Source organism: Helicobacter pylori HUP-B14 (assembly GCF_000259235.1).
GTDB lineage: Bacteria > Campylobacterota > Campylobacteria > Campylobacterales > Helicobacteraceae > Helicobacter > Helicobacter pylori_CU.
Genome location: NC_017733.1, coordinates 461,374 through 519,044 on the forward strand (window position 1 = coordinate 461,374; position 57,671 = coordinate 519,044).

Below are 57,671 nucleotides of genomic sequence, written 5' to 3' on the forward strand. Positions count from 1 at the left end.
TGCAAACGCTAAAAGACGGACAGAGTAAAGACGATTTGCCAGAAAGTTTACGCCCCAAAAGCGGTTATATTAATACCTATGCCAAAATGTGGTGGGAAAAACCAGCCCCCACCATTACGAGAAATTTTTCTACCCCAAGCAGTTCTAGGTGTATCCATCCAAGAGACTCTAGAGCGTTAAGCATTAGAGAGGGGGCAAGATTGCAAAGCTTTCCTGATAATTATAAATTCTATGGGAGTGGTAGCGCTAAAAGATTGCAAATTGGCAATGCCGTGCCGCCTTTATTGAGTGTAGCGCTCGCTCATGCTGTCTTTGATTTTTTAAGGGGTAAAAATGTTTGATAATAACGATTTTAAAGGTTATAGAAATTTATTGGGTTTTAATTCTCAAAATGCGTTTAAGGAATTTTTAGGCGCTAAAGACATACAACCTTGCGTTGATTTCAATTATTTAAACGCACTCAAAAAAAGGCTTATTGAAATTTTTAGCGCTATCAATAGTATTTATTGTTTTAAATATAATGAGTATGGATTGGAATGCTTTTTTAAAAACTCTATAGAGCGAGTGTTTTCAAAGATAGTGGACACTCATATTATTTATAAGCTGAATAATCAAGGCAGAAGAGTTGAAGAAGTTTGTTTTTCGTGGATGCGTGGGTTTTTGGTAGCGGAATTTTTTAAGGATTTTATCGCTTGTCTTTTTAACACGCAAAAAGAAACCATCAAATTTTTTGGTGGCGATAATTTTGAGAACATAGAAAGCTTTATAAAGAAGTCCTAAAGCCGATTTTTTTATTGGACAATCATTTATTGCTAGAAGTTCAAAGCGGGTTTCAAGGGATCAATGATATTAAAGAACATAAAGTTTTAGAGGCTAAAAGGCGTTTGATAACGGATAAAATTCCTACTATTGTGGTGCATTTTGACCTGTTTAACAGGCAAGTGGCGTGCGTAGAAATTTCTCAAATCAAAGACAATGATTTGAATTGGATAACCCGCCAACAAATGGAAGGGCAGAGCGTTTTTAATGTTTCGCAAAACTTTTTTGATCACAAAATTACAGAAGTACCTAATAAGCCGCTTTCATAAAAACCCATAATACGGCCTAAATAAAATACAAGATAAGAGTATTAAAAATGTGGTAGGTGGATTGAATGTTTGTTATTTTTTGCCCAATATTCAGCGTGAGTGTGTGTGCCTCAAATAAGAGAGCGAGTGATTTTAGTGGGCGCGCTTAAACGCTTTAAACAAAAATCCCACTCCCCCCTTATATTTTGATTCGCCTTAGCCTTTTTATTGCCTTCTGCTAAAAGTGATCCCATAAACTTCATTCCTGATTTGGAATAAAGGATCAGTAGGGGCTTCTACGCCTTTAGGGAGATCGGCTGGGAAATACACATCTTTATTGCAACCCGTTCCTTCGTATTTTTCAACTTTCAATGTCCCCACTAATAATTCCTTATGCTTGCCTTTCCAAAGCGCGGTCGTGTCGTTAGTGGCATCATTTTGATTCGCAAACACCAGATACATTTGGTATTCTATGGGCTTAGTTTTAAGGTGTTGTTGGAATGAAGAAAGCAGATAATTTGAATCTTTTTGCTTTAATTCTTGGGGGTTAAGATACTTAACGCCATCTTTAGGCACAAATTTCCATCTCGCAGGCAATAATTCCTCTTTCTTATCTTTAAACCTGAACGCATGCACGCTATAATAAGGCGTGTTAGCCACGCTTGAGCTAATCCCTATCGTTTTCATATAGGCGGCAAAATTCCTATAAGAGGGGACTTCTTCATAAAGCTTTTTGATTCTTGCTTCATCCACCTTGCCATTTTTAGGAATCCTCATCTCAAAAAATTGGGCGAACTCTTCAGGGTTTTTGGCAAAATTGATTTCTGTATTGAGCATCACCATTGTCCAACTAGCGTTTTGATTTTCTAGTTTTAACGCCATTCCCCTAACCTTGCTTTTATCGTCCATCATCGCACCCCCTAAAGAATACCTTACAGACGCAGGGATTTCTTTTTCACTGAGTAATGGCACATCTAAATCTTTTTTTGCTTGCAAATTAGGGAGGAACACGCCTTTAGCGCAAAATCCTTTCGTGTGGTTGATTTTCATTTTAGGCTCTTTGGCGTTGAGTTTGTAAAAAATATCCGCAATCTCTTCAGCGCTCACTTCATGGGCTTTTAAAAAACCCAAACTCAAAACCAAACACAAGCTCAAACCAATTTTTTTCATTTTTGCTCCTTATTGTCATTTTTTTAATCTATGTATTTGGTGTAAAAACCATTTTTAGCTTTAAAATATTATCATGCTATATACTATCAATGCAGATAGTTTTTAAAGCGACTATGTAAAATAGAAGCTTTTTCACTAGCAAACTGGCGTTTGAAAATTTAAATTTTGTAAATTTTAAGAAAAACTAGCTTGATTTTAAACTAAATCTATATTCTTTTATGCTACAATTATTTCTACAGAGTAATTTATCTATTCTCAGGTAAAGTAAGGAAGAGGAATGAAATTAAAGAAACGAAAAGTTGCGGCTGCATTGCTAAAGCGTTTTACCTTGCCACTATTGTTCACTACGGGTTCATTAGGGGCGGTTACTTATGAAGTGCATGGAGATTTTATCAATTTTGCTAAAGTGGGTTTTAACCATTCGCCTATTAACCCTGTTAAAGGTATCTATCCTACAGAGACTTTTGTTAACCTTACAGGTAAGCTAGAGGGGTCTGTGCATTTAGGTAGGGGATGGACCGTGAATTTAGGCGGTGTTTTGGGTGGACAAGTTTATGATAGCACTAGGTATGATAGGTGGGCAAAGGATTTTACTCCCCCAAGCTATTGGGATAAAACTTCTTGCGGCACCGATTCTATGAGTCTTTGTATGAACGCTACTAAAATGTGGCAGCAATCAGGGCCAGGTGGTATTATTAACCCTAGAGGTCTTGGTTGGGAATATATGGGTGAGTGGAACGGCTTGTTCCCTAACTACTATCCGGCTAACGCCTACTTGCCCGGTGGTTCAAGGCGCTATGAAGTTTATAAAGCGAATCTCACCTATGACAGCGACAGAGTCCATATGGTCATGGGGCGTTTTGACGTTACAGAGCAGGAGCAAATGGATTGGGTTTACCAATTGTTCCAAGGTTTTTATGGGACTTTCAAGCTTACGAATAAGATGAAATTCTTGCTCTTTAGCTCTTGGGGTCGTGGTATCGCTGATGGTCAATGGTTGTTCCCCATTTATCGTGAAAAGCCTTGGGGTATTCATAAGGCGGGTATTATTTATCGCCCTACAAAGAATCTAATGATTCACCCTTATGTGTATCTCATCCCAATGGTAGGTACATTGCCCGGTGCTAAAATAGAATACGATACCAATCCTGAGTTTAGCGGTATGGGTATTAGGAACAGAACGACTTTTTATGTGTTATATGACTATCGTTGGAATAACGCTGAATACGGCCGTTACGCACCCGCTCGTTATAACACTTGGGATCCGTTCTTGGATAATGGTAAGTGGCGCGGCTTGCAAGGTCCTGGTGGTGCGACGCTCTTTTTACGCCACCATATAGACATTAACAACTACTTTGTGGTTGGTGGTGCTTATCTCAACATTGGTAACCCTAACATGAACTTAGGTACTTGGGGTAACATCATCGCTGTGGATGGTATCGAACAATGGGTTGGCAGTATCTACAGCTTAGGGTTTGCAGGGATTGACAACATTACCGATGCTGACGCGTTCACTGAGTATGTTAAAGGTGGAGGTAAGCATGGTAAGTTCAGTTGGAGTCTCTATCAACGCTTCACCACCGCTCCAAGGGCATTGGAATATGGTATTGGTATGTATCTAGACTATCAGTTCAGCAAACATGTTAAAGCGGGTCTCAAACTCGTGTGGTTAGAGTTCCAAATTCGTGCGGGTTACAACCCTGGAACTGGTTTCCTTGGGCCAAACGGTCAGCCGCTTAACTTGAATAATGGTTTGTTTGAATCTTCTGCATTCGCGCAAGGTCCTCAAGACATAGGTGGCATTAAAAAGAGTATTACCCAAGATAGAAGCCATTTGATGACACACATCAGTTATAGTTTCTAAGAGAGTTCTCCCCCTATCTCTTAGATATGCCTTTTTTGTATTTTTATTTTAATATCTTTGGGAGTTAGGGTTTTGGAAATTAAGAAATATTTTTCTTACTCTCTATTTTTTTTGCTTTTTTCTAGTCTTTTTTTATCCAAACTTCAAGCTTATAAATTCAACATGAGTATTGTTGGAAAGGTGAGCAGCTATACCAAGTTTGGCTTTAACAACCAAAGATACCAGCCTTCCAAAGACATTTATCCTACAGGTAGCTACACTTCTTTACTCGGCGAATTGAATTTGAGCATGGGTTTATACAAGGGTTTGAGGGCAGAAGTGGGGGCGATGATGGCAGCACTCCCCTATGACTCTACCGCTTATCAAGGCAACAATATCCCTAATGGCCAGCCTGGCTCTAGGACCGATCCTTTTGGGGCGGGTATCTTTTGGCAATATATTGGTTGGTATGCAGGGCATAGCGGTTTAAATGTGCAAAAACCTCGTTTAGCCATGGTGCATAACGCTTTTTTGAGCTACAACTACAAAAAAGACAAATTCAGTTTTGGCGTGAAAGGGGGGCGCTATGATGCTGAAGAGTATGATTGGTTCACTTCTTACACTCAAGGGGTTGAAGGCTTTGTCAAATACAAAGACACCAGGTTAAGGGTGATGTATTCAGACGCTAGGGCTTCAGCGTCAAGCGATTGGTTTTGGTATTTTGGGCGCTACTATACAAGCGGTAAGGCTCTAATGGTAGCTGATTTGAAATATGAAAAAGACAACCTAAAAATCAACCCTTATTTTTATGCGATCTTTCAAAGAATGTATGCGCCAGGCATTAATATCACTTATGACACCAACCCTAATTTCAACAATAAGGGCTTTCGTTTTGTAGGCACTTTCGTGGGTTTTTTCCCCATTTTTGCCACTCCAGCTAATCAAAATGATATTATCCTATTCCAACAAGTGCCGCTAGGAAAGAGCGGGCAAACTTATTTCTTCCGCACTCGTTTTTATTATAATAAGTGGCAATTTGGGGGTAGTGTCTATAAAAATATCGGTAACGCTAATGGTGATATAGGTATTTATGGGGATCCTTTGGGGTATAACATTTGGACGAATAGTATTTATGACGCAGAAATTAACAATATTGTTGGCGCTGATGTTATTAACGGGTTTTTATATGTAGGCTCACAATATAGAGGGTTTAGTTGGAAAATTTTAGGCCGTTGGACGGATAGCCCAAGGGCTGATGAAAGGAGTCTCGCGCTCTTTTTGAGTTATTTTTCTAATAAGTATAATACTAGAATGGATTTGAAACTAGAATATTATGGCAATATCACCAAAAAAGGCTATTGCATTGGGTATTGTGGCATGTATGTTCCAGTCGATCCTAACGGGCCTGGGACACAGCCTTTAACGCACAATGTGTATTCTGACAGGAGCCATATAATGTTTAACATTACTTATGGTTTTAGGATGTACTAGCATTTTATCCTTAATGGATATTTTTGATTAGCCTTTTTAAAATATTGAAAGGCTCTGCTCCAATCAAATATTAATACTCAAAAAGTTTTATTTAACTTTATTATTAAATATTTAATATACTAGAACAAAACACCACACTCCGCGCAGTTTTTCAACAAGCTAAACGAGTTTAAAGACGATGTTTTTACCACACCCAAAGCTAAAGAATACATTGACATAGCGAGCGGTTTTCACAAGCTTTTTAAAAACGACGCTAAGATCGCCGAAAGCCTAAAGCCAGCCATTACGAAAAACTTAAGCCAAGGTTTAGCGACCACTTTAAGCGGAGCGTTAAAATACCAATGGACTAAATTCACGCTAGGGACTTTATACCGCAACGCGCCCGATCGCATTTTAGGCGTGAAGTTACCCAAAGCCTTAAACGAAGCCACCGCAGGAGCGGCTTTAAAGTATCACATTAAAAGAGCGCTAGAGAGAAGCCACAGCATAAGCGAATTTAGTAAAAATTTAAACTTGAGCGCCAAAAACGCTAAATTTTCCAACAACACGCTTAAAATCATTGAAGAGCTTACTAACGGAATCAAGCAAGCCAGTGAAGAAATCAAAGAGAAAGCGTTTGATTTTTCTAATGAAAAACTCACTAACGAACAAATCAAAGAGATACTAAATAACGCAGAAATCCCTACAAGCGGGAGAGATGCGATCACTTTTGGAGTGAATAACCTAAACCCTGAAATGGTTGAATTTTTACACAAAAACAACAAAAAAATGATTATAGAAAAAGCCTCTAACAAAGAATTAGAACTTTTAAAAGACGCTAACTTTAAGCAAAACATAAGAGCGAGTTTAGATCATGATGCTATCGCTCACATACTCAAAAGGCATGGCGTTAATTCTGTTAATGTTAGAAATGGTGAAAGCCCTATCACTTACGAAGATATAGCTAATTATAGAGATATTGTTAATAACGCTGATGAAATTATTAGAGCCATAGGAAAAGGAAATAAAGAAAATATAACAGCGTTTAAACAAATCAACGGCTATGCGGTAGTGGTAGAGCAAGCGGTCAATAAGAAAAATGAATTAGTTTTAAAAACGATGTTCAAAAGTAACGGAGATTATAAGAATAATGATGTTTATAAAGAATTTTCAAGCACCTCACTCGACGCTAACGCGAAGGTGCCCCATGGGTTGAGTTCCCATAGTCATAGTGGTGCTACAGAAAATATTATATAAAAACCACTAAATAGTCAAGAGGTAAAAAATGAATTAATCTTAAAAATGATGCATCAATCAAAGCTTTAATACAAGACACCAAACCCTCTAAGGGGCAACCATAGGTTGAGTTCCTATAGCGATGTCTGTAAGAATGCTACCATAAAAACCCCAACAAAGCCAAATAACGGCTTAAATCTTTTCAAGGAGAACGCAAGGAGAATGAATGAAAAACAAAAAACGATGTTAAAGCAGAGATTGACAAGGCGGACATTATCCACTCTTTCATTCCGCAGGATAGCTGAAAATGCTAAAAAGCAATGAGTGGGCTACCATTGAAACTATAAAACAAAAGCTTTAATAAATCAAGGAAAAATCAAGGAAGTCAAGAAATGAAAACGAGCGAAAGCTATAACCAAATCCTAGAAAAAGCGAGAACGATAATGGATAAGGCCGAATGATTAAAGAGTGAGTGGGTTATTACAAGGTTTGAAAAAAAGTAGGAAATCTTAGAGAGCAAGCTAAGTTTATAGACCCTAGCTTAATTACAAAAGATGGAGAGCGTTTAGCTTCTTCTTTAAACTCTAATAACCCCAATCCTACCACAAAAGAATAAGCAAGGCAATAAACTACCCAAACCTACCCAGTCAGTATGAGAAAGATAAGCCTAAAAACCCCTTTAAAAATTCTGGCCTTGTTCTGATCAAATGCCAATAATTGAGTTTTTAAAAAATGATTTTTAAAACTCTATAAAAATGAAGTAAGCCTTTTTATGGTTTAGTTTAAAGCCCAATTGGTTTTAGTGAGATTTTCTCTGATTGAAAAAAGCTTGTCTTTGACTTCGTTACTGCTCAATTTCCTCACTTTATCAGAACTGTATTTCAAATCCTGGCTAAGAAGAGATAATCTGTTAGACAAATCGGCAATATCCACCCTTAGCCCCTCATCTCTGGCTAATTTGAGAGCAGGGATTAGATCCGTATCTTTTGAAAATATCAAAATCCTATCAGCTATTTTTTTAAAGGCTATCCTTTGAATGTCAAGACCCATGAGCATATCCACCTGCTTTTGCTCTAATAACGCCCTATAACTCCCATCAAACTCCACTCTTATTGCGTTTAACTTAGTCCTCCCTAACCTCAATTCCACTTGATCCAATGAAGCCAGATCGTGTTGGAAATTTTCCACATCGCTATAAATCTTCTCCCACTTAGTCGCTTCACTGCTTTGTAAGATTTCTTCAATGTCGCTGCTGGTGAAGATTTTCATTTCTGTTCCCGGATTTTTTTCATTTTGGAGAGTGTCGTTCCTTTTATCCCATAACGCATGTTCAAAATCAAAGGGTGGGGTGGTATAAAAGTAAATACGGCTGATCCATTCATCATCCAGTAAAAAAGCTCTGATAGTAACGATCACGTCTAAAGCGATATTATAATTAACGCATTTTGTTTGTTTAATATCGCGCCTGAAATTCTCCCAATCCACTAGTATGATTGTGTTTGCTTTCATTTATTGCTCCCTTATTTATACGCTAAATTTTTTAAAATTCTTAATGCAATCTTGTATTTTGCACCAACAAGAAACATGGATATAATAATAGCGTTTTTTAAACCTTGCAATTAAATAATAGGAATGATTGATGCGTATTTTAGGAATAGACCCAGGCAGCAGGAAATGCGGGTATGCTATCATTTCTCACACTTCTAACAAGCTTTCTTTAATCACGGCCGGGTTCATCAATATCACCACGACACGCTTGCAAGAACAAATCTTAGATTTGATAGAAGCTTTAGATTGTTTATTGGATCGTTACGAAGTTAATGAAGTGGCGATTGAAGATATTTTCTTTGGGTATAACCCAAAAAGCGTGATCAAGCTCGCGCAATTCAGGGGGGCGTTGTCCTTAAAGATTTTAGAAAGGATTGGTAATTTCAGCGAATACACGCCCTTGCAAGTCAAAAAAGCCCTAACTGGTAACGGGAAAGCCGCTAAAGAGCAAGTAGCCTTTATGGTCAAACGCTTGCTTAATATCACAAGCGAAATCAAGCCTTTGGATATTAGCGATGCGATAGCCGTTGCTATCACGCATGCGCAACGCTTAAAGCCCCACTAACTACCATTTGTAAGCCACTTCAAAACGCGCGTTAAAACCAGGCTCGGCGATCGCTCTTTTAATAGCGTCAGTGCCTGGCATATCCGGGCTCATAACATAGGGGCTTGTTTGATCCACATAAAATTTGTTGAAAACGTTATTAAACACGGCTGAAAGCAACAAACCCTTCCAGCGGCTTTTGGTTTTAGGACTCCAATTGATATAAAAATTACTCACGCCATAGCCTGGTTTATGCATATGCACTAACCCTAATTGGGATCCGCATTTGGCTAAATCGGTAGGGGTTTTGGGTTTCTCAGCCGTCCCATAATCAGGCAAGTAAATATCAAACCCGCAATAATCCAAACCGGTAACAAAGCGGCTAAGCCATGCAAGATTGATCCCTGTTTTGGGAATGGTGTAATCCAATTTGATGATAAAAACATTACCGGTGCTTGCGGCAAGCTCATAGCTATCCGCCATTAAATACCCCCTAGTGGTGGGCCAAGTGCGCGAGATCCCTACATTCAAACTCACGCCTTTATATCTAAAAGTCCCACCCACTTCATAGCCATAAATCCTAATCGCTTGATTTAAATTGGTTACAATCAAATTTTGCGCGTATTGGGAGATGAAATTATCCAAAGCCTGATAAAACGCCGCAGCCCTCCCGCTAAAATACTGGCTTGAATAATCAATATTAAATTCAGCGTTAGAGCCCACTTCAGGCTTGATATTTTTAGCGTATCGTAAATCGTTTTGGCGCATATACACGCCATCTCCTGGCATAACCCCCCTTGTAACTTGAGAATAAGTGATTTTTAAAGATAAAGGCTCAATGGGGCTTAGCACAAGAGCCGCGCTAGGGCTAAAGCCTTGAGTGTAGCGGTGGTTCCAGTCTTTATCATAAAGCGTGTAAGCATCCCACCTTACCCCGGCTCCAAAAGTGATGATTTTATGAGGCGAGTAATTCGCTTGCACATAGCCTCCATAAATATTCCCATTGGCTTTCCCTCTTTGGCATAGCGTAGGGTCATTGGGGTTATTATCCACAAGAGAGCAAGCGATTTGTTTTTGCCCTTTATCGTCAGTATAGACTTGATTAGGCCTGTATAATTCTGATTTGGGGATGCGAGCGTCAAAAACGCTTAAATTTTGGTAGTTGAATCCGTATTCAAAAAGGCTGTCTGTGGCTTCATCAATCACATGCGCGACTTTAAGGTTTAAGCCGGTGTTGTTTAAAAACAAATCCCTAGGCTGTGAGCTTGGTTTATCCACATCAGAAAAGCTTGGGGTGCAATACCCGCCTTCCACGCATGGGTAATTTTCTTTTTCCCATGCGCTCGCTAAAGAAGTGGGGAATTTAGCATAAACGCCATTAGGATCAAATAGGGGATCAAACTGAGCGTTTCTAATGCTTGTATAAAGGGTAAAATCTAATCGTGGGTCGCCAAAAGAATTTCCCGCTTCCCTTTTGTATTGTAAGGAAAGATTGTTAGCGCTATTAATAGAGTGATACATATATCTAGTGAAACTATCTAGCACATTAGGACACCCTTGAGCGCCATCAGGACTAAAAGGGGCTTCACAAGGATAGGCTAACCCTATAGCGTTACTCCTTAAAGGGCGTGTGGCGTTATCTCGTGTCATGTTCCAACTGAAAGTGAGCGTGTCTCTGTCGCTCAAATAGCCATTCATTTTAATCAAAGCGTTGTTTTGCTCGCTAGGAGTTCCTGGCTCTTTATCGGCTTGTGTGGGATGAAAAAGGTTTTTCATCGCTGTGGCACCGCTTCTATAATAGAAAATATTTTGGTGCGTGTAGTAAGCGATAATATCAAAATGCGCGCTTTGATAGGCCGATCTGAAAGTCTCTCGATCGCCAAAATTGGTATAAAAACTCACCGCCCCGCTCGCTGCATAACTGCGCCCTTTTGGGATAAAATCAGCCGCGCCTTTAGTCTCCATTTTAATCACTCCCGCAATCGCTCCTGGCCCCGCGCTCGCATTCGCCGCGCCTTTAGTAACTTCCACGCTTTTGAGCATGCCAGGGTCAATCACGGTGTTGCCTTGGTGGTGGTAGATATTGCCATTTTGCGCAGCCCCATCCACCGTAACCCTTAAAAGCCTGTCTTCAATGCCTCTCACATAGATTTTCTGCCCCATCACGCTCCCTCCGCCCACATTCACATCAGGGTTAGTCCTAAACAGGTCTTTGACTTCATTGCTTTGGCGTTGATCCAATTCTTTAGAAGTTACTTTAAACTCATTGTTGTAAGTGAAAATCCTTTTAGCTTGGGTGGTAACCTTATTTAAAGTGCGCTCCTCGCTATAGCAAGTCTCAGTGAGTAGGGGTAAACATAAAGCGTATCTAAGCTTTGGGTATGATCTTAAAAACATCCAACAACTCTCCTTAAATTTAAAAATTCAAAAAATAAAAATCAAAAAAAAAAAAAACAAAATCCGCTAAAACATTGAGATAGAATAGTATGATAATTATTATTAAAACTAGATTAAAAATAAAATTTTGTTTTTAATCTTTCTTATTTTCATTAATTGTTACGAATAGAAATACTTAAGGGGGTTTTTATTCTTAAAAAAAAAGATTTTTTAAGGAAATTGAATCTTGTTAGTCTTTGTATAACAAATTATGTAATAATCACCACAAGTAATTGGCTTAGTGTCATATTACGAAGATTTAAGATCAAATATAAGGAAAAAAGATGGTTAATAAGGATATGAAACAAACCACTGCTTTTGGCGCTCCCGTTTGGGATGACAACAATGTGATTACGGCCGGCCCTAGAGGTCCTGTTTTATTGCAAAGCACTTGGTTTTTGGAAAAGTTAGCGGCGTTTGACAGAGAAAGAATCCCTGAAAGGGTGGTGCATGCTAAAGGAAGTGGGGCTTATGGCACTTTCACCGTGACTAAAGACATCACTAAATACACTAAAGCGAAAATTTTCTCTAAAGTGGGCAAAAAAACCGAATGCTTTTTCAGATTTTCCACTGTGGCTGGTGAAAGAGGCAGTGCGGATGCGGTGAGAGACCCAAGAGGTTTTGCGATGAAGTATTACACTGAAGAAGGTAACTGGGATTTAGTAGGGAACAACACGCCTGTTTTCTTTATCCGTGATGCGATCAAATTCCCTGATTTCATCCACACTCAAAAACGAGATCCTCAAACCAATTTGCCTAACCATGACATGGTATGGGATTTTTGGAGTAATGTTCCTGAAAGCTTATACCAAGTAACATGGGTTATGAGCGATAGAGGGATCCCTAAATCTTTCCGCCATATGGATGGTTTTGGCAGCCACACTTTTAGTCTTATCAACGCTAAAGGCGAACGCTTTTGGGTGAAATTCCACTTTGAAACCATGCAAGGCGTTAAGCACTTGACTAACGAAGAAGCCGCAGAAATCAGAAAATACGATCCAGATTCCAATCAAAGGGATTTATTCAATGCGATCGCTAGAGGGGATTTCCCAAAATGGAAATTAAGCATTCAAGTGATGCCAGAAGAGGATGCTAAGAAGTATCGATTCCATCCGTTTGATGTAACTAAAATTTGGTATCTCCAAGATTATCCGTTGATGGAAGTGGGCATTGTAGAGTTGAATAAAAATCCTGAAAACTACTTCGCAGAAGTGGAGCAAGCGGCGTTCAGTCCGGCTAATGTCGTTCCTGGAATTGGCTATAGCCCTGATAGGATGTTACAAGGGCGCTTGTTCTCTTATGGAGACACACACCGCTACCGCTTAGGGGTTAATTACCCTCAAATACCGGTTAATAAACCAAGATGCCCGTTCCACTCTTCTAGCAGAGATGGTTACATGCAAAACGGGTATTACGGCTCTTTACAAAACTATACGCCTAGCTCGTTGCCTGGCTATAAAGAAGATAAGAGCGCGAGAGATCCTAAGTTCAACTTAGCTCATATTGAGAAAGAGTTTGAAGTGTGGAATTGGGATTACAGAGCTGAGGATAGCGATTACTACACCCAACCAGGTGATTACTACCGCTCATTGCCAGCTGATGAAAAAGAAAGGTTGCATGACACTATTGGAGAGTCTTTAGCTCATGTTACCCATAAGGAAATTGTGGATAAACAATTGGAGCATTTCAAGAAAGCTGACCCCAAATACGCTGAGGGAGTTAAAAAAGCTCTTGAAAAACACCAAAAAATGATGAAAGACATGCATGGAAAAGACATGCACCACACAAAAAAGAAAAAGTAACCCTTTTCTTTAAGCGTTCTTATTTTTTAGGGACGCTTTGTCTTTCAAAATTTAGGTTTTTGGATACTCATCAGTCCTTTGGTGGTGTGTCCTATTTTTTCATTCATTCAACGAATTTAAAAATTACAATAAAGAGTTATAGTTATGAAACGAAGGGATTTTATTAAAACGACTGCTTTAGGCGCTACAGGTGCTGTTTTAGGAGCACAGATTTTGCAGGCAGAAGAAAGCAAAGGGAGTGCTGCAAAATATAAAATAGAAGCTCAATACAGCATTGATTTTGATTCTGCAGAACACACTTCACTTTTCATTCCCATGCCGAGCGTTGTAGCGAGCAATGTGCATTTACAAGGCAATCATGCTAGCTATAAAAACATGCTCAATTTTGGAGTGCCTTATTTGCAAGTGGATTTTTTAAAAAGTGCTCAAAAAAAGCAAGTCCATTTGTCTTATGAGATCGCTAGCTATCAATTGAATGAGCGTTTGTTTGAAACGAGCGATTTTGTAGCAATGGGGCGTTATGAAAGAGACGATGCGAGCGTGGCTAACATTGCCAACCAGCTCAAGGGAACAACCCCTAAAGAAAGCGTTCGCAATTTTTATGCGTTCATCAAGCATGAGATGCCTAAAAGACAGAAGGCTTTAGAGGGTAAAGAAAATTTACCCAAGCGTGAGAGTTTGCCTTGGTTTGCAACCATTTCAAAAGAGAGCATGTTTGTGTCCTTATGCCATGCGTGTGGGATTAAAAGCGCTGAAGTGCAAGGCTTGAAACTGGGTCAAAACAGCGTGGTGAAAAACGCTTCTAGGGTAGAAGTGTATTTGAAAGATTCATTTCTAGCGTTTGATTTTCAAAATAATCACAAGGAAGTCTTTATCCCATTGAATCGCCATAAAGACATGCAGTTAGATTCTGCCTTATTGGCGACTTTTGGCGATGCTTTTGCCCTTGTGGATGGTAGGGATTTAGGCAATTACGAGAGCAAACTTTTTGAAAAAAGAGTGTCCTATACGATTGTCTAAAGGTATGAAATCTAGGAATATTCCTTGATAGCGGGCTTTCCTTTTTAGGGAGAGTTTGCAAAAAGGGTTTAAAGGGTTGTCTTTATGCGAGAATTTTTTAAGAAACTTGGCACAGAATACGCTTCTAAGCTGTTTTTGGTTTATTGGCTTAGATGGATGTTGAGCGCGTTGGTGATGCTACCTTTTATGGAGATTTTTTATTATTTCAATTTTCCGTTGTGGCTCAATCTTTTCTTGGGGCAAACCATTGGAGCGGTGATTTTTTTCAAGTTGGATAAGTTGATTTTTTCTAAAAAATGATTTTTACAAGCCTAAAAAGCCACTAAGTTTTTTCTTAAGCTTTTGTATTTTCCTAAGCTTTTTTGAGAAATTCAGATTTTAAAGACAAGCTCTGCCCTTCCACTTTACAATCCACATTGTGATCGCTATTGACAAGCTTGATATTTTTGATTTTGGTGCCTTTTTTAAGCACCAAAGATGAGCCTTTAACCTTTAAATCCTTAATGAGAATGACCGAGTCCCCATTTTGTAAAAGATTATTGTAGCAATCTTTAACGATCAATTCTTCATCATTAGCTTCATTTTCATTCCACTCATACAAACAACTAGAGCAAACCAGTTGTGCGCCATCATGGTAGGTGTAAGCGTCGTTGCATTTAGGGCATGGGGGTAAATCTTGCATGATAATCGTCCTTATTGTGGTATTAGGTTGATGATATTACCTAAATCAAGGTTATAAAACGCTTTATTTTGATAAGTATCAACCCCCTAAGATCGCATGACGAAAAATTACCGCCTGCTTAGTGCAAGCTATTTAATTTTTTAAAAAATTCTTTTAGCTTTTTTTAATGTTATCAATTTAAGTTTTTCTCGTTGGTATTCAAAAATCTCTTTTTAAAAATAGGTTACTAAATGTTACTAATAAGTTAAAATTCATTAAAATAATCATAATGATTAAAGATTTTAACCGCTATTATAGAAAAATAACGAGAGGGTTTGTAAAAACTCTCATTAAAAACAAGGAGCAAAAAAGATGAAAAAAGCGGGCTTTCTTTTTTTAGCGGTGGTAGCTATCGCTGTTATGAGTTTAAACGCTAAAGATCCAAATGTGTTGCGTAAGATTGTTTTTGAGAAATGTTTGCCCAATTATGAAAAAAATCAGAATCCTTCGCCATGCATAGAAGTCAAACCCGATGCCGGCTATGTGGTTTTAAAAGATATTAACGGCCCGTTGCAATATTTGTTGATGCCAACAACTCACATTAGCGGTATTGAAAGCCCTTTGTTGCTTGATTCTTCTACGCCTAACTTTTTTTATTTATCCTGGCAAGCGCGTGATTTTATGAGTAAAAAATACGGCAAACCCATTCCTGATAGCGCAATCTCTTTGACGATCAACTCTAAAAAAGGGCGATCGCAAAACCATTTTCACATCCATATCTCGTGCATTAGCCTTGATGCGCGCAAACAGCTGGACAATAATCTAAAAAAAATCAACAGCCGTTGGTCGCCATTATCAGGGGGCTTGAACGGGCATAAATATCTGGCGCGTCGGGTAACAGAGAGCGAATTGGCACAAAAAAGCCCGTTTGTCATGCTTAATAAAGAAGTGCCTAATGTGCACAAACGCATGGGGGACTATGGCTTAGCGGTGGTGCAACAGAGCGATAACTCCTTTGTCTTGTTAGCGACGCAATTTAACCCATTGACTTTAAATCGCGCTTCAGCCGAAGAGATTCAAGATCATGAATGCGCGATTTTGCACTAAAGCGAGTTAAGTTTTAAATTTGAGCGATAACCTTTAAAAATCGTATAGGGGTAGTGTTACAAAACTCCCTATCCCCTTATGAATTTGACCGATCTTTTTGATTAACAAACCTTTAAAATCCGCAACCAATCATTCTAAAAAGCTATTTAGGAACAACTTTTGCTTTATTTAGCATAGATTGAATTTCTTTAAATTAAAGGATAACCATGCTTAGGTCTTTATGGTCTGGTGTCAATGGGATGCAAGCCCACCAAATCGCTTTGGATATTGAGAGTAACAATATTGCGAATGTGAATACCACTGGGTTTAAATATTCTAGGGCTTCTTTTGTGGATATGCTCTCTCAAGTCAAACTCATCGCTACCGCGCCCTATAAAAACGGATTAGCAGGGCAGAATGACTTTTCCGTAGGGCTTGGGGTAGGCGTGGATGCGACGACTAAAATCTTTTCACAAGGCAATATCCAAAACACAGATGTCAAAACCGATCTAGCGATTCAAGGCGATGGCTTTTTTATCATTAGCCCTGATAGGGGGATCACTCGCAATTTCACTAGAGATGGGGAGTTTCTTTTTGACTCGCAAGGGAGTTTGGTTACCACCGGCGGGCTTGTGGTGCAAGGGTGGGTGAGAAACGGGAGCGATACCGGCAATAAAGGGAGCGATACGGACGCTTTAAAAGTGGATAACACCGGTCCTTTAGAAAACATTAGGATTGATCCTGGAATGGTGATGCCAGCCAGAGCGAGTAACCGCATTTCTATGAGGGCGAATTTAAACGCCGGAAGGCATGCCGATCAAACAGCAGCGATATTTGCTTTGGATTCTTCAGCCAAAACCCCTTCAGATGGCATTAATCCGGTGTATGATTCAGGCACGAATTTAGCTCAAGTCGCCGAAGACATGGGATCTTTATACAATGAAGATGGCGACGCTCTTTTATTGAATGAAAACCAAGGGATTTGGGTGAGCTATAAAAGCGCGAAAATGGTCAAAGACATCCTCCCTTCTGCAGAAAACAGCACGCTTGAGTTGAATGGGGTTAAGATTTCTTTCACAAACGATTCAGCGGTGAGCCGGACTTCAAGCTTAGTAGCAGCGAAAAATGCGATCAATGCGGTCAAAAGCCAAACGGGCATTGAAGCTTATTTGGACGGCAAGCAATTGCGTTTGGAAAACACCAATGAATTAGATGGCGATGAAAAGCTTAAAAATATTGTGGTTACTCAAGCCGGGACCGGAGCGTTCGCTAACTTTTTAGACGGCGATAAAGATGTAACGGCTTTCAAATACAGCTACACACATTCTATTAGCCCTAATGCGGATATTGGGCAGTTTAGGACCACTGAAGACTTGCGCGCATTAATCCAGCATGACGCTAATATCGTTAAAGATCCTAGCTTAGCGGACAATTACCAGGACTCAGCGGCTTCTATAGGGGTTACAATCAACCAATACGGCATGTTTGAAATCAATAATAAAGACAATAAAAATGTCATTAAAGAAAATCTTAATATCTTTGTGAGCGGGTATTCTTCAGACAGCGTAACGAACAATGTTTTGTTTAAAAACGCGATGAAAGGGCTTAATACCGCTTCTTTAATTGAAGGGGGAGCGTCAGCGAGCAGTTCTAAATTCACCCACGCTACCCATGCGACAAGCATTGATGTGATAGACAGTTTAGGCACCAAACACGCCATGCGCATTGAGTTTTATAGGAGTGGGGGAGCGGAATGGAATTTTAGGGTGATCGTGCCTGAGCCTGGGGAATTAGTAGGGGGGTCAGCGGCTAGGCCTAATGTGTTTGAGGGAGGCCGTTTGCATTTTAATAACGACGGATCGCTTGCAGGCATGAACCCGCCTCTTTTGCAATTTGATCCTAAAAATGGTGCTGATGCCCCCCAACGCATCAATTTAGCCTTTGGTTCCTCAGGGAGTTTTGATGGGCTAACAAGCGTGGATAAGATTTCTGAAACTTATGCGATTGAGCAAAACGGCTATCAAGCGGGCGATTTGATGGATGTTCGTTTTGATTCAGACGGGGTGCTTTTAGGAGCGTTCAGTAATGGCAGGACTTTAGCGCTCGCTCAAGTGGCTTTAGCGAATTTCGCTAACGATGCGGGCTTACAGGCTTTGGGAGGGAATGTCTTTTCTCAAACCGGAAACTCAGGGCAAGCCTTAATCGGTGCGGCTAATACGGGGCGCAGGGGTTCAATTTCAGGATCTAAACTGGAGTCTAGTAATGTGGATTTGAGCCGGAGTTTAACGAATTTGATTGTGGTTCAAAGGGGGTTTCAAGCGAACTCTAAAGCGGTAACCACATCCGATCAAATCCTTAACACCCTATTGAATCTTAAGCAATAAACTAAAAGATTACTCTAATACAATATAATAGGGGCTAATTTAAAGATTAAGGTTTAGTATGCATGAATACTCGGTCGTTTCTTCTTTAATCGCTCTTTGCGAAGAGCATGCGAAGAAAAATCAAGCCCATAAGATTGAAAGAGTGGTGGTCGGTATTGGCGAAAGAAGCGCTATGGATAAGAGCTTGTTTGTGAGCGCGTTTGAGACTTTTAGAGAAGAATCTTTGGTGTGTAAAGACGCTATTTTAGACATTGTAGATGAAAAGGTTGAATTAGAATGCAAGGATTGTTCGCATGTTTTTAAGCCTAACGCGCTAGATTATGGGGTGTGTGAGAAATGCCACAGCAAGAATGTCATTATCACTCAAGGCAATGAAATGCGTTTGTTGTCTTTAGAAATGTTAGCGGAATAAAAACCCATGCAAGAAGAATTGAACGCTTACCAGCAAGAAATTAAAGATACTAGAGAAGTTTTAAAAAAAATCCGTTTGGAATTGAAGAAAGTCCAAGAAATCTTGCGTAAGAAAAAAAGCGCCTTAAAAGGTTTGAAGCAAGAAATCTATCAAAAAAAATCAGAAAAAGAAAATTCCCGCTCAAACAAAGAAACACAAAACACAGGAGAAGAATGGATTTTCCCTAAAGCCCTTGAAGAAGTGGAGGTTTTCACTAGTGATAATCAGGTTATCATGGCAAAACCAAGCAAGCGCGTGTTTGGTGAAGGGCTTTACTTGCAATACCGCAGCGTTTTGCGCGAAAACAGGCTTTTAAAAAACCATCTCTCTAAAAAAGATTTTGAAAATTCGTTGCTTAAAATTGAACTGAGGGATTTGCATAAAGAAATCAAGCTCTATCAAGTCCAAAACCTTTTGAAAGACAAATAATGCCCACGATTTTAGTGAGTGCTTTAGAAGCGAGCTCTAATATTCATTTAGAGGAATTACGGCACAATTTGCCCAAAGATTATCGTTTTATTGGGGTGTTTGAAGGGAAAAACGCGCTCTATAGCCCTAGGGAATTTTCTGTCATGGGTTTTAGAGACGTGATAGGCCGTTTAGGGTTTTTACTCAAAGCCCATAAAGAAATGGTCCAATTAGCCAAACAAGCGGATATGGTGCTTTTAATGGATTCTTCTTCTTTCAATATCCCCCTAGCCAAAAAAATCAAAAAACAAGATCCGCATAAAAAAATCATGTATTATATTTTACCGCAAGTTTGGGCATGGAAAAAATGGCGCGCTAAAAGTCTTGAAAAATACTGCGATTTTTTGGGAGCGATTTTGCCTTTTGAAGTGAGTTATTACCAAAAAAAAGCCCAATATGTAGGACACCCTTTATTAGATGAAATTAAATATTATAAAAAAGATATTAAAGGCGAAACTCTAGTGTTTATGCCAGGAAGCCGAAAAAGCGAAATCGCTAAAATGTTCCCTTTATTTGTCAAAGTAGCTCAAATTTTAGAACAAAACGAAGGGTTTAAAAGGCGTGTGTTAGTGGTGCCGAGTTTCTTTAAGGGGTTGGATTTGAAAGCTCTTTATGGAGAAGACATTCAATTATTTGAAATTTCTTATGATGCGCATAAAAGTTTGTTTGAAGCGGAGTTTGCGTTCATTTGCAGCGGCACAGCGACTTTAGAGGCCTCTTTGATTGGCACGCCTTTTGTGTTAGCGTATAGGGCTAAAACGATGGATTTTTTGATCGCTAGAATGTTGGTCAATTTGCATTATATAGGACTCGCTAATATTTTTTATAACGCCTTAAATGATGAAACTCCAGGGCTTGGGGAGAGTCAATTGCATCCGGAATTGATCCAGCATTTTTTGAGCGTAGAGGGTTTGTTAAAAGCGTATGAAGAAATGGACAGAGAGCGCTATTTTAAAGAAAGTTTGAGATTAAGGGAATATTTAGCCAGTGGGAGTGCGAGAAAAATCGCTAATGAAATGGCTTTTTTGCTGAATTTAACTTAATTTTTACTATAATCTCTACTGAATAAGCTTAGGAGATTAAATGAATAAAGAACCTATGAGTATGCATGGATACAATAAGATTTGTGCGGAATTGAAGCAATTAAAAGAGGTGGAACGGCCTAATATTGTGAAAGAAATTGATATTGCTAGAGGGCATGGTGATTTGAAAGAAAACGCTGAATACCATGCCGCTAAAGAAAAACAACGCTTCATTGAAGCGAGAATCGTGGATTTAAGCGAAATTGTCGCTAACGCTCAAGTGATTGATCCGAGCGTTTTAGCCCATAATAAAGTGAGTTTTGGGAGCACGATTAAAATCCTTAATTTAGACAACGATAAAGAGTTTTCTTACACGATAGTAGGGAGCGTGGAGAGCGATCCGGCTAAAGGGTTGATCTCTTTTGGTTCGCCGATCGCTAAGAGTTTGATCGGTAAGAGCAAGGGCGATGCGGTGAGCATTCAATTGCCCAATGGCGAGAGCGATTTTGAAATTTTAGACATTTACTATAAAGAGATTTGTTTTGATGAAAATTAAAATCCAAAAAATCCACCCAAACGCCCTTATCCCTGAATACCAAACCGAGGGTTCTTCAGGCTTTGATTTGCATGCGGTAGAAGAAGTAACGATCAAACCTCATAGCGTGGGGTTGGTGAAAATAGGGATTTGTTTGTCTTTAGAAGTGGGGTATGAATTGCAAGTGCGCACCCGTAGCGGTTTGGCTTTGAATCATCAGGTGATGGTGTTAAATTCTCCTGGCACGGTGGATAATGATTATAGGGGCGAAATTAAGGTCATCTTAGCGAATTTGAGCGATAAAGATTTTAAAGTTCAAGTAGGGGATAGGATCGCTCAAGGGGTGGTTCAAAAAACTTATAAAGCCGAATTTATAGAATGCGAACAATTAGATGAAACTTCAAGGGGTAGCGGGGGGTTTGGCAGCACAGGAGTGAGCAAGGCATGAATATTAAGGAAAATTTAGAGCAAGTTAAAAACGAATTCAAAAGCGATGAAAAGCTTTTAGAGGGGGCGTTTAGATTAGAAAAGTTTTTCAAACGCTACAAGTGGGTGTTGTTGTTTATCGTGGTGGCTTTTATCGCTTATTTAGGGGATACAAAATTACAAGATTATAAGCACGAGCAAACCAGAGAGCGGATCACTCAAATTTATAATGAAGTGCTAGAGAGTCCTAATAATATAGCCTTGCAAAAAAGATTGAAAGAAGTCGCCCCAGAGCTGTATGACTTGTATCAGTTCGCCAGAGCGAGTGAAAGAAACGATGCAAACGAGTTTAAAAAACTTTCGCAATCTTCTAATGAAATCGTTAAAACTTTTGCACAATATTCTTACGCATCGCTCTCTAGAGATAAAAACCTACTTGAAAAAAGCCCCATTCTTAAAGAAATGAGCGCTTTACAAGAAGTGAACTTGTTGTATGAAGAAAATTCTAAAGACGCAATCAAAAAAGCGCATCAAAGTTTATCCACTATCCCTCTAAGTTCTTCACTCTATGCTATAATCTCTGTTTCAAAACACTATGGAATGTTAGAAGATATTCAGCAAAACCTTTCCAAACCAACTAATCTAAAAAAAGAAACTATTCAAGGAACGCATTGATTTGATGAATAAACCATTTTTAATCTTACTCATAGCCCTAATTGTCTTTAGCGGCTGTAACATGAGGAAATATTTCAAACCCGCTAAACACCAGGTTAAAGGCGAAGCGTATTTCCCTAACCATTTGCAAGAAAGTATCGTCTCGTCTAATCGTTATGGAGCCATTTTGAAAAATGGAGCGGTTATAGGCGATAAAGGTTTAACGCAGCTAAGAATCGGTAAGAATTTCAATTATGAAAGCAGTTTTTTAAATGAGAGTCAAGGGTTTTTCATCCTTGCGCAAGATTGTTTGAACAAGATTGATAAAAAAACAAGCAAAAGCAAGGCGGCTAAGACTGAAGAAACGGAATTGAAATTAAAGGGCGTTGAAGCGGAAGTCCAAGATAAAATCTGTCATCAAGTGGAATTGATTAGCAATAACCCTAACGCCAGCCAACAATCTATTGTTATTCCTTTGGAGACTTTTGCCTTGAGCGCAAGCGTTAAAGGGAATCTTTTAGCGGTGGTGTTAGCGGACAATTCAGCGAATTTATACGACATCACTTCTCAAAAATTGCTTTTTAGTGAGAAAGGTTCCCCAAGCACCACGATCAATTCTTTAATGGCGATGCCTATTTTTATGGATACGGTCGTGGTGTTCCCCATGCTAGATGGGCGCTTGTTGGTCGTGGATTATGTGCATGGAAACCCTACGCCTATTAGAAACATTGTTATCAGCAGCGATAAGTTTTTTAACAATATCACCTACCTTATTGTAGATGGCAATAACATGATCGCTTCTACAGGGAAAAGGATACTCTCAGTCGTGAGCGGTCAAGAGTTCAACTATGATGGGGATATTGTGGATTTGCTCTATGATAAGGGGACTTTATATGTGCTGACTTTAGACGGGCAGATTTTGCAAATGGATAAGAGTTTGAGGGAATTAAACAGCGTGAAACTGCCCTTTGCTTCGCTCAATACCATTGTATTAAACCATAATAAATTGTATTCTTTAGAAAAGCGTGGGTATGTGATAGAGGTGGATTTGAATGATTTTGATTCGTATAATGTCTATAAAACGCCAACTATAGGCAGTTTTAAGTTTTTTTCATCCAATCGTTTGGATAAAGGGGTGTTTTATGACAAAAATCGGGTGTATTATGATCGCTACTATTTAGATTATAATGATTTTAAACCAAAACTTTATCCCGTTGTGGAAAAATCGGCATCTAAAAAATCTCAAAAAGGTGAAAAAGGGAACGCTCCTATTTATTTGCAAGAAAGGCATAAAGCTAAAGAAAAGCCTTTAGAAGAAAACAAAGTTAAGCCAAGAAATAGCGGGTTTGAAGAAGAAGAGATTAAAACCAGAAGGCCTGAGCCTATTAGGGATCAAAATAACGCCACCCAACAAGGCGAAACAAAAAATAATGGAAGTAAAAACGCTCCTGCTTCAAAAGAGAGTAACGAAAAAGGTGCAGAAAACGCTCCTGCTTCAAAAGAGAGTGCCGCTAAAAAAGAAGCGCCAAAACCAAGCTCTAAAGAAGAAAAACGCCGCTTGAAAGAAGAAAAGAAAAAAGCCAAAGCCGAACAAAGAGCGAGAGAATTTGAACAAAGAGCGAGAGAGCATCAAGAAAGAGATGAAAAAGAGCTTGAAGAAAGAAGAAAAGCTTTAGAAATGAATAAGAAGTAGGCCTATGCCAGCTAGGCAATCTTTTAAAGATTTGAAAAACCTGGTTTTATGCGATATAGGCAATACGCGCATCCATTTCGTGCAAAATTATCAGCTCTTTTCAAGCGCTAAAGAAGATTTAAAGCGTTTGGGTATTCAAAAGGAAATTTTTTACATTAGCGTGAATGAAGAAAATGAAAAAGCCCTTTTGGATTGTTACCCTAACGCTAAAAATATTGCAGGGTTTTTTCATTTAGAAACCGACTATATAGGGCTTGGGATAGACCGGCAAATGGCGTGTTTAGCGGTGGCTAATGGGGTTATAGTGGATGCGGGGAGCGCGATTACGATAGATTTAGTCAAAGAGGGCAAGCATTTAGGAGGGTGTATTTTACCCGGTTTAGCCCAATATATTCATGCGTATAAAAAAAGCGCTAAAATTTTAGAGCAACCTTTCAAAGCCTTAGATTCTTTAGAAGTTTTACCTAAAAACACTAGAGACGCTGTGAATTACGGCATGATTTTGAGCGTCATTTCTTGTATCCAGCATTTAGCCAAAAACCAAAAAATCTATCTTTGTGGGGGCGATGCGAAGTATTTGAGCGCGTTTTTACCCCATTCTGTTTGCAAGGAGAGTTTGGTTTTTGACGGGATGGAGATCGCTCTTAAAAAAGCAGGGATACTAGAATGCAAATGATGCAGAATTTGAGTTTTTTGGGCATGTTTTTAGCCGCTTTGAGCATGTCTTTAGGGCATTGTGTGGGCATGTGTGGGGGGATTGTGAGCGCGTTCAGTCAAATAAGATTTTCTAAAATTACAAGCTTTTCTTACCAGCTCACTTGCCATGCCCTTTATAATGTAGGGAGGATCAGCACCTACATGCTCTTAGGGGCTATAACGGCAGGTTTAGGGCATAGTCTTAGCGTGGGCATGGGTTTTAGGGGTGTTTTATTGATGAGCATGGGAGTTGTTTTAATCCTTTTAGCGCTCTTGGGAGCTAAAGCGGAAAAATTAAGCTTTCAAATCCCTTTCATCTCTTTTTTGATGAAAAAAACCTTGCAATCTCAAAACATTCTGGGGCTGTATTTCTTGGGCGTGCTGAACGGGTTTTTACCTTGCATGATGGTGTATTCGTTTTTAGCGAGCGTGATTCTCAGTCATAGCGCGTTTATGGGAGCGATGCTAGGCCTTTCTTTTGGGCTTGGCACCAGCGTGCCGTTGTTTTTAATGGGGATTTTTTTAAGCAAGATTTCCATTTCTTACAGGAAATTTTTCAATCTTTTGTCTAAAGGCTTAATGGGGGTTTTTGGGCTTTATGTCCTTTATATGGGGATCATGCTCATTAGCCACAAAACACCCCATGCAATGCATTACCAAAGCGATATGATGCACCATCAAAACAACGCCACACCGCACCAAGAAAGCCACCATGACCACTAACAAAGCCCTTTTTTTGGACAGAGACGGCATTATCAATATTGATAAAGGCTATGTGAGTCAAAAAGAAGATTTTGAGTTTCAAAAAGGGATTTTTGAATTGCTAAAGCATGCGAAATCTTTAGGCTACAAACTGCTTTTAATCACTAACCAATCCGGGATCAACCGAGGCTATTACACCCTTAAAGATTTTGAAAACCTCACCGAATACCTCCAAGAAAGCTTGCTTAAAGAATTAGGTTTTAATTTGGATGGTATTTATTTTTGCAGGCACGCCCCAGAAGAAAATTGCGCTTGCAGAAAGCCAAAACCCTCTTTGATTTTACAAGCTGCTAAAGAGCATCAAATTTGCTTGGATCAATCTTTTATGATAGGCGATAAGGAGAGCGACATGTTAGCCGGCTTGAACGCTAAAGTTAAAAATAACCTTTTATTGACCACAAATTTTTTAAAAACTTCTCATTCTTGGATACAATGTAAAGATCTTAAAGAGATGATAGATCTAATCAAATAAGGATAAGAATGCGTTATATTGATGATGGATTAGAAAATCAAACGATTTTAATCACCGGTGGGGCTGGCTTTGTAGGCAGTAATTTGGCCTTTTATTTTCAAGAGAACCACCCTAAAGCTAAAGTAGTGGTTTTGGATAAATTCCGCAGTAACACGCTCTCTAGTAATAACCGCCCGAGTTCTTTAGGGCATTTTAAGAATTTAATCGGTTTTAAGGGTGAAGTGATTGTAGCTGATATTAACAACCCCTTAGATTTAAGGCATTTAGAAAAATTGCATTTTGATTATTTGTTCCACCAAGCGGCTGTTTCTGATACGACCATGCTGGATCAAGAATTAGTGATGAAAACCAATTATCAGGCTTTTTTAAACCTTTTAGAAATCGCTCGCTCAAAAAAGGCTAAAGTGATTTACGCTTCTTCAGCGGGCGTTTATGGCAACACCAAAGCCCCCAATGTGGTGGGCAAAAACGAAAGCCCTGAAAACGTTTATGGCTTTTCCAAGCTTTGCATGGATGAATTTGTTCTTTCGCATTCAAGCGATAATATTCAAGTGGGCTTAAGGTATTTCAATGTCTATGGGCCTAGGGAATTTTATAAAGAAAAAACCGCTTCTATGGTTTTGCAGCTTGCTTTAGGTGCGATGGCGTTTAAGGAAGTCAAGCTTTTTGAATTTGGCGAGCAATTAAGGGATTTTGTCTATATTGAAGATGTGATCCAAGCGAACGTGAAAGCGATGAAGGCTCAAAAAAGCGGGGTTTATAATGTGGGTTATTCCCAAGCCAGAAGTTATAATGAAATCGTTAGCATTTTAAAAGAGCATTTAGGGGATTTTAAAGTGAGTTATATTAAAAACCCTTACGCTTTTTTCCAAAAGCACACCCAAGCACACATTGAGCCTACTATTTTGGATTTAGATTACACCCCTTTATACGATTTAGAAAGCGGCATTAAAGATTATTTGCCCCATATCCATGCGATTTTTAAAGGACAGCACGCATGAAAAAAATCCTAGTCGTAGGCGATCTGATCGCTGATTATTATTTGTGGGGGAAGAGCGAACGCCTTTCGCCTGAAGCCCCTGTGCCTGTTTTAGAAGTCAAAAAAGAGAGCAAGAATTTAGGCGGAGCGGCCAATGTGGCTAATAATCTTATCTCTTTAAAAGCTAAAGTCTTTTTATGTGGGGTAGTGGGCGATGATTTAGAAGGCAAGCATTTCATTAGCGCTTTAAAAACAAGAGGGATTGACGCTTCAGGTATTTTGATAGATAAAACCCGTTGCACCACGCTTAAAACGCGCATCATCGCGCAAAACCAGCAAATCGCGCGCGTGGATAAGGAAATCAAAGACCCCTTAAGTGCTGATTTAAGAAAAAGACTTTTAGATTTTTTCACAGAAAAGATCCAAGAAATAGATGGCGTTATCCTTTCAGATTACAATAAGGGCGTGTTGGATTTTGAACTCACTCAAACAATGATCGCTCTAGCCAACCAACACCACAAGCTCATTTTATGCGACCCTAAAGGAAAGGATTATAACAAATATTCTTATGCGAGTTTGATCACGCCTAATCGCGCTGAATTAGAGCAAGCGCTCCATTTGAAGTTAGATAGCCATGCGAATTTATCAAAAGCGCTCCAAATCTTAAAAGAAACTTATCAAATCGCCATGCCTTTAGTCACTTTGAGCGAACAGGGCATCGCTTTTTTAGAAAAAGGCGAGTTAGTCAATTGCCCCACTATCGCTAAAGAAGTTTATGATGTCACGGGAGCTGGCGATACGGTGATAGCGTCTTTAACGCTTTCTTTATTAGAATCAAAGAGCCTGAAAGATGCTTGCGAGTTTGCCAATGCGGCTGCGGCGGTGGTGGTGGGTAAAATGGGGAGCGCGTCAGCGAGTTTAGAAGAAATCGCTTTGATCTTGAACCAAACGCACCCTAAAATCCTCCCTTTAGAAAAGCTGTTAGAAACTTTAGAACATAACCAGCAAAAAATCGTTTTCACCAATGGCTGTTTTGACCTCCTCCATAAAGGGCATGCGAGTTATTTGCAAAAGGCTAAAGCTTTGGGGGATATTCTTGTTGTGGGGTTAAATAGCGACGCTTCCGTTAAAAGGCTCAAGGGGGATAAACGCCCCATAGTGAGCGAAAAAGACAGAGCGTTTCTTTTAGCGAGTCTGTCTTGCGTGGATTATGTCGTGGTGTTTGAAGAAGACACGCCCATCAAATTAATTCAAGCCCTAAAGCCTGATATTTTAGTCAAGGGAGCGGACTATCTCAATAAAGAAGTCATAGGGAGCGAGTTTGCTAAAGAAACCCGCTTGATGGAGTTTGGAGAAGGTTATTCCACAAGCGCTATCATAGAAAAAATTAAAAGGACATGCAATGATTGATGGTTTAATTAAAAAAGAATTTTTAGCCCATAAGGAAGCGTTAGAAAAAAGTTTAGAGGGTTTGCAAGAAGCGTTAAAACAAAGCGTTCATCTTTTGACAGAAACTTTAGAAAATCAAGGGAAAATCCTTATTTGCGGTAACGGGGGGAGCGCGAGCGACGCGCAGCATTTTGCCGCTGAATTGACCGGGCGCTATAAATTAGAAAGGAAAGGCTTGAGTGCGATAAGTTTAAGCACGGATACCTCAGCTCTCACCGCCATTGCGAACGATTATGGTTATGAAGAAGTGTTTGCCAGACAAGTGGAAGCACTAGGGGTAAAAAACGATGTTTTGATAGGGATTTCTACAAGCGGTAATTCCAAAAATGTCCTAAAAGCTTATGAAAAAGCCAAAGATTTAGGGGTAAAAACGCTTAGTTTAGCGGGGCATGATGGGGGGAAAATGAAGCCTTTAAGCGATATGGCTTTGATTGTCCCTAGCGATGATACCCCACGAATCCAAGAAATGCACATTCTTATGATCCACATCTTATGCGATTGCATTGAAAGGCATTTCGCTCATAAAAATTAGCCCTAAAGGCTATGTGCTTGAATTTAAAAAAATGATCCCACAAAATGCAGTGAAATCAAAGAAAGGATCAAAAAATAACAAAAAACCCAAGTCAGAGCAAATCGTTTGAAAAACAGATTGAAGACCATTTTTTCTGCCTTTGCTTTCGTTCCAACGATCTTTTTTAGATGGCGTCCCCATTGAAAATTGAATTTTTCACAATCACATAATCCACTTTTCGAATCGCTTCAAGGTCTCTCCCGCCTGCATAGGAGATTGAAGATTGCAAATCTTGATGCATTTCAATCAGCGTGTCTTTTAACGAGCCTTTATGTTGAATCCAAATTTTCTTGCCTTCAATATTTTTCTTTTCACCTTTTTGGAACTCTGATGCCGAACCGAAATATTCCTTATATGCGATACCATTTTCTATTTTTGTCTCTCCAGATGATTCTTCATGCCCTGCAAAAAGCGAGCCAATCATCACCATTGTCGCGCCAAAGCGTATGGATTTTGCAATATCGCCATGCGTGCGAATGCCGCCATCTGCAATAATGGGCTTTCTTGCTGCTTTAGCACACCACCTAAGAGCCGCTAGTTGCCAACCACCCGTGCCAAAGCCTGTTTTGATTTTAGTGATACACACTTTCCCAGGCCCGATGCCAACTTTCGTAGCGTCAGCACCGGCGTTCTCTAATTCACGGACTGCTTCTGGCGTGCCAACATTCCCGGCAATCACAAAAGTTTCTGGCAAACGCGTTTTGATGCGTTGGATCATTTCAATGACAGAATTTGAATGGCCATGCGCAATATCGATCGTGATGTAGTCTGGTGCTAATCCTTGCTTGGCTAACTCTTCTATCAAAAGATATTCTTCCTTTTTCACCCCAACGCTGATCGAACTAATTAATTGGCGTTCTTTCATTTTTTTGACAAACGGGATTCTTGCCGATCCGTTAAAGCGGTGCATGATGTAGAAATAGCCATTTTCTGCTAGAAATTCTGCGATCGATTCGTTGATGATTGTTTGCATGTTGGCCGGGACTATGGGCATTTTAAATGCGTGTTTGCCTAGAATAACGGTCGTATCGCACTCTGAACGGCTATTCACAATGCATTTATTAGGAATGAGTTGGACATCTTCGTAATCAAATACTTTCAATGACTTGATCCTTTTTTGCTTTAAAAACATTATTTTTACCTTAAATTGAATAAAAAATCAAGAGGAAATGATATAGGCTCGATCAAATTTTGGGCGTCAAAGGCCTTATGAATAACCATAATAAGCAAGGGTTACAATATTGCAAAGAAAACGCTACAATAAACTTTCTCTAATCACAAAAAATAAGGAAATCATAAGATGCTACAAACCATCAACTTAACGCAACGCTATGCGACTAAAAAATTGTTTGAGAATGTGAATATCAAGCTGGATAAAAACAAACGCTACGGGCTGATTGGGGCTAATGGCGCAGGAAAGTCCACTTTTTTAAAGATTTTAAGCAAGAGCATTGATTGTAGCAGTGGGGAAGTCATTATCACGAGCGGGATGAGAATGGGGGTTTTAGGGCAGGATCAATACGCTTTTGAAGATTTGAGCCTTAAAGATGCGGTTTTGATAGGCAATAAGCGTTTGTATGACGCTATCAAAGAAAAAGAGCGCTTATACACCGAAGGCGATTTGAGCGATGATAAAGTGAATGCGAGATTAGGGGAGTTAGAAACCATTTGCGTGGAAGAAGATCCCATGTATGAATGCGAAGTGGTGATTGAAAAAATCCTAGAAGATTTAGGCATTCCTAGTTCTAAACACAACGATTTGATGAAAACCTTGCCAAGCAGCGATAAATTTAAAATCCTTCTCGCTCAAGTTTTATTCCCTAAACCGGATATTTTGCTTTTAGATGAGCCGACTAACAACCTGGATTTAAACGCCATTGAATGGCTAGAAAACAACCTCAAACGCCATGAAGGCACGATGGTAGTCATCAGCCATGACAGGCATTTTTTAAATGCGGTATGCACGCACATTTTGGATTTGGATTTCCACAGCGTGCGCGAATTCAGCGGGAATTATGACGATTGGTATATCGCTTCCACTCTGATCGCTAAACAGCAAGAGGCCGAACGCAATAAAAAACTCAAAGAAAAAGAAGAGCTGGAAAAGTTTATCGCGCGTTTTAGCGCTAACGCTTCTAAAGCCAAGCAAGCCACCAGCCGCCAAAAACAACTGGATAAATTAGACATTCAAAGCTTAGCGGTATCTAGCAGGAGGGATCCTAGCATTATTTTTAAACCCAAACGCACCATTGGTAATGAAGCTTTAGAATGCGAAAACGTCTCTAAAAGTTATGATGGGCAAATGGTTTTAAATCAAGTGAGCTTGAAAGTGATGCCTAAAGATAAAATCGCTCTCATAGGGCCAAACGGCGTGGGTAAATCCACGCTTTGTAAAATTTTAGTAGAAGAATTAAAGCCTGATAAGGGCGTGGTGAAATGGGGCGCGACCGTTTCAAAAGGCTATTTCCCTCAAAACGTGAGCGAAGAAATTAGCGGGGAAGAGACCTTGTATCAATGGCTCTTTAATTTCAATAAAAAGATTGAAAGCGCAGAGGTTAGGAACGCTTTAGGGAGAATGCTTTTTAATGGCGAAGAGCAAGAAAAATGCGTGAACGCTTTAAGCGGAGGCGAAAAACATAGAATGGTTTTATCCAAGCTCATGTTAGAGGGGGGGAATTTTTTAGTCTTAGATGAGCCAACCAACCATTTGGATTTAGAAGCGATTATTGCTTTAGGCGAAGCGCTTTTTAAATTTGATGGGGCAGTGATTTGTATAAGCCATGACAGAGAGCTTATTGATGCGTATGCTAATAGGATCATTGAATTAGTCCCAAGCCCTAAAGGCGCTTCAATCATTGATTTTAAAGGCAGTTATGAAGAGTATTTAGCGAGCAAAAAATGAAACCGCAAGACATTGAAATCATTCAAAGCGTTTTAGAGATCACAGGACCGATTAAGCCTACTGAAGTTTATGATAAAGCTAAAGAGCTTTTTGAAAAAGGCGAGATTGAAAGCATGTTTGATTGTGGGGGTTACACTCCACAACAAAGCGTTAGCGCCTTTATTTATACAGCCTTAAAAAAGGGCGAAGAGCTGCCTTTTTTGAAAGTGCAAGAAAAACCGGTTTTAATCGCTTTAAACAGTGCGGCTAAAGAGCCGGTTTTAAGCGCTGAAAAAATAAGCGCTCCAAGCGTTAAAATCGCGCATAATAAAATCGCGCATGAAAGGGATTTGCACCCCTTTTTAACTTACATGGCTTTTCATAATGAAAATTTGAAATGCTACACGAAAACCATTTTTCATGAAGAGAGTTCAAAATCGCCAAAAGGCATGGACAGGTGGCTTTATCCGGACATGGTGGGGGTTAGGTTTTTGCACGCTGAATGGTCTAATGAAAATTTAATCGCTTTTTCTAAGAAATTTGACACTTTGCCCGTTAAGTTGGTGAGCTTTGAATTGAAAAAAGAAATCAGCGTGAATAATTGCAGGGAGTGTTATTTTCAAGCGATTTCTAACAGCTCGTGGGCTAATGAAGGGTATTTAGTGGGCCGTCATATTGATACGCATAATTCTAAACTCATGGATTTATTGAAGCGTTTGCATGCGAGTTTTGGGATTGGCGTGATTGATTTAAGAACGGATGAGGATAAAAGCGTTATTTTATTGAACGCTAAATACAAAGAAAAAATTGATTACACTGTGGCTTCAGAGCTTAGCGCGAAAAATGAAAAATTCAGCGTTTTTTTAAAAAGCGTTGTGGATTATGACCCAAACCACCAACACCGCTATAAAGATGAATTTGATGAGGTTAAAAAGAAAGAGGAGTTATACCCTAACCCATCACTTTCTTTTTAAAAAACGCTTTAAGCGTTTTTGTAAAAAATAGCAAAGATCTTGATTTTAATCAAGCGATAGCTTATTGAAAAAGCGGTCTTGGGGGTTAGGGGGTTTCTTAAGGGGGTTAAGGGGGTATTATCGCAAAATACCCCCTATCCCCTTAAAGAGAATGAGTTTTATCAAAAAATAGAATTTTAAAAATTTTAGTTGTCAGTGTTTGGTTAAATAAAGCCTTTATTGATTATAAGGGCGTTTCAAAAACCCTAAATAAAGCGCTAAGGAGCAGCACGACCAAGCAATCCCTAACAAAAACCCTCCTAAAACATCGCTAGGGTAATGCACCCCCAAATAAACCCTATCATACGACATTAAAACAATCCAAAAAAGTAAAACCACAGCAATAATCGTTTTAATGCGATTGTTTGCGTTAGAATAGCATAACAACAACGCCAAAGAGCCGTAAAAAAGCGCTGAAGCCAAAGCATGCCCGCTAGGGAAACTAAAGCCATGCGCAAAAACCAATTCGCCATTGGTTACAGGCCGTGGGCGCGCCACTAAAAGCTTAAGGGATTTTAAGGTGAATTCACCTAATAAGATGCTAAAGAAAAACCACACCCCCAAAGCGATGCGTTTTTGAAACCCAAACCACAAGCCAATGAGTAAGGCTATAGGGGTGGTGAGCTTGCTTTGCGCAAACCATGTGCTAAAAAACACGAAAGAAAGCCACGCGCTTTTTTGAATGGGGGCAGGGTTACGGATCAAGTCTATAAAAAATAAATCCAATTGTTGCACCCACTCTTTTTGAAAAGCCACCCCGCTTATTACGATGCCAAACAATATAAAAAAGACCACCCCAATAATCCCAAGCGTTTTGGCCGCTTTTTTTTCTCTTACGCTGATTGTTCTGTCAAATACCATTCAAACCCCTTTTAAAAAATGACTTTAAAAAAGGCGATTATAGCTTATTTACCCCACAAACGCACAGAAAACGCAAGGAATAAAAAAATAATATTCTTTGCTATAATGAACCTCTAAAGGGTGCGCGCCCAACGCCAAACAAAACCGCCAATCAAAAAAACACCAAAAAGGGGCTTATATCATGGAAAACAACCCAAACAATAACCAAGCGTTTTTAGAACGCAACGAATTGCACAACACCATTTGGAAAGTGGCGAACGAATTGAGAGGCTCAGTGGATGGCTGGGATTTTAAGCAATACGTTTTAGGCATTCTTTTTTACCGCTACATTTCAGAAAACATGACTCGTTACATCAATCAGCGAGAAAGCGATCCGAGTTTTGATTACGCTTCATTAAGCGATGAAAAGGCCGAGCGTGCAAGAGAAGGGCTTATTGAAGAAAAAGGCTTTTTCATCCCGCCAAGCGCTTTATTTTGTAACGTGTTAAAAAACGCGCCCCATAACGAAGATCTCAATGTAACCCTGCAAAATATTTTTAACGAAATAGAAAAATCCAGCCTTAGCACTCCATCAGAAGAAAATGTCAAAGGCTTGTTTGCGGACTTAGACGTCAATAGCAACAAATTAGGGAGCTCTCATTCAAATAGGGTGGAAAAATTGACTAAAATCCTTCAAGCCATAGGGGGCATGCAATTAGGCGACTACCAACAAAGCGGGATCGATGTTTTTGGCGACGCTTATGAATATTTAATGGCGATGTATGCGAGCAATGCCGGCAAAAGCGGAGGGGAATTTTTCACCCCTCAAGAAGTGAGCGAACTGCTCGCTAAAATCGCCTTGCACAACCAAGAGAGCATCAATAAAGTTTATGACCCATGCTGTGGGAGTGGATCGTTACTCTTACAATTTTCTAAAGTGCTAGGCGATAAAAACGTTTCAAAAGGGTATTTTGGGCAAGAAATCAATTTGACCACTTACAACCTTTGCCGCATCAACATGTTTTTGCATGACATCAATTACTCTAAATTCCACATCGCGCTAGGGGACACGCTTTTAGACCCAAAGCATGAAGACGATGAGCCTTTTGATGCGATCGTTTCCAACCCTCCCTATTCCACTAAATGGGTGGGCGATAACAACCCCCTTTTAATGAACGACGAGCGCTTTAGCAAAGCCGGTGTGTTAGCGCCCAAAAACGCCGCCGATCTCGCCTTCACCATGCACATGCTTTCTTATTTATCCAATCAAGGCACTGCTGCGATCGTGGAATTTCCCGGGGTGCTTTATAGAGGCGGTGCCGAAAAGAAAATCAGAGAGTATTTAGTGAAAGAGAATTTCATTGACTGCGTGATCGCTTTACCGGATAACCTCTTTTTTGGAACGAATATCGCTACTTGCATTTTAGTGCTTAAGAAAAACAAAAAAGACGACACCACGCTTTTTATTGATGCGAGTAGGGAATTTGTCAAAGAAGGCAAGAAAAACAAGCTCAAAGAGCGCAACCGAGAAAAGATTTTGCAAACCTATATTGAAAGGAAAGCCATCAAGCATTTTTGTGCTCTAGCCAATATAGAGAAAATCCAAGAAAACGATTACAATCTTTCCGTGAACCGCTATGTGGAGCAAGAAGACACGAAAGAAATCATTGACATTAAAGCGCTTAATAGTGAGATTTCTCAAATCGTGGAAAAACAGAGCGCTTTAAGAAACAGCCTTGAATCCATCATCAAAGAGTTAGAAATTTAAAGGGGGCCAAATGCATAAAATAGAGCGACTGCTCCACACTTTAGTGCCTAAGGGGGTGGAGTTTAGGAAGTTGGGGGAGGTGCTAGAATACGATCAACCCAATAAATATTGCGTAACGAGTAAAGAATTTGATAAAAGTTATCCTACCCCCGTTTTAACCGCAGGAAAAACCTTTATTTTAGGTTATACAAACGAAAAAGACAATATTTATCAAGCGAGTAAAAGCTCTCCGGTTATCATCTTTGACGATTTCACAACAGCGACCCAATGGGTTGATTTCCCTTTTAAAGTAAAATCAAGCGCTATGAAAATCTTATTCTCAAAAAATCCTACAATTAACATTAGATTTATCTTTTTTTATATGCAAACTATTCCTTATAATATCGGTGGGGAACATACAAGGCAGTGGATTTCTCGCTATTCACAATTGGAAGTCCCCATCCCACCCCTAGAGATCCAACAAGAGATCGTTAAGATTTTGGATCAATTTTCAATTTTAACCACCGATTTATTAGCCGGTATCCCCGCTGAAATAAAAGCCAGGAAAAAGCAATACGAATATTACCGAGAAAAACTACTGGCCTTCAAACCCCTCCAAAACAAGGAATAACATGAGTTATGAGACTATCGCAGAAAGCAATGAAAGCACGGTAGTAGCGGAATTTCATAGCGATAATGAAAGGAAAAGCGCTTATGAGAGCGAAGCAGAGCTAGAAAGGGCGTTTATTAAGCTTTTAGAAAAACAAGGCTATGAATTCAAAAAAATCTACAAAGAAGAAGGATTAAAAGATAATTTAAAAGAGCAGTTAGAAAAGCTTAATAATCATTATTTCACGCCCAAAGAATGGGACGCTCTTTATTCTCAATTCATCGCTAATAAAAACGATGACTATAAGGCTAAAACGAGAAAAATCCAAGAAGATCCGATTTTTAATCTCACGCTAGAGAACGGGAAAACCAAAAACATTAAAATCATTGATAAGAAAAATATCCATAGAAACGCCTTGCAAGTGATCCACCAATACAGCAATAAAGGGGGGAAGTATCAAAACCGCTATGACGTGAGTATCCTTGTGAATGGCTTGCCTTTAGTGCATGTGGAATTGAAAAAAAGAGGCGTGGCGATCAGAGAGGCGTTCAATCAGATCAAGCGCTATAAAAGGGATAGTTTTAGCACTGAAGACGGGCTTTTTGATTTTGTGCAGATTTTTGTCATCAGTAACGGCACGAGCTCTAAATACTATTCAAACACCACCAGAATAGCCCAACTGGAAAAAAACCATAAAGCCGATACTTTTGAATTCACGAATTATTGGGCGGACAGCAAGAATAACAATATTGAGAATTTAATGGATTTTGCTAAGGCGTTTTTTGCAAAGCGCAGCCTTTTGAATGTTTTAACGCGCTATTGCGTTTTCACAAGCGAAGAGGTTTTGTTGGTGATGCGGCCTTATCAAATCGTGGCGGCAGAAAGGATTTTAGAAAAAATCAAAGCCGCGCAAAATAGTAAAACTTATGGGAAAAGTGAAAACGGAGGCTATATCTGGCACACGACAGGGAGCGGTAAAACCTTAACGAGCTTTAAAAGTGCGACTTTAGCTAAAGAATTAGAAGGCGTTTCAAAGGTTTTGTTTGTGGTGGACAGGAAGGATTTAGACTATCAAACCATGAAAGAATACGATAAATTCCAAAAAGATTGCGCTAATTCCAACACAAGCACCAAGATTCTAAAACAACAGCTTGAAAACCCTAGTGCTAAAATCATTATCACCACGATCCAAAAATTAGACAAATTCGTTAAAGCCCACTCTAAAGGGCATGCGATTTTTAATGAAGAAGTGGTGATGATTTTTGATGAATGCCACAGGAGTCAGTTAGGCTCAATGCATCAAGCGATCACTAAAGCGTTTAAAAAATACCACCTTTTTGGCTTTACTGGCACGCCCATTTTTGCAGCTAATTGCGATAAAAACAACCCTTTAGGCACGACGGAGCAAAAATTTGGGAAATGCCTCCACCAATACACCATTATTGATGCGATCAGGGATAAGAATGTTTTGCCCTTTAGAGTGGAATACCATAACACCATTAAGGCTAAAGAGGGCATTAAGGATAAAGAGGTTAGAGCGGTTGATGAAAAAAACGCGCTTTTAGATACTAGGAGGATCAAAGAAATTACTAAATGCATTTTAGAGCGTTTCCATCAAGCCACTAAAAATAAAAAATTCAATTCCATTCTGGCATGCTCTGGTATAGAAGCGCTGAAAAAATACTACCAAGCCTTTAAAGAAGAAAAACACGACCTTAAAATCGCTACCATTTTCAGTTATAGCGCTAATGAAGAAATTGAAGTGCTAGAAGATGAAAACAATGAAAGCGCTAATGGGCTAGACAAAAGCTCAAGGGATTTTTTAGAGGGCGCGATTGCGGATTATAACGGGATGTTTAAAACTTCTTTTGACACTTCGGATCAAAAATTCCAAAGCTATTATAAGGATCTTTCTCAAAAAATGAAAAATCGTGAAATCGATCTTTTAATGGTGGTTAATATGTTTTTGACCGGGTTTGACGCTACAAGGCTTAATACCCTTTGGGTGGATAAAAATCTCAAATACCATGGGCTAATTCAAGCTTTTTCACGCGCAAACCGCATTCTAGATAGCGTTAAAACGCATGGGAATATCGTGTGTTTTAGGGATTTAGAGCAGGATTTGAATGACGCTCTCATGCTTTTTGGCAACAAGGACGCTCAATCTATTGCGCTATTAAGAAAATATGAAGATTATTTGAAAGGCTATACCGATAATAATAAAGAATACGAGGGCTATGAGGGTTTGATTGGAAGGCTCTTAAGCGAATTCCCTTTAAAAGAGCCGATCATTTCAGAAAGCCAGAAAAAGGATTTCATCAAGCTTTTTGGTAAGATTTTGAAATTGGAAAATATTTTAAACAGCTTTGAAAATTTTAAAAAAGACGATCACATCAATCCCAGGGATTTTCAAGACTATCAAAGCAAATACCTTGATTTTTACGATGCAATGAGGTCAGAAAAAGGGAGGGATAAAGAAGAGATTAATGATGATTTGATTTTTGAAATTGAACTCATTAAGCAAGTGGAAGTCAATATTGACTATATTTTGAATTTGATTGAAAAATTCGCTAAAGAGCATGGGGTGGAAATTCAAGGCGTTAAAACCCAAATAGAGCCGATCATCAACTCCAGCATAGAGCTAAGGAATAAAAAAGATTTGATCATGGATTTCATTGACAAATACAACAAAGACCAAGAAGTCCATGCGTATTTTCAAGATTATATCCACCAAAAAAGAGAAGAGGAATTCCAAAATATCATAGAAGAAAACCGCTTGAATGAAGAAAAAGCCTATTCGTTCATGCAGCATGCCTTTAAGGGGGGTGAAATCAATTTCAGCGGGACAAAATTCCCTGAAATCATTGAAGAAAAACCCTCCAGATTTGACAAAAATTCGCGCTATCAAGAGGTGAAAGAAAAAGTCGCTGCAAGCCTTTCTCGTTTTTTCCACCGCTTTTTTGATCTCACTAGTTCTATATTTAAGAAAGATGGGGTTAAAAAAAATGAGGTTGATGAAAAATAGTTCATGAACGCTTTTACACTCAATTTCAAGACAAGCGCCGCTTAATGGATTTTTTTGTAAAATAAAAGAAAATTTAAGGAGGCTTGTGGTGTTAAAAGAATTACGCCAAAAACGCCCTTTAGTGCATAATATCACCAATTATGTGGCGGCACAATTTGTGGCTAATGGCTTATTAGCCTTAGGGGCATCGCCTTTGATGAGCGATGCGATTGATGAAATGCAAGATTTAGCAAAAATTTCTGACGCGCTCGCTATCAATATTGGCACCCTCAATGAACGCACTATTTTATGCGCTAAAGAGGCTATCAAACATTACAAGGCTTTGAATAAACCCATTGTGTTAGATCCTGTGGGGTGTTCAGCGAGCGCTTTGCGCTATGATACAAGCTTAGAGCTTTTAGAAAGCGAAGGGGTTAGCGCACTTAGGGGTAATGCTGCCGAATTAGGCTCTTTGGTGGGAATTTCTTGCGAAAGTAAGGGGTTAGACTCTCATGATGCCACCACGCCTGTAGAAATAATCAAACGAGCGGCTCAAAAGTATTCTGTGATAGCGGTAATGACGGGTAAAACAGATTACGTGAGCGATGGGGAAAAAGTTTTGAGTATTACTGGGGGGAGCGAGTATTTAGCGCTCATTACTGGGGCTGGGTGTTTGCATAGTGCAGCGTGCGCGAGCTTTTTAGGTTTGAAAAAAGACCCCCTAGATTCTATGGCGCAACTTTGCGCGCTCTATAAACAAGCCGCTTTTAGTGCGCAAAAAAAAGTGTTAGAAAATAACGGCTCCAATGGTTCGTTCTTGTTTTATTTTTTAGACGCTCTAAGCTTGCCCATAGAGTTAGAAAACAGCCTTATTAAGGAAGAGTTGTGAAAATTTATCCGCAAGTTTTAAGCATTGCTGGTAGCGATAGCGGTGGGGGCGCTGGGATACAGGCTGATTTGAAAGCGTTTCAAACTTTGGGCGTGTTTGGGACAAGCGTGATCACTTGCATCACCGCGCAAAACACACAGGGCGTGCATGGGGTTTATCCATTGAGTGTAGAGAGCGTGAAAGCGCAAATCTTAGCCATTAGAGATGATTTTTCTATCAAGGCGTTCAAAATGGGAGCGTTATGCAATAATCAAATCATTGAATGCGTGGCGGACACTTTAGAAACTTGTGATTTTGGGTTGTGCGTTTTAGATCCGGTCATGGTGGCAAAAAATGGGGCTTTGCTTTTAGAAGAAGAGGCGATTTTAAGCTTAAAAAAACGCCTTTTACCTAAAGCCAATTTACTAACCCCTAACCTCCCTGAAGTCTATGCGCTCACAGGCGTTCAAGTGCGAGACGATAAAAGCGCTTCAAAAGCGATGGGCGTTTTAAGGGATTTAGGCGTTAAAAACGCTGTGATTAAAGGGGGGCATACAGAGCATTTTCAAGGGGAATTTAGCAACGATTGGGTGTTTTTAGAAGATATTGAATTTATCCTAAACGCCAAGCGCTTTAACACCAAAAACACGCATGGCACGGGTTGCACTCTATCTAGCTTGATTGTGGGCTTACTCGCTCAAGGGTTGGATTTGAAAAACGCTATTTCAAAGGCTAAAGAGCTTTTAACCATCATTATTCAAAACCCCTTAAATATTGGGCATGGGCATGGGCCTTTGAATTTGTGGAGTATCAAAAAGCTTGTTTGATGCGAATTGTTTGAAACTCATGTTTGTGGCTGGCTCGCAAGACTTCTACCACATAAAGGGCGGCAAAAACGATAGGATAAACGCGCTTTTAGAGACTTTAGAATTAGCTTTACAATCTCAAATCACAGTGTTTCAATTCCGCCAAAAAGGCGATTTAGCCTTACAAGATCCTGTTGAAATCAAGCAATTAGCCCTAGAGTGTCAAAAATTATGCCAAAAATACGGCACGCCTTTTATTGTCAATGATGAGGTGCAACTCGCGCTAGAATTAAAGGCTGATGGCGTGCATGTGGGGCAAGAAGACATGGCTATAGAAGAGGTAATAACTTTATGCAAAAAGCGCCTTTTTATCGGTTTGAGCGTTAACACTTTAGAGCAAGCCCTAAAAGCGCGCCATTTAGACGGCGTAGCCTATTTAGGGGTAGGCCCTATTTTCCCCACACCATCTAAAAAAGACGCTAAAGAAGTTGTAGGCGTCAATCTTTTAAAAAAAATACACGATAGCGGGGTAAAAAAACCTCTCATAGCGATTGGAGGCATCACAACAGATAACGCTTCAAAATTGCACGAATATGGGGGTATCGCAGTCATTAGCGCGATCACGCAAGCCAAAGATAAAGCCTTAGCAATTGAAAAACTTTTAAAAAAATGAACATTTTTCTACCCCAGCGTGTCCAATAAGCGCTCTTCAAAGGCAAAAAGCATGGGGGTTTTTTCGCACACGATTTCCACGCAAGAAAAGCCTAAAAGGGTGTTTTGAGCCTCTTTTAAAACCTCTTGAGTCCTTTGGAGGGTGGTTTTTAAAAAAAGCTGTTTTTCTTTTTCTTTCAAATAAATAACGCCGCCAATTTCGCCCAAGTTAGGATACAGAGCGTAAAAATCAACGCTTTGTTTTTTGGTTTTCATCTGTAAAAAGGCTTTTTTGTGCTCGTTTTCAATCACGAAGCTTAAAACCTGCGATTGCAAGCTTAAAAGCATGTTGGCTGTATTCAAAAACTCTTGCGAATTTTTAGCATGGACTAATTTTTCGCTCAAAAACTCTTTGTATTCTTTTAAAGGGGTATTGTCTTTGGCACTTAAGATTTCTTTGATTTGTTTCATTTCAAGAGCGGGCAAATCGTTTAATGCGTCTAAGATTTTTGGGGCAGGCACTAAATTTTTAAGCACAATATCGCCCAGCTGATTTCTTTGCATAGTCGCAAAATAAGGCTGATTGATTTTTAATTCCTGTTCGCTTCTGGTGGGGATAATTTTATTACCCACTTGCAAAAGAAAAAGATCTTTATCTTGTTTTTCTAAAACCTTTAAAAGAATGGGTAAAGTGGCGTTAAAATGGTGTGCGGCGTTTTTGGAATGAAGGGCGTTAAGCTGGTTTAGGGCGTTTAGGGCTTCTAACATTAAAGGGCGTTGTCTTTGATAAAATCAAGGATTTTAAAGCTCGTTTCTAATTTGTTCATAGAAGGGATTTTTTGGGTTTTTTTATGGCTAAAAAGCCACAATTCATTCTCTAATGAGCCAAAAGGGCGTGAATCTTTAATGAGATTCAAAGCAACCACAGAGCAATCCTTACCGTTATTTTGAGAAGGTTTTAAAAGATTTTGCGCGTTTTTGATAGCGTTTTGTTGGTCGTCTTCAGCTTTAAAGCCGATTTTAACGAATTGGTTAGGATTGACAGAAGCCAGTAAATCCTTATTTTGAACGCATTCAATGTTTAGGGTTTCGCCGATTTTGCTTTTTTTAAGCTTATAATTAAAAGAAGTTTTAGGCACATAATCGCTAATGGCGGCTAAATTGAAGAGTAGGGGTTTTAAGGCATGCTTTTGCAAGTTTTTAGCGGCGTTATTCAGGGCGTTTTCATAAGATTTAGTATCGCTGACGGGAACGCTTGTGATTTCTTTAGGCAAGGGAGTGGGGAAGCTTGATGCGATCAAAGTTACTTTCGCTCCCTTAAAATATAACGCTAGGGCTAATGCGCTCGCTTGAATCCCGCTAGAAAGATTGCTAATGACTCTAACGCTGTCAATCTTTTCTATACTTGCACCGCCCATGATTATGACTTCTCTGTTTTCAAAATAAGCGTCTTTTAGGAGCGTTTGAGCGGCTTTAAAAAGGATTTCTAAAGGCTCAGCCATCGCCCCGTCGCCTTTAGTATCGCATGCTAAAAGCGCGTTTTTGGTGTCTAAAATAATGTGGTTGGAATCTTTCAAGCGTTTTAAATTACTTTGAATGATAGGGGAATTGAGCATGTTAGTGTTCATGCTGGGGGCTAGGATTTTAGGGGAAGCGCAAGCTAAAAAAGTCGCGCTTACGATATTATCCGCTAAAGCGTGAGCGATTTTAGACAGGCTGTTAGCGCTTAAAGGGGCAAAGATGAGTAAATCAGCGCTAGCAGCGCATGCGATGTGGTTATGGTGCAAGGCGTTTTGGTGGTTGTAATACCATTTTTCATTATGATCATGCAAGACTTTATGGTGGCTCAAAGCTTCAAAACTTAAGGGCTTGATGAATTTTTTTGCACTCTCACTCATCACCACTTGAATACTGGCCCCGCTTTTAAACAACAAACGCACTAATTCTAGGGATTTATACGCCGCAATAGAGCCACTCACGAGCAATAAAACGCGCTTGTTTTCTAACAATCTTAAGGGGTAAAACAAATCTTCTAAAAAATTCATAGTAATTTTAACAAATCATCAGGCTCTAGCCATTTGCTGTTATTATGGCTGCTGTATTCAAAATCGGGGGCGACTTTTTGGCCTTTTTCGTGGAGTTTGGTGAGCGTGTAATCTTTAGGCGTTTGGAAGCTTATAGTAGGCTGAATGATGAAAAAGTCTTCAAATTCTAGGGCTAAATGGCTTTCATCTTTAGGGATCATCACTTCATGGAGTTTTTCGCCCGGACGAATCCCTATGATCTTAGTAGGGGTATTGGGGGCTAGGGCTTTAGCGAGATCAGTCATTTTCATGCTAGGGATTTTAGGCACAAAAATTTCACCCCCATGCATTCTTTTCAAGCTTTTAAGCACAAAAGAAACTCCCTCATCTAAAGTGATCCAAAATCGTGTCATGCGGATATCGGTAATAGGGATTTCACTCGCTTTGTTTTGGACTAATTTTTTAAAAAACGGCACCACGCTCCCACGACTCCCCACCACATTACCATAACGCACCACGCTAAATTGCGTTTGAGAAGAGCCTTTAAAGTTATTCGCGCTCACAAAGAGCTTATCGCTGCACAATTTCGTCGCACCGTAGAGGTTAATGGGGTTAGCGGCTTTATCGGTGCTTAGAGCGATGACCTGGCTCACTTCATTTTTTAAGCATGCGTTAATCACATTGCTCGCTCCCATGATATTGGTTTTAATGCATTCTAGGGGGTTGTATTCAGCGATAGGCACATGCTTGAGCGCGGCCGCATGGATACAAATATCCACGCCCTCTAAAGCGTAATTCAAGCGTTCTAAATCCCTGACATCGCCAATAAAAAAACGCATTCTGGGATCATTAAATTCCATGGCCATTTCGCTTTGTTTCAATTCATCTCGGCTATAAACGATGATTTTTTTAGCGTTGGTGGTGTCTAAAACCTTACGCACAAAGCGCTTGCCAAAACTCCCAGTGCCACCGGTGATTAAAATCGTTTTGTTGTCTAGCATGTTTTACCAGCGATAGCCTAAAGAAGCACTAAAGATTCTCAATTGCCCAATACTTGGGGATTGATACAAACTAGAACGGTTGCTCTTAAAAGTGAAACTCCCCGCCACGCCCAAATCAAAGCCCCTAAAATTGTATTTCGTCCCAAAAGCCACGGTATAGCCATTAGAATCCGGAATGCCTATCGCGTCTTGGGGGCTTGGGGCTTGGTCATAATCAATAGCGCCCATCAAACGCAAGCTTTTACCCATGTAAGTTACCCCTAATCTAAAGGTGTTGGTGTCCCTCCAGCCAGCCCCCATGTTCATCACGCTTTTAAAATTCGCTAGGCCTACCATTTTTTTAAGCGTTTCAGAGTCTAGTGAAGCCACTGTTCCGCTCAAGCCCTTGTAAGTGGCGTTCGCAAAATCAGGGGTTACTAAAAATTTATTCCCTTGACTCCAAAAAGTGCGCTCAAACACCCCTTCAACCCTTAGGCGATCTTTAAAAAATTGATGGGCGTAGGCTAAGCTTAAAGTTTGGGGGAGTGAAACATTGATATTCAAGCTGCCTTTAGTCAAAACGCTCCCTAAAGAAGGGCCAAGCTCTGTGATAGCCACTAAACCGCCTTTCATGTTGAATGTAACTGAAGAATTATACACCACCGAAAACATGCCATGATCAAACACACGCAAACTCGAACCCACTCTATACCCCCCTGATACGCCTTGCCCGTTAGACTTTTGCACGACTTCAGTCGTACCATAAAGATTCGCGCTCGCTTTGATTAAACCGCTATAACCCATGATTTTTTTCAAGCCGTTGTAAAACTCTTGACAGCTTTGATCGCTCATATCCCCACCGGCTTTTTGGCAATTAAGTGCCGGCTGATAGCCAATATTGCCTAATAAAGTCATCATATTACTTGGCACTTGATCGGCAAAAACATTGTTGGGTAAATTTAAGATTTGCTCCGCGCTCAAAACCGAAGCGCCCTCTAAAGGCACATAAACGGTGTTATTAAAGCTCCCGGTCGCATAAAGCCCCCTTAAGCCCACGCCCACTGAAAAGCGCTTATTGATAGTATAACTCATGCTAGGAGCGAGCTCTACCATCATGATAAACACATCATGCAAGAATTCCCCCCCCTTACCATTCCATTTCATACCCAACCCGCTAGGAGCGGTAAAACTCCCCCCAAAAGTGAAGCCGTTATGCGTGCGCGTTTTATAAAAGAATTTGGGTAAAACAAAATTAGTCGTGCCCGTCCAGCCATTCACGATTTGAGAATCAGGCTTTGAAGCGAGGGTTACGACTTTTTGATTGGTTAGATTCATAAGCCCTTGAACCCGATTGATTGCTTGTGATAAGCCATTGGTAGCGGCCGTATTGCCAAGCGCTTTAAGGATATTGCCAAGCCCTATAGTGTTGATGATGCCTAAAATATTTTGTTGGCTTTTATCAATTTCTAAACTCGTTACCGAATACAGGCCTTGATTGGTCGTAGGGACTTTAAAGCTAAAGGCTGGAATGTTAATCACGGTGGTGGTCATTTCAAATTCGCTTCTGTTTTCACCCCAATCGTTAGTAAAGCCCATATTCGCCGGGTTGTAAAAGGAAGCATCAGCCCCCCTAGCCCCAGCGACATACGCCGAGCCTAAAGCCGTGCCATTTAGGCTTTGCTCTTGGATTTTAAAGCCATTGGCATAAGAAAGCAAGGGCAGGCTCAAAGCGATTAAATGGCGTTTTTTGAGCTTTTTAAGACAATAGAGTGGGGAAAAGTTTTTCATTGAAGCTCGCTATCAGCGTTTTCATTGTCTTCTAAATCTTGCAAAGAAGGCTCATAGGGTTCAATCCTAATAGCAATTTTTTGCGTCAAATTCTGGAAAGAAATCAGGCCATTTTTTCTTTCATAAAGGATAATTTCCCCGCTTTTTTGAAACCTTTGGATCACGTATTCAGGGGTTAGGTGGCGCTTGCCTAAGCCCTTAAAAATATCCCTCCCTAAAACAATGTCATCAAACAAATCCCCATAGCTCACCTTACCAAACAAATCCCTTGCAGCAATCCATTTAGCCGAACATTTTTGGCTAAAACAAATGTTCCGTTTAGTCATGTAAATATCGCCCACTCTTTGGCTGAGCTTGTAAAGGGTTACTTCAATATTATGGTCTTTATCGGTTTTAATCGTGCCGTAATCATAAAAGCGAAAAACCGGCGTGTTAATATAAATGAGCCTGAATTGGCGCAAGGCATTCAAAGTCTCTTCTCTTTTTTTATTGGCTTCTTCTTGTCTGATTTGCTCCCTAGTTTTGGGGGTTTGCTTAGAAAAAGGGTGCTTGGAGCAAGAGACAAAAAAAAGCGTCATGAAAAATAATAAAAAAGCGTTTTTAAAATACCGCATGATTATAGAGTAAGATGGTTCATCCTCTCGCTCCGCTCAAAATACGATACCAAATCCTGCCGTCTAATTTAAGCTCCATGCTCACTTGACACAAGCCGTCTTTATAGATGGTCTCAGTGATTTCAGCGTTACGAATGAGAGCATTCACTCTCGTTTTAATCACGGAATTTTGTAAAACCATGTCTTTGACGGTGTCTTGAGCATTCACCCTAATACCATACATTTTTTCACCCAATTGGCGGTAGCCATCAACAATAGCCGCCCGCTTGGCCAAAGCCAAGGCTTGAGAGGGCGAAATGGTGGATTCTGGAGCCACACCCATGCCCACTGCGTTCAATTCAATGACATTATTAGGCGTGAGAATGGGGGTGTTAGGGATAGCGTTAGTGGGGTTAGAGCTAATGATGGGCTGATTGTTATTCTCAAAGCGTGGGCTTGGGAGAGGCTGAATGCTCTTTCTGGGGGTGAAATTGGTTGGAGGATAAATGGGGGCTTGCAAGCCATTAGCTGAAGGGGGGATTAACTGAGCGTTAGTGTTACGCTTTTTAAAAAGACTGCAACCACTTATCAAAAGAGAGGCAACAAGCAATGAATTAATACCAAAAAAGGCAGTGTGCAAACGCATGGGCATTTTCCTTAAAATGAGTTTATCAAGTCTATTATATCATTTTTGAAGGGATTTGTCATGCGTATATTCTTAACTAATCTTATAAGGCTAGTGAGCTTTAAGTTTAAAGTCTAGGGGGTTATGATTTATTTTTTGGCTTTCCTAAAATTTTTAATAGGGATCACTCAATTTTTTAAAAAAGGGATTTTAATGGCTTGATTGTATCGTTTTGAGGTTTTATTTTATGATAAAACTCATTTTTTAAGTTTGATTTTTAAATTCATTTTTTAAGAGAGTAGGGGGCATTTTGAAAAATTCTCCCCTACAACCCACAACTAAAAACCCCTTAAAGAGTGCTTTTTAAGAGGTTATCGCTTGTTTTTTGAAAGATCTTTTTAATTGTAAAAAATGCTTTGAATATTTTTTAAATAAGATGAAAAATAAAATATTTTTTTGAGTGCTTTTTAAGGATTAAGGTTAAATTTTTAATTTCTTTTAATTACCTTTTTCATCAACAACACAAACAACGACTATTTTAAATCCCTATGATAGTGAAAATAATGCGAATGGTGTCCTTGGCGGGATTCGAACCCACGACCTTACGATTAGGAATCATACGCTCTATCCAGCTGAGCTACAAGGACATTTTATAAGAAAGCAAGAAACTTTATTGATAAGCCCCTTGCTGAGTGGATCAAATTTACTTGCCTTCTTCAACTTTTTGTTTAAGGATTTTGCCGGGTTTGAATTTAGGTACTCGTTTGTCTTCGGTTTTATAAGTTTTATCGCTTCCTGGAACTTTACCCTCTTTGCCTTTTTGCTCTGCGGTTTCAAATTTGCCAAAACCAATCAACTCCACGCTCTCACCCTTGCTTAAAGCTGTTTCTACCGCTAGAGTAAAGGCACTGATCGCTTCTTCGGCTTCTCTTTTGCTGTTGTATTTACCCGCTTCTTTAACCAAATCAATAAATTCCGCTTTGTTCATGTGGATAACCCCTTTTCTAATAGATGCCAAAACCAAGCGATTTAGTGCTTAGCCTGACTGATTGAGCGGTAATTATAATCAAATCCTAAAGATAAATCAAGCAAAAACGCTTTTTTAAGGGGGTTTAACGCATAAAAAATTTAATTTTGTTGGGTGCTTTTTTTATCTTTAGCGTTAAGAATTAAAGGCGTGCCTAAAAAATTAAATTCTTTCCTTAAGGTGTTAATCAAATAGCGTTTGTAACTGAAATGCAAGGCTTTAGGACGATTCATTATAAGAGAGATTTGAGGGGGTTTGGTGGCAAATTGCGTGGCGTAATACACTTTCACTAATTTCCCTCCATCGCTTGGCAAGGGGTGTTTTTGGGTGGCTTGAGAAATCACGCTATTGAGCAAGCTTGTGGGAATGCGTTTGGAAAAACACTCATAGACTTCTATGATTTTATGCTTGATCTCATCTATATGGCGCGTTTTTAAGCAGCTGGTTGTGATCACAGGGGCGTATTCCAAAAAGCGGAATTTCCTTTTTAAGGTTGCCATGATCTCTTCATAAGGGGCGTAGCGGATGTCCCATTTGTTTAAAATGAGAATGATGCCTAAAGAGTGTTTATCTGCTAAAGAGCTGATCTTTTCATCCAATTCCACAAAAGGAGCGCTCACATCTAAAACTAAAAGCGCAATGTGGGATTTTTCTAAGGCTTTTTGCGTGCGTTCTAGTGCGTATTTTTCAATGCCTAAAATCTTACCCCTATGCCTGATGCCAGCGGTATCCACAAAGCAGATTTTTTGATCGCCTATGAGAATGGTTTCATCTATGGGGTCAATGGTCGTGCCAGCCACGCTAGAAACAAGGCTCCTTTCTTTTTTCGTGAGCGCGTTTAAGAGCGAGCTTTTGCCCACATTCACTCTCCCAATGATGCCTACTTGAATGATCTCTTCTTCTTTATTTTCTTCTAAAGCATTATTAGGGGTTTCTAGGCTTTCTAAAATATCCGCATCCAAATCTTGCTCTATGATTTGGTTTAAATTCAATGCGTTCAATACCGCATCAATTAATGCGCTAATGCCCCTATTGTGCGAAACGGAGATGTTAAAACTCTTGGGAATGCCAAAAGAAGAAAACGCATAAGCTCGCTCTTTTTCTTTGTCGTTATCAATCTTATTGATCACTAAAAAGCAGTTAGGGTTGATCTTAAAAACCTCTCTAAAAAGCTTAAGATCTTCATCGCTAGGGATAGACTTGCCATCCACAACGTATAAAATCAAATCGCTCATTTGAGCGGCTTTTAAATTAAGGGCTTTGATTTCTTTGGACAAAAGAGTGTCTTTAGCCATGCCCCCTGTATCTAGCAATTCCACTTCATGGCCATTCAATGCGATTTTTCGTTTGTTAATGTCTCGTGTAGTGCCTGCAAAATCTGAAGTGATAGCGATCCTTTCTTTAGCCAGGCGGTTAAATAGTGAGCTTTTCCCCACATTAGGCTGGCCTAAAATCGCAATGGTTTTTAAAGTTTTATGGCTTGTATTCATCTTTTTTATCGCTTCAATTTAATCAAAATTAGATTACAATATTATAGTTATTTAAAGCTTAAATAAGGGTCTAGTATTGTTTTTAGTCAAAAAAATAAGCGTGGTAATAATGGTTTTAGTATGCTTTTTAGCTTGCTCGCAAGAGAGGTTTATTAAGTTGCAAAAAAAAGCCCAAGAGCAAGAAAATGACGGCTCTAAACGCCCTAGCTATGTGGATTCGGATTATGAAGTCTTTAGCGAAACGATTTTTTTACAAAACATGGTATATCAGCCTATAGAGGAAAGAAACGCTTTAGCTCAACTGACTAAAGATGAAGACAATTCTTTTAACCTTGAAACTTCTGTGATTTTGTTGAATGAGCCAAGCGATAATAATGAAAAAAACCCGCCCCTATACCCAAATGATCCCCATAACAACACTGCCAATAACGATACAAAAAACCCGTTCCTTTACAAACCGAAAAGAAAAGCCAAAAATCCAAAGCTCATTGAATACTCCCAACAAAATTTCTACCCCCTAAAAAATGGGGATATTATCATGAGTAAAGAAGGGGATCAATGGTTGATAGAAATCAAATCCAAAGCCTTGAAGCGTTTTTTAAAAGATCAAAACGATAAAGATCGCCAGATCCAAACTTTCACTTTTAATGACACTAAAACGCAAATCGCGCAATTTAAGGGCAAAATTTCTTCGTATGTTTATACCACCAATGACAGCGATTTGAGTTTAAGGCCCTTTTATGAATCCTTTTTATTAGAAAAAAAGAGCGATGATTTTTATACGATAGGGGATAAGGCTTTAGGCGCCATTGAGATTTCAAAGTGTCAAATGGTGTTAAAAAAGCATTCAACCGATAAACTAGACAGCCAGCATAAAGCCATCAGTATTGATTTGGATTTTAAAAAAGAGCGCTTTAAGAGCGATACGGAACTTTTTTTAGAATGCCAAAGTTAGGGCGTTTATTACGACAATTTAGATTTTTTTGGGTAGCATGTTAGCATTTCATAAGGCATGGATATTGTTAAAAAGTAAGGAATGTTTATGTGGATCACCCAAGAAATCACGCCGTATTTGCGTAAAGAATACACCATAGAAGCGAAATTATTAGATGTTAGAAGCGAGCATAATATCTTAGAGATTTTTAAATCTAAGGATTTTGGTGAAATTGCGATGCTTAACCGCCAATTGCTGTTTAAAAACTTTCTTCATATTGAAAGCGAGTTGCTCGCTCATTTGGGGGGTTGCACCAAGAAAGAGCTTAAAGAAGTTTTGATTGTGGATGGGTTTGATTTGGAATTAGCCTACCAGCTTTTTAAATACGACACGCATATAGATTTTGTGCAAGCGGATGAAAAGATTTTGGATAGCTTCATTAGTTTTTTCCCCCATTTCCATGAAGTGAAAAATAATAAGAATTTCACGCACGCTAAACAACTCTTAGATTTAGACATTAAAAAATACGATTTGATTCTTTGCTTGCAAGAGCCGGATATTCATAAAATAGATGGTTTAAAAAGAATGCTTAAAGAAGATGGGGTGTTTATTTCGGTAGCCAAACACCCGTTATTAGAGCATGTGAGCATGCAAAACGCCCTTAAAAACATGGGCGGGTTTTTTCCTATTGCCATGCCTTTTGTAGCGCCCTTAAGGATTTTGAGCAATAAGGGTTATATTTACGCTTCTTTTAAAACCCACCCCTTAAAAGATCTCATGACGCCAAAAATAGAAGCGCTAAAAAGCGTGAGATACTATAACGAAGACATTCATAGGGCCGCATTCGCTTTGCCTAAAAATTTACAAGAAGTCTTTAAAGACAATATCAAATCTTAAAATGATCTTAAAAAACGCTATCGCTCTCACAGGGGGGATAGGCACCGGTAAAAGCACCACCCTTAAAATATTAGAATCGCAAGGTTATAAAATTTTAGATGCGGATAAGATCGCCCACCAATTATTGCAAGAGCATCGGCTAGAAATCGCCCAACATTTTGGATCAGATATTTTAGAAAAAGATATTTTAAACAGAAAAAAACTTGGCGCGATCGTGTTTCAAAACGCTAATGAATTAAAATGGCTAGAAGATTTTTTACACCCCTTAATCCGTGAACGCATGCTTAAAAAAGCCTGTGAATTAGAGAAGAATCATCAAGCGTATTTTTTAGACATCCCTTTGTTTTTTGAAGTGGGGGGTAAAAAACGCTATCCTGTAAGTAAGGTAGTTTTAATCTATGCACCCAGGGCCTTACAAATTGAGCGCCTTTTAGAGCGAGACACACTCAAAGAATCTGAGATTTTGCAGCGCTTAGCTTGCCAAATGGATATAGAGCAAAAACGCGCCATGAGCGATTACATTATAGACAACAGCTCCAGTTTAAAAGATTTAAATAAGCAAGTTGAACGCTTTTTAAAAACGCTCTTATAAGCTCGTTTTGTCTATAAGCATGTTAAACTACCATTAAATTTTTTGTAAGGCTAAAAACATGATCACTTTAAAACAAGCCCTTTCTTTATCTCAAGATGAATTAGAAACCCTTAAAAACGAAATTGACGCTAAGGTTAGAGCTTCGGATTTGAACGCTTATATTAAAGCCCCTAGTCTTAATGGCGCTAGCGCTAAGGGGGTGCCTATCCTTATTAAAGACAATATCAGCGTTAAGGGGTGGGAAATCACTTGCTCCAGCAAGATTTTAGAAGGCTATGTCGCTCCTTATCATGCGAGCGTGATGGAAAACTTGCACCAAAACAGCATGGCAGGGTTTGGGCTTTCTAACATGGACGAGTTTGCGATGGGAAGCACCACAGAGTCTAGTTGCTATGGGATCACTAAAAACCCACGAGATAAAAACAGAGTGCCTGGAGGGAGTAGCGGAGGAAGCGCAGCAGCAGTCGCTGGCGGCTTAGCGGTGGCGGCTTTAGGGAGCGATACGGGCGGGTCTATCAGGCAGCCGGCGAGCTATTGCGGGTGCGTGGGGTTAAAGCCCACTTATGGGAGGGTGAGCCGTTATGGTTTGATTGCGTATTGTTCTAGTTTTGATCAAATCGGGCCTATCACACAAAATGTAGAGGACGCTTCTATTTTATTTGACGCAATTAGTGGGTATGATAGCAAGGACTCCACGAGCGCGAATCTCAAACCCACGCAAACCTTTAAAAACCTTAACAGAGACAAACGCTTTAAAATCGCTATCTTAAGGGATCACATTAAAGACGCGAGCAATGAAGTGCAACTCGCTTATGAAAACACCCTTAAAGCCTTGAAAGAAATGGGGCATGAGATTGTGGAAAAAAAGATGTTGGATTCGCATTATCAAATCTCTATTTATTATATTATCAGCATGGCTGAAGCGAGTTCGAATCTGGCTAGATTTGATGGGGTTCGTTATGGGAGGAGGGCTCAAAATATTAAAGATTTGAAAGAATTGTATCTCAAAAGCCGCAGTGAAGGTTTTGGCGATGAGGTGAAACGGCGCATCATGTTAGGGAATTTTGTCTTAAGCAGCGGGTATTATGACGCTTATTATTTGAAAGCCCAGCAAATGCGTTTGATGATCAAAGAGCAATACAACAAGATTTTTGAAGAAGTGGATTTGATTTTCACCCCTGTAGCCCCTACGAGCGCTCATTTATTCAACTACCATGCAAGCCCCTTAGAAATGTATTTGAGCGATATTTACACGATTGGGGCGAATTTGAGCGGTTTGCCGGCGCTTTCTTTGCCGGTCGCTAAAGATCCTTTAGGCTTGCCCATAGGGATGCAATTCATTGCTAAGGCTTTTGATGAACAAAGCCTTTTAGATGTTTCTTACGCTTTAGAGCAAGAATTGGATTTAAAACTAGATTAAGGATAGAAAATGAGAATTGTACAAAGGGCTTTGACTTTTGAAGACGTGTTGATGGTGCCTAGAAAATCCAGCGTTTTACCTAAAGATGTGAGCTTAAAGTCTCGCCTAACCAAAAATATTGGTTTGAATATCCCTTTTATTAGCGCGGCTATGGATACGGTTACAGAGCATAAAACCGCTATCGCTATGGCGCGCCTTGGGGGTATTGGCATCGTGCATAAAAACATGGATATTCAAACGCAAGTCAAAGAAATCACTAAGGTGAAAAAGAGTGAGAGCGGGGTGATCAATGATCCTATTTTTATCCATGCGCACAGGACGCTAGCGGACGCTAAAGTCATAACGGATAATTACAAGATTTCAGGCGTGCCTGTGGTAGATGATAGGGGGTTGTTGATTGGGATTTTAACCAACAGAGATGTGCGCTTTGAAACGGATTTGAGTAAAAAAGTGGGCGATGTGATGACTAAAATGCCTTTAGTTACCGCTCATGTGGGCATTAGTTTGGAAGAGGCTAGGGATTTGATGCACAAGCATAAGATTGAAAAATTGCCCATTGTGGATAAAGATAATGTTTTAAAAGGCTTGATCACGATTAAAGACATTCAAAAACGCATTGAATACCCTGAGGCCAATAAAGATGATTTTGGGAGGTTGAGAGTGGGGGCGGCTATTGGAGTGGGGCAGTTGGATAGGGCTGAAATGTTAGTTAAAGCGGGGGTGGATGCGTTGGTGTTAGACAGCGCGCATGGGCATTCAGCCAATATCTTACACACTTTAGAAGAGATTAAAAAAAGCTTGGTAGTGGATGTGATTGTGGGGAATGTGGTTACTAAAGAGGCCACAAGCGATTTGATTAGCGCGGGAGCGGACGCTGTTAAAGTGGGTATTGGGCCAGGAAGCATTTGCACCACTAGGATTGTGGCTGGAGTGGGAATGCCCCAAGTGAGCGCGATCGATAATTGCGTAGAAGTAGCGTCTAAATTTGATATTCCTGTGATTGCAGATGGAGGGATCCGCTATTCAGGCGATGTGGCTAAGGCTTTGGCTTTAGGGGCATCAAGCGTGATGATAGGCTCTTTACTCGCTGGCACAGAAGAATCTCCAGGGGATTTTATGATTTACCAAGGGAGGCAATATAAAAGCTATAGGGGCATGGGCAGCATTGGGGCTATGACTAAAGGGAGCTCTGATAGGTATTTTCAAGAGGGCGTGGCGAGTGAAAAATTAGTCCCAGAAGGCATTGAAGGGCGTGTGCCTTATCGTGGTAAAGTTTCGGATATGATTTTCCAATTAGTAGGGGGCGTGCGTTCTTCTATGGGGTATCAGGGGGCGAAAAATATTTTGGAATTGTATCAAAACGCTGAATTTGTAGAAATCACTAGCGCAGGATTAAAAGAAAGCCATGTGCATGGCGTGGATATTACTAAAGAAGCCCCTAATTATTATGGGTGAATTTTAAAAGAAAACAAGACAAATCGTTAAAAAACTCGTTAAAAAGCTTGATTTAATGAGTTTTTAAAACTTAATTGCTACAATTAAGGAAATTTTCAATAAGGCTTAGAGAAACTTTTTCATGGAACACAGAGTATTTACTATTGCTAATTTTTTTAGCTCCAATCATGATTTTATCACCGGGTTTTTTGTCGTTTTGACAGCGGTTTTGATGTTTTTAATCTCGCTTGGCGCGTCGCGCAAAATGCAGATGGTGCCTATGGGTTTGCAGAATGTGTATGAGAGCATCATTAGCGCGATTTTGAGCGTGGCTAAGGATATTATAGGCGAAGAATTGGCCCGCAAATACTTCCCCCTAGCAGGCACGATCGCTTTGTATGTCTTTTTTTCTAACATGATAGGCATCATTCCTGGTTTTGAATCCCCTACGGCTAGTTGGAGCTTTACGCTGGTTTTAGCGCTGATTGTGTTTTTTTATTACCATTTTGAAGGCATTAGAGTGCAGGGCTTTTTTAAGTATTTCGCTCATTTTGCAGGCCCTGTGAAATGGCTCGCCCCTTTCATGTTCCCTATTGAGATCATCTCGCATTTTTCTAGGATCGTGTCTTTATCGTTTCGTTTGTTTGGGAATATCAAGGGCGATGACATGTTCTTGCTCATCATGCTTTTATTAGTGCCTTGGGCGGTTCCTGTAGCGCCTTTTATGGTGTTGTTTTTTATGGGGATTTTACAAGCTTTTGTTTTTATGATCCTCACTTATGTGTATCTGGCAGGGGCTGTTTTGACCGATGAGGGGCATTAAACAAAACATTCTTGTTTGGCTTTGATATGGTGTTTTTAAACTTTGCTTCATGGTAAAGTTTTTAAAAAGATAGGGGGGTGGTTTTGAAACCATGCTCCCCTTTATCCTTTAATAACGCTTTTTAAAATTACCGCTTGCTTGTGTAAGTTCTATTTTATTATCAATACCCAATTTTAATAGCTTTTATAATTTTTTAAGCAATCATTAGATAAAATCCACCATACTTCTGTTTTGGATGTGTTTGGGTTTTAGAAGTGTTACTTTTTTATAACTTTTTCATATTCTTATGGGTATGTCGTCATTTTTTTACCGGAGAATTTTATCTTGAAAAACATTTATGTAGGGAATTTGGTTTATAGCGCTACCAGTGAGCAAGTCAAGGAGCTTTTCAGTCAATTTGGCAAAGTTTTTAATGTCAAACTGATTTATGACAGAGAAACGAAAAAACCTAAAGGTTTTGGCTTTGTAGAAATGCAAGAAGAGAGCGTTAGCGAAGCGATTGCTAAATTAGACAATACGGATTTTATGGGCAGAACGATTAGGGTAACCGAAGCCAATCCTAAAAAGTCTTAATCTTAAAGCATTAGAAAATTAGAAAATAATTTTCTAATGCACTTCATTCTCTTAATGCGTCTTATTTAGATTGCTTATAGAAGCTAAAAGGGGTTAAAGCCCTTTTAAAATCCATTTAAAGATTGTAATCCATTCTTAAAAGCGGTTAAAAATGAGCTTTATTTTAATCAAACAGGGACAACTAAAGCTTTAAAACGCTCGTTGGTATTTTTTACAATTTTTATTTATACAAACTGCCACCATTTCAAAAATTTAAAATGGAGCTCTCTCATTAGAGCGATTTTAGGGCTGTAGGGTTCTTCTTTTCGCGCTATCGTAGAGATTTGCTCATCATCAGCGATCACAAAAGGTTGTAACACCAGATTTTTCACGCCATGGATAAAAATAGCGTCCATTATCGTATCCACAGGAACAACCCATTTTCGGCTGTGTTTTTTAAAAACTTTGGCAATCTTGGGCGTGATCACATAGCCTTGAGTCCCCACCCCATGACTATAAGCTTTAATGATCCCCACACGCTCTTGTATCTCGTGGTTTTTATGGCTCAATGGCTCACTTTTCACACTGGCATCATACAATAAATGCATCAAACGGATATAGCCTAACTCTTGGATGTGTTTTTCTAAAAAATCCAAGCCCTCTTTAAAATCCTCTTTCAAGGTTATATCGTCTTCTAAAATACAGATCGCTTCATTGAGCTCTATGCATTTTTGCCACAAGGAATAATGACTCGCATAGCACCCAAGCTCCCCCAAGCTCATAAACTTCGCATGGTATTTTAAAGCGTAATAAAACTTAGAAACCTCACTGATGAGATTGGTTGTAATCCCCATGTCTTTGATGTTTTGCGTGATGAAATAAGGGTGTAAATGCTTTTTCACTAAGGGGTGCAACCCGCCTTCAAAAGTTTTAGAATAAATCGCATCAAAAATTTGTGCTTGGTGGTGGGTGGCATTGATGCTATTGAGTAAAGTCGTGGTGTCTCTAAAAACCAAACCAAATTTATCGCACACTTTTTGATTTAAAGAAATGATAAAAACACGCAAAGCTTAGACTCCCATAATTTTTAATAGAGTATATCGTTTTTAGGCTCTGTTTTACAATAAAACTCTTAAGAGAATAGGGGGTATTAAAATAGTTCTCCCCCCTACAACCCCCAACTAAATCCCCACAACCCCCTAAGGAGCGCTTTTTTGATTAAACAAGTTCTTTTATTATATTGATTGTAAAAAATGTTTTGAGCGTTTTTAAATTTTGTGATCAATATTTAATTAAAACAAAGCAAGAGAACGAAATCGCATTGCAACTAAACAAAAAACTAAAATACCTTACAAGCTTTGAAAATCCAATGAATGTTTGAAGCGAGAACTCATAACCCTAAAATCTAGGGCTATGAGCTTGATTTAATGGTGTTCTAAATAAGAAATCACGCTTAAAGCCGCCGTAGCACCATCGCTTGCAGCACAAACCACTTGCTTAGGGGCAAAAATGCGAATATCTCCTGCCGCAAACAAGCCTTGAACATCCGTCTTCATGGAAAAATCCACGACTATAGAGCCGTATTCATCACATTTGCACAGCATAGAGCCGTCTTCTTGTTTTAACA

52 protein-coding genes, 1 tRNA gene and 5 pseudogenes (2 of these 58 only partly in view) are annotated in these 57,671 nt (G+C 39.5%); 40 read left to right on the forward strand and 18 right to left on the reverse strand.

Annotated elements, in window-relative coordinates; all coding sequences use genetic code 11:
- Together HPB14_RS02260 and HPB14_RS08385 are read left to right on the forward strand one after the other, a co-directional pair.
- Window positions 1-341 carry the final stretch of a DNA cytosine methyltransferase gene (locus tag HPB14_RS02260; RefSeq protein ID WP_000278712.1) on the forward strand. The gene continues 715 nt to the left of window position 1, outside the view, so the window shows 341 of its 1,056 coding nt (coding positions 716-1,056); the start codon falls outside the window, past its left edge; the stop codon is at window positions 339-341.
- Window positions 334-1,088, forward strand: a pseudogene (locus HPB14_RS08385) (restriction endonuclease). The gene HPB14_RS02260 and the pseudogene HPB14_RS08385 overlap by 8 nt, the downstream one beginning before the upstream one ends.
- Window positions 1,089-1,292: 204 nt before the next feature.
- On the opposite strand, the gene HPB14_RS02275 reads toward HPB14_RS08385, so the two are convergent.
- Window positions 1,293-2,237 (reverse strand): catalase family peroxidase, encoded by a 945-nt coding sequence (locus HPB14_RS02275; RefSeq protein WP_000719574.1) that lies wholly within the window; start codon window positions 2,235-2,237, stop codon window positions 1,293-1,295.
- A gap of 277 nt (window positions 2,238-2,514) precedes the next feature.
- On the opposite strand from HPB14_RS02275, the gene hofC reads away from it, so the two are divergent.
- Both hofC and hofD read left to right on the forward strand, forming a co-directional pair.
- Complete coding sequence (gene hofC / locus HPB14_RS02280) at window positions 2,515-4,101, forward strand: outer membrane beta-barrel protein HofC (protein WP_000768590.1); 1,587 nt, start codon at window positions 2,515-2,517, stop codon at window positions 4,099-4,101.
- Window positions 4,102-4,173: 72 nt separating this feature from the next.
- Window positions 4,174-5,571, forward strand: a complete 1,398-nt coding sequence (gene hofD / locus HPB14_RS02285) for an outer membrane beta-barrel protein HofD (RefSeq protein WP_014658437.1) — start codon at window positions 4,174-4,176, stop codon at window positions 5,569-5,571.
- A 230-nt stretch (window positions 5,572-5,801) separates the two neighbouring features.
- Here the strand turns inward: hofD and HPB14_RS08390 are convergent, their stop codons facing one another.
- Window positions 5,802-6,002 (reverse strand): hypothetical protein, encoded by a 201-nt coding sequence (locus HPB14_RS08390; protein WP_041199427.1) that lies wholly within the window; start codon window positions 6,000-6,002, stop codon window positions 5,802-5,804.
- Here HPB14_RS08390 and HPB14_RS02295 point away from each other — a divergent pair.
- A pseudogene (locus HPB14_RS02295) lies at window positions 5,971-6,804 on the forward strand (PBECR3 domain-containing polyvalent protein); the annotation flags it as partial. The gene HPB14_RS08390 and the pseudogene HPB14_RS02295 sit on opposite strands and share 32 nt — an antisense overlap.
- 759 nt (window positions 6,805-7,563) lie before the next feature.
- Here HPB14_RS02295 and HPB14_RS02305 read toward each other — a convergent pair.
- Window positions 7,564-8,295 (reverse strand): NYN domain-containing protein, encoded by a 732-nt coding sequence (locus HPB14_RS02305; RefSeq protein WP_000646778.1) that lies wholly within the window; start codon window positions 8,293-8,295, stop codon window positions 7,564-7,566.
- A gap of 130 nt (window positions 8,296-8,425) precedes the next feature.
- On the opposite strand from HPB14_RS02305, the gene ruvC reads away from it, so the two are divergent.
- A complete protein-coding gene (gene ruvC, locus HPB14_RS02310) occupies window positions 8,426-8,899 on the forward strand; it encodes a crossover junction endodeoxyribonuclease RuvC (RefSeq protein WP_001221180.1) in 474 nt (157 codons plus the stop codon).
- Here the strand turns inward: ruvC and HPB14_RS02315 are convergent, their stop codons facing one another.
- Window positions 8,900-11,275 (reverse strand): TonB-dependent receptor, encoded by a 2,376-nt coding sequence (locus HPB14_RS02315; protein WP_000479897.1) that lies wholly within the window; start codon window positions 11,273-11,275, stop codon window positions 8,900-8,902. It lies immediately after the preceding gene.
- A gap of 323 nt (window positions 11,276-11,598) precedes the next feature.
- Between HPB14_RS02315 and HPB14_RS02320 the strand changes: the two genes are divergently transcribed.
- The 3 genes from HPB14_RS02320 to HPB14_RS02330 all read left to right on the forward strand — a co-directional run bounded on the left by HPB14_RS02320 (window position 11,599) and on the right by HPB14_RS02330 (window position 14,436).
- Window positions 11,599-13,116 carry a catalase gene (locus HPB14_RS02320; RefSeq protein ID WP_000247305.1) on the forward strand — a complete coding sequence of 506 codons (1,518 nt, stop codon included), beginning with the start codon at window positions 11,599-11,601 and terminating at the stop codon, window positions 13,114-13,116.
- A 144-nt stretch (window positions 13,117-13,260) separates the two neighbouring features.
- Entirely contained in the window at window positions 13,261-14,136 is an 876-nt protein-coding gene (locus HPB14_RS02325) for a twin-arginine translocation signal domain-containing protein (RefSeq protein WP_000828889.1), read from the forward strand.
- 84 nt (window positions 14,137-14,220) lie between these two features.
- A complete protein-coding gene (locus HPB14_RS02330; RefSeq protein ID WP_001206520.1) occupies window positions 14,221-14,436 on the forward strand; it encodes a hypothetical protein in 216 nt (71 codons plus the stop codon).
- Window positions 14,437-14,488: 52 nt separating this feature from the next.
- Here HPB14_RS02330 and HPB14_RS02335 read toward each other — a convergent pair whose 3' ends face one another.
- Complete coding sequence (locus HPB14_RS02335) at window positions 14,489-14,818, reverse strand: zinc ribbon domain-containing protein YjdM (protein ID WP_001153354.1); 330 nt, start codon at window positions 14,816-14,818, stop codon at window positions 14,489-14,491.
- A gap of 268 nt (window positions 14,819-15,086) precedes the next feature.
- Between HPB14_RS02335 and cdh the strand changes: the two are divergent.
- From cdh to gmhA, 15 genes and pseudogenes are all read left to right on the forward strand, one after another.
- A pseudogene (gene cdh / locus HPB14_RS02340) lies at window positions 15,087-15,904 on the forward strand (CDP-diacylglycerol diphosphatase).
- Window positions 15,905-16,110: 206 nt separating this feature from the next.
- The gene (gene flgE, locus HPB14_RS02345) at window positions 16,111-18,267 is read left to right on the forward strand and encodes a flagellar hook protein FlgE (protein WP_000946402.1); all 2,157 of its coding nucleotides are present in this window, start codon (window positions 16,111-16,113) and stop codon (window positions 18,265-18,267) included.
- 58 nt (window positions 18,268-18,325) lie between these two features.
- Window positions 18,326-18,679 carry a hydrogenase/urease nickel incorporation protein HypA gene (gene hypA, locus HPB14_RS02350; protein WP_000545280.1) on the forward strand — a complete coding sequence of 118 codons (354 nt, stop codon included), beginning with the start codon at window positions 18,326-18,328 and terminating at the stop codon, window positions 18,677-18,679.
- A 6-nt stretch (window positions 18,680-18,685) separates the two neighbouring features.
- Complete coding sequence (gene mua / locus HPB14_RS02355; protein ID WP_001154756.1) at window positions 18,686-19,147, forward strand: nickel-binding protein Mua; 462 nt, start codon at window positions 18,686-18,688, stop codon at window positions 19,145-19,147.
- Entirely contained in the window at window positions 19,147-20,229 is a 1,083-nt protein-coding gene (lpxB, locus tag HPB14_RS02360; protein WP_001142215.1) for a lipid-A-disaccharide synthase, read from the forward strand. The genes mua and lpxB overlap by 1 nt, the downstream gene beginning before the upstream one ends.
- Before the next feature lie 40 nt (window positions 20,230-20,269).
- Window positions 20,270-20,764 (forward strand): transcription elongation factor GreA, encoded by a 495-nt coding sequence (gene greA / locus HPB14_RS02365; RefSeq protein ID WP_001031343.1) that lies wholly within the window; start codon window positions 20,270-20,272, stop codon window positions 20,762-20,764.
- Entirely contained in the window at window positions 20,754-21,191 is a 438-nt protein-coding gene (gene dut / locus HPB14_RS02370; protein WP_000694136.1) for a dUTP diphosphatase, read from the forward strand. Before greA ends, dut begins: the two co-directional genes overlap by 11 nt.
- Window positions 21,188-21,844, forward strand: a complete 657-nt coding sequence (locus tag HPB14_RS02375) for a hypothetical protein (RefSeq protein ID WP_001021850.1) — start codon at window positions 21,188-21,190, stop codon at window positions 21,842-21,844. The genes dut and HPB14_RS02375 overlap by 4 nt, the downstream gene beginning before the upstream one ends.
- Window positions 21,845-21,848: 4 nt before the next feature.
- On the forward strand, window positions 21,849-23,516 hold the full coding sequence (gene pgbB / locus HPB14_RS02380; protein WP_001039592.1) for a plasminogen-binding protein PgbB: 1,668 nt from the start codon (window positions 21,849-21,851) through the stop codon (window positions 23,514-23,516).
- Between the two features lie 4 nt (window positions 23,517-23,520).
- Window positions 23,521-24,192 carry a type III pantothenate kinase gene (locus tag HPB14_RS02385; protein WP_001111559.1) on the forward strand — a complete coding sequence of 224 codons (672 nt, stop codon included), beginning with the start codon at window positions 23,521-23,523 and terminating at the stop codon, window positions 24,190-24,192.
- Window positions 24,183-24,935 carry a sulfite exporter TauE/SafE family protein gene (locus tag HPB14_RS02390; RefSeq protein WP_001178219.1) on the forward strand — a complete coding sequence of 251 codons (753 nt, stop codon included), beginning with the start codon at window positions 24,183-24,185 and terminating at the stop codon, window positions 24,933-24,935. Before HPB14_RS02385 ends, HPB14_RS02390 begins: the two co-directional genes overlap by 10 nt.
- A complete protein-coding gene (gmhB, locus tag HPB14_RS02395; protein ID WP_000210471.1) occupies window positions 24,925-25,446 on the forward strand; it encodes a D-glycero-beta-D-manno-heptose 1,7-bisphosphate 7-phosphatase in 522 nt (173 codons plus the stop codon). The genes HPB14_RS02390 and gmhB overlap by 11 nt, the downstream gene beginning before the upstream one ends.
- An 8-nt stretch (window positions 25,447-25,454) precedes the next feature.
- Window positions 25,455-26,447, forward strand: a complete 993-nt coding sequence (rfaD, locus tag HPB14_RS02400) for an ADP-glyceromanno-heptose 6-epimerase (protein WP_001269049.1) — start codon at window positions 25,455-25,457, stop codon at window positions 26,445-26,447.
- On the forward strand, window positions 26,444-27,835 hold the full coding sequence (rfaE1, locus tag HPB14_RS02405; protein WP_000723184.1) for a D-glycero-beta-D-manno-heptose-7-phosphate kinase: 1,392 nt from the start codon (window positions 26,444-26,446) through the stop codon (window positions 27,833-27,835). Before rfaD ends, rfaE1 begins: the two co-directional genes overlap by 4 nt.
- Window positions 27,828-28,406 carry a D-sedoheptulose 7-phosphate isomerase gene (gmhA, locus tag HPB14_RS02410; protein ID WP_000565138.1) on the forward strand — a complete coding sequence of 193 codons (579 nt, stop codon included), beginning with the start codon at window positions 27,828-27,830 and terminating at the stop codon, window positions 28,404-28,406. Before rfaE1 ends, gmhA begins: the two co-directional genes overlap by 8 nt.
- Before the next feature lie 163 nt (window positions 28,407-28,569).
- On the opposite strand, the gene HPB14_RS02415 is transcribed toward gmhA, so the two are convergent.
- On the reverse strand, window positions 28,570-29,547 hold the full coding sequence (locus HPB14_RS02415; RefSeq protein ID WP_014658439.1) for a GMP reductase: 978 nt from the start codon (window positions 29,545-29,547) through the stop codon (window positions 28,570-28,572).
- 198 nt (window positions 29,548-29,745) lie between these two features.
- On the opposite strand from HPB14_RS02415, the gene HPB14_RS02420 reads away from it, so the two are divergent.
- Complete coding sequence (locus HPB14_RS02420; protein ID WP_000942130.1) at window positions 29,746-31,347, forward strand: ABC-F family ATP-binding cassette domain-containing protein; 1,602 nt, start codon at window positions 29,746-29,748, stop codon at window positions 31,345-31,347.
- Window positions 31,344-32,300: a COG2958 family protein gene (locus tag HPB14_RS02425; RefSeq protein WP_000804186.1), complete on the forward strand. Its 957-nt coding sequence runs from the start codon at window positions 31,344-31,346 to the stop codon at window positions 32,298-32,300. The genes HPB14_RS02420 and HPB14_RS02425 overlap by 4 nt, the downstream gene beginning before the upstream one ends.
- A gap of 216 nt (window positions 32,301-32,516) precedes the next feature.
- Here the strand turns inward: HPB14_RS02425 and HPB14_RS02430 are convergent, their stop codons facing one another.
- Window positions 32,517-33,200 carry a phosphatase PAP2 family protein gene (locus HPB14_RS02430; RefSeq protein WP_000230806.1) on the reverse strand — a complete coding sequence of 228 codons (684 nt, stop codon included), beginning with the start codon at window positions 33,198-33,200 and terminating at the stop codon, window positions 32,517-32,519.
- A gap of 18 nt (window positions 33,201-33,218) precedes the next feature.
- On the opposite strand from HPB14_RS02430, the pseudogene HPB14_RS08565 reads away from it, so the two are divergent.
- From HPB14_RS08565 to thiE, 7 genes and pseudogenes are all read left to right on the forward strand, one after another.
- Window positions 33,219-33,418 (forward strand): annotated as a pseudogene (locus tag HPB14_RS08565) (type I restriction endonuclease).
- Entirely contained in the window at window positions 33,382-34,947 is a 1,566-nt protein-coding gene (locus HPB14_RS02435) for a type I restriction-modification system subunit M (RefSeq protein ID WP_000429955.1), read from the forward strand. Before HPB14_RS08565 ends, HPB14_RS02435 begins: the two are co-directional and overlap by 37 nt.
- A 28-nt stretch (window positions 34,948-34,975) precedes the next feature.
- Window positions 34,976-35,557 (forward strand): annotated as a pseudogene (locus HPB14_RS02440) (restriction endonuclease subunit S); the annotation flags it as partial.
- Between the two features lies 1 nt (window position 35,558).
- On the forward strand, window positions 35,559-38,561 hold the full coding sequence (locus tag HPB14_RS02445) for an HsdR family type I site-specific deoxyribonuclease (RefSeq protein WP_000119726.1): 3,003 nt from the start codon (window positions 35,559-35,561) through the stop codon (window positions 38,559-38,561).
- Between the two features lie 88 nt (window positions 38,562-38,649).
- Window positions 38,650-39,429, forward strand: coding sequence for a hydroxyethylthiazole kinase (gene thiM, locus HPB14_RS02450; RefSeq protein ID WP_014658441.1), 780 nt, complete (start codon window positions 38,650-38,652; stop codon window positions 39,427-39,429).
- Window positions 39,426-40,235: a bifunctional hydroxymethylpyrimidine kinase/phosphomethylpyrimidine kinase gene (thiD, locus tag HPB14_RS02455; protein ID WP_000708596.1), complete on the forward strand. Its 810-nt coding sequence runs from the start codon at window positions 39,426-39,428 to the stop codon at window positions 40,233-40,235. The genes thiM and thiD overlap by 4 nt, the downstream gene beginning before the upstream one ends.
- Window positions 40,228-40,887, forward strand: a complete 660-nt coding sequence (gene thiE, locus HPB14_RS02460) for a thiamine phosphate synthase (RefSeq protein ID WP_000459020.1) — start codon at window positions 40,228-40,230, stop codon at window positions 40,885-40,887. The genes thiD and thiE overlap by 8 nt, the downstream gene beginning before the upstream one ends.
- Window positions 40,888-40,895: 8 nt before the next feature.
- Here thiE and HPB14_RS02465 read toward each other — a convergent pair whose 3' ends face one another.
- From HPB14_RS02465 to der, 9 genes are all read right to left on the reverse strand, one after another.
- The gene (locus HPB14_RS02465; RefSeq protein WP_000888422.1) at window positions 40,896-41,633 is read right to left on the reverse strand and encodes a hypothetical protein; all 738 of its coding nucleotides are present in this window, start codon (window positions 41,631-41,633) and stop codon (window positions 40,896-40,898) included.
- Window positions 41,633-42,910, reverse strand: a complete 1,278-nt coding sequence (coaBC, locus tag HPB14_RS02470; RefSeq protein ID WP_001009973.1) for a bifunctional phosphopantothenoylcysteine decarboxylase/phosphopantothenate--cysteine ligase CoaBC — start codon at window positions 42,908-42,910, stop codon at window positions 41,633-41,635. The genes HPB14_RS02465 and coaBC overlap by 1 nt, the downstream gene beginning before the upstream one ends.
- Complete coding sequence (gene pseB, locus HPB14_RS02475) at window positions 42,907-43,890, reverse strand: UDP-N-acetylglucosamine 4,6-dehydratase (inverting) (protein WP_000886527.1); 984 nt, start codon at window positions 43,888-43,890, stop codon at window positions 42,907-42,909. Before pseB ends, coaBC begins: the two co-directional genes overlap by 4 nt.
- A 3-nt stretch (window positions 43,891-43,893) precedes the next feature.
- On the reverse strand, window positions 43,894-45,657 hold the full coding sequence (locus HPB14_RS02480; protein ID WP_000788042.1) for an OmpP1/FadL family transporter: 1,764 nt from the start codon (window positions 45,655-45,657) through the stop codon (window positions 43,894-43,896).
- Window positions 45,654-46,271 carry an HP0838 family lipoprotein gene (locus HPB14_RS02485; RefSeq protein WP_001268507.1) on the reverse strand — a complete coding sequence of 206 codons (618 nt, stop codon included), beginning with the start codon at window positions 46,269-46,271 and terminating at the stop codon, window positions 45,654-45,656. Before HPB14_RS02485 ends, HPB14_RS02480 begins: the two co-directional genes overlap by 4 nt.
- A 19-nt stretch (window positions 46,272-46,290) precedes the next feature.
- Complete coding sequence (locus HPB14_RS02490) at window positions 46,291-46,896, reverse strand: LPP20 family lipoprotein (RefSeq protein ID WP_001236599.1); 606 nt, start codon at window positions 46,894-46,896, stop codon at window positions 46,291-46,293.
- Between the two features lie 549 nt (window positions 46,897-47,445).
- A tRNA-Arg gene (locus HPB14_RS02495) sits at window positions 47,446-47,522 on the reverse strand.
- 56 nt (window positions 47,523-47,578) lie between these two features.
- Window positions 47,579-47,863, reverse strand: a complete 285-nt coding sequence (locus HPB14_RS02500) for an HU family DNA-binding protein (protein WP_001029077.1) — start codon at window positions 47,861-47,863, stop codon at window positions 47,579-47,581.
- Between the two features lie 140 nt (window positions 47,864-48,003).
- On the reverse strand, window positions 48,004-49,392 hold the full coding sequence (gene der, locus HPB14_RS02505; protein ID WP_001097761.1) for a ribosome biogenesis GTPase Der: 1,389 nt from the start codon (window positions 49,390-49,392) through the stop codon (window positions 48,004-48,006).
- Window positions 49,393-49,468: 76 nt separating this feature from the next.
- On the opposite strand from der, the gene HPB14_RS02510 reads away from it, so the two are divergent.
- From HPB14_RS02510 to HPB14_RS02540, 7 genes are all read left to right on the forward strand, one after another.
- Window positions 49,469-50,347 carry a hypothetical protein gene (locus HPB14_RS02510; protein ID WP_000480414.1) on the forward strand — a complete coding sequence of 293 codons (879 nt, stop codon included), beginning with the start codon at window positions 49,469-49,471 and terminating at the stop codon, window positions 50,345-50,347.
- A gap of 87 nt (window positions 50,348-50,434) precedes the next feature.
- Entirely contained in the window at window positions 50,435-51,223 is a 789-nt protein-coding gene (locus tag HPB14_RS02515) for a spermidine synthase (RefSeq protein WP_000265090.1), read from the forward strand.
- A 1-nt stretch (window position 51,224) separates the two neighbouring features.
- Complete coding sequence (coaE, locus tag HPB14_RS02520) at window positions 51,225-51,815, forward strand: dephospho-CoA kinase (RefSeq protein ID WP_000601306.1); 591 nt, start codon at window positions 51,225-51,227, stop codon at window positions 51,813-51,815.
- Window positions 51,816-51,873: 58 nt separating this feature from the next.
- Window positions 51,874-53,235, forward strand: coding sequence for an Asp-tRNA(Asn)/Glu-tRNA(Gln) amidotransferase subunit GatA (gatA, locus tag HPB14_RS02525; protein ID WP_000631467.1), 1,362 nt, complete (start codon window positions 51,874-51,876; stop codon window positions 53,233-53,235).
- Between the two features lie 9 nt (window positions 53,236-53,244).
- A complete protein-coding gene (gene guaB / locus HPB14_RS02530) occupies window positions 53,245-54,690 on the forward strand; it encodes an IMP dehydrogenase (protein ID WP_001223732.1) in 1,446 nt (481 codons plus the stop codon).
- Between the two features lie 121 nt (window positions 54,691-54,811).
- The gene (locus HPB14_RS02535; protein ID WP_000401225.1) at window positions 54,812-55,492 is read left to right on the forward strand and encodes a F0F1 ATP synthase subunit A; all 681 of its coding nucleotides are present in this window, start codon (window positions 54,812-54,814) and stop codon (window positions 55,490-55,492) included.
- Window positions 55,493-55,816: 324 nt separating this feature from the next.
- Window positions 55,817-56,065: an RNA-binding protein gene (locus HPB14_RS02540; protein ID WP_000790561.1), complete on the forward strand. Its 249-nt coding sequence runs from the start codon at window positions 55,817-55,819 to the stop codon at window positions 56,063-56,065.
- A 224-nt stretch (window positions 56,066-56,289) separates the two neighbouring features.
- Here HPB14_RS02540 and HPB14_RS02545 read toward each other — a convergent pair whose 3' ends face one another.
- The gene (locus HPB14_RS02545; protein WP_001263405.1) at window positions 56,290-57,111 is read right to left on the reverse strand and encodes a glycosyltransferase family 25 protein; all 822 of its coding nucleotides are present in this window, start codon (window positions 57,109-57,111) and stop codon (window positions 56,290-56,292) included.
- A gap of 357 nt (window positions 57,112-57,468) precedes the next feature.
- On the reverse strand, window positions 57,469-57,671 hold the end of the coding sequence (gene trxB, locus HPB14_RS02550) for a thioredoxin-disulfide reductase (RefSeq protein ID WP_000564408.1). It continues 733 nt past the right edge of the window; 203 of the gene's 936 nt are visible here — the last part of the coding sequence; its start codon lies beyond the right edge, outside the window; the stop codon is at window positions 57,469-57,471.

What these genes read in the sequence shown, in the direction of transcription:
- HPB14_RS02390 (WP_001178219.1), top strand. Translation starts at nt 24,183, where the DNA reads ATGCAAATGATGCAGAATTTGAGTTTTTTGGGCATGTTTTTAGCCGCT.
- gmhA (WP_000565138.1), top strand. Translation starts at nt 27,828, where the DNA reads ATGATTGATGGTTTAATTAAAAAAGAATTTTTAGCCCATAAGGAAGCG.
- dut (WP_000694136.1), top strand. Translation starts at nt 20,754, where the DNA reads ATGAAAATTAAAATCCAAAAAATCCACCCAAACGCCCTTATCCCTGAA.
- guaB (WP_001223732.1), top strand. Translation starts at nt 53,245, where the DNA reads ATGAGAATTGTACAAAGGGCTTTGACTTTTGAAGACGTGTTGATGGTG.
- coaBC (WP_001009973.1), bottom strand. Translation starts at nt 42,910, where the DNA reads ATGAATTTTTTAGAAGATTTGTTTTACCCCTTAAGATTGTTAGAAAAC.
- pgbB (WP_001039592.1), top strand. Translation starts at nt 21,849, where the DNA reads ATGAATAAACCATTTTTAATCTTACTCATAGCCCTAATTGTCTTTAGC.
- HPB14_RS02425 (WP_000804186.1), top strand. Translation starts at nt 31,344, where the DNA reads ATGAAACCGCAAGACATTGAAATCATTCAAAGCGTTTTAGAGATCACA.
- mua (WP_001154756.1), top strand. Translation starts at nt 18,686, where the DNA reads ATGCAAGAAGAATTGAACGCTTACCAGCAAGAAATTAAAGATACTAGA.
- HPB14_RS02445 (WP_000119726.1), top strand. Translation starts at nt 35,559, where the DNA reads ATGAGTTATGAGACTATCGCAGAAAGCAATGAAAGCACGGTAGTAGCG.
- HPB14_RS02375 (WP_001021850.1), top strand. Translation starts at nt 21,188, where the DNA reads ATGAATATTAAGGAAAATTTAGAGCAAGTTAAAAACGAATTCAAAAGC.
- HPB14_RS02275 (WP_000719574.1), bottom strand. Translation starts at nt 2,237, where the DNA reads ATGAAAAAAATTGGTTTGAGCTTGTGTTTGGTTTTGAGTTTGGGTTTT.
- HPB14_RS02305 (WP_000646778.1), bottom strand. Translation starts at nt 8,295, where the DNA reads ATGAAAGCAAACACAATCATACTAGTGGATTGGGAGAATTTCAGGCGC.
- HPB14_RS02320 (WP_000247305.1), top strand. Translation starts at nt 11,599, where the DNA reads ATGGTTAATAAGGATATGAAACAAACCACTGCTTTTGGCGCTCCCGTT.
- rfaE1 (WP_000723184.1), top strand. Translation starts at nt 26,444, where the DNA reads ATGAAAAAAATCCTAGTCGTAGGCGATCTGATCGCTGATTATTATTTG.
- lpxB (WP_001142215.1), top strand. Translation starts at nt 19,147, where the DNA reads ATGCCCACGATTTTAGTGAGTGCTTTAGAAGCGAGCTCTAATATTCAT.
- der (WP_001097761.1), bottom strand. Translation starts at nt 49,392, where the DNA reads ATGAATACAAGCCATAAAACTTTAAAAACCATTGCGATTTTAGGCCAG.
- HPB14_RS02500 (WP_001029077.1), bottom strand. Translation starts at nt 47,863, where the DNA reads ATGAACAAAGCGGAATTTATTGATTTGGTTAAAGAAGCGGGTAAATAC.
- ruvC (WP_001221180.1), top strand. Translation starts at nt 8,426, where the DNA reads ATGCGTATTTTAGGAATAGACCCAGGCAGCAGGAAATGCGGGTATGCT.
- HPB14_RS02330 (WP_001206520.1), top strand. Translation starts at nt 14,221, where the DNA reads ATGCGAGAATTTTTTAAGAAACTTGGCACAGAATACGCTTCTAAGCTG.
- HPB14_RS02430 (WP_000230806.1), bottom strand. Translation starts at nt 33,200, where the DNA reads ATGGTATTTGACAGAACAATCAGCGTAAGAGAAAAAAAAGCGGCCAAA.
- hofC (WP_000768590.1), top strand. Translation starts at nt 2,515, where the DNA reads ATGAAATTAAAGAAACGAAAAGTTGCGGCTGCATTGCTAAAGCGTTTT.
- HPB14_RS02515 (WP_000265090.1), top strand. Translation starts at nt 50,435, where the DNA reads ATGTGGATCACCCAAGAAATCACGCCGTATTTGCGTAAAGAATACACC.
- coaE (WP_000601306.1), top strand. Translation starts at nt 51,225, where the DNA reads ATGATCTTAAAAAACGCTATCGCTCTCACAGGGGGGATAGGCACCGGT.
- HPB14_RS02420 (WP_000942130.1), top strand. Translation starts at nt 29,746, where the DNA reads ATGCTACAAACCATCAACTTAACGCAACGCTATGCGACTAAAAAATTG.
- HPB14_RS02480 (WP_000788042.1), bottom strand. Translation starts at nt 45,657, where the DNA reads ATGAAAAACTTTTCCCCACTCTATTGTCTTAAAAAGCTCAAAAAACGC.
- gatA (WP_000631467.1), top strand. Translation starts at nt 51,874, where the DNA reads ATGATCACTTTAAAACAAGCCCTTTCTTTATCTCAAGATGAATTAGAA.
- greA (WP_001031343.1), top strand. Translation starts at nt 20,270, where the DNA reads ATGAATAAAGAACCTATGAGTATGCATGGATACAATAAGATTTGTGCG.
- HPB14_RS02325 (WP_000828889.1), top strand. Translation starts at nt 13,261, where the DNA reads ATGAAACGAAGGGATTTTATTAAAACGACTGCTTTAGGCGCTACAGGT.
- hypA (WP_000545280.1), top strand. Translation starts at nt 18,326, where the DNA reads ATGCATGAATACTCGGTCGTTTCTTCTTTAATCGCTCTTTGCGAAGAG.
- HPB14_RS02315 (WP_000479897.1), bottom strand. Translation starts at nt 11,275, where the DNA reads ATGTTTTTAAGATCATACCCAAAGCTTAGATACGCTTTATGTTTACCC.
- flgE (WP_000946402.1), top strand. Translation starts at nt 16,111, where the DNA reads ATGCTTAGGTCTTTATGGTCTGGTGTCAATGGGATGCAAGCCCACCAA.
- HPB14_RS02465 (WP_000888422.1), bottom strand. Translation starts at nt 41,633, where the DNA reads ATGTTAGAAGCCCTAAACGCCCTAAACCAGCTTAACGCCCTTCATTCC.
- HPB14_RS02485 (WP_001268507.1), bottom strand. Translation starts at nt 46,271, where the DNA reads ATGCGGTATTTTAAAAACGCTTTTTTATTATTTTTCATGACGCTTTTT.
- HPB14_RS02535 (WP_000401225.1), top strand. Translation starts at nt 54,812, where the DNA reads ATGGAACACAGAGTATTTACTATTGCTAATTTTTTTAGCTCCAATCAT.
- rfaD (WP_001269049.1), top strand. Translation starts at nt 25,455, where the DNA reads ATGCGTTATATTGATGATGGATTAGAAAATCAAACGATTTTAATCACC.
- HPB14_RS02490 (WP_001236599.1), bottom strand. Translation starts at nt 46,896, where the DNA reads ATGCGTTTGCACACTGCCTTTTTTGGTATTAATTCATTGCTTGTTGCC.
- pseB (WP_000886527.1), bottom strand. Translation starts at nt 43,890, where the DNA reads ATGCTAGACAACAAAACGATTTTAATCACCGGTGGCACTGGGAGTTTT.
- HPB14_RS02335 (WP_001153354.1), bottom strand. Translation starts at nt 14,818, where the DNA reads ATGCAAGATTTACCCCCATGCCCTAAATGCAACGACGCTTACACCTAC.
- HPB14_RS02435 (WP_000429955.1), top strand. Translation starts at nt 33,382, where the DNA reads ATGGAAAACAACCCAAACAATAACCAAGCGTTTTTAGAACGCAACGAA.
- HPB14_RS02385 (WP_001111559.1), top strand. Translation starts at nt 23,521, where the DNA reads ATGCCAGCTAGGCAATCTTTTAAAGATTTGAAAAACCTGGTTTTATGC.
- gmhB (WP_000210471.1), top strand. Translation starts at nt 24,925, where the DNA reads ATGACCACTAACAAAGCCCTTTTTTTGGACAGAGACGGCATTATCAAT.